Source organism: Neisseria sp. HMSC055H02, assembly GCF_001813335.1.
Taxonomy (GTDB): Bacteria; Pseudomonadota; Gammaproteobacteria; order Burkholderiales; family Neisseriaceae; genus Neisseria; species Neisseria sicca_C.
The window spans coordinates 12,617-60,317 of sequence record NZ_KV812126.1; the positions used below are offsets into that span (position 1 = coordinate 12,617).

The following is a 47,701-nucleotide window of genomic DNA, read 5'->3' on the forward strand; positions in this document are numbered from 1 at the left end:
CCGGTTTTTTTGCGTTTTCGGCGCACGCGGAGCAGTTGACCTTTCCGCAATACGCGGCGTTGGTTGAGAAACACGCAGCGGCGCAGGGGTTGGATAAAAATTTGGTATGGGCGGTCATCGGGCGTGAGAGCGCGGGCAAGCCTACTGCTTTGTCGCACAAAGATGCGCGGGGGCTGATGCAGGTTATCCCGCCGACGGCGGCCAAGATGGGGGTATCGCCCAAAATGCTGTACGACCCCGAACAGAACATCATCGCGGGAACGCGCTATCTGCGGTATTTGAGCCAAATGTTCAGGGGAAATATTGACCTGATTTTGGCCGGTTACAACGCAGGCCCGGGCGCGGTGCAGAAATACAGCGGGATTCCACCGTATGCGGAGACGCGGGCGTATGTGAAAAACGTGAAATACCGCTATGCGAAGTTGAGCGGTAATCCTGCCTATACCCATACGGACAGCGGCACTTTAATGAAAGCGGCTTACAAGCCCAAGCCCGTACCGGCTTCGGTGCAGCCTGCCGTTCAGACGGCCGTGTATGCCCAGCGTCAGAAGCAGTATGCAGAATGGGATATTTTCCAAGAGTTTTAATAGTGCCGGTGTCATGCCGGTTTTTTTGTCCGCCGCCTTTGCGCGGCTTTTTTTGTATGAAGGAATCAAAATGAATGAAATCCAACAACAGCAAACCGGCCATATTGCAGGAAAACCGGCTTCGGTCGGTAAGTGGGCATATCTGCTGCCGCTGGCAGCGTTCGCGCTCTTGTTTGCGGTGGATGCGTACGCGGCAGGTGGCGGCGGTTTGTCCAAGCTCAACTCCGAGGGCAAAGACTGGAGTAAGAACATTTACATCTTTATCGGCACCTGTGCCACCCTTTATCTGTTGTTTGCGGGGGTAAGAATTTGGTCAAACAAAGGCAGTTGGAGTGATTTTGGAGAGGCTTGTTTAAAAGTAATTGTGGTAGCTGCTGTCCCGACATTAGTTACTTATCTGTGGTCGCTTTACGGCTCTTGAGGCGGGGTTATGGGAAATAACGACTTTATTGACGTCGATACCGATCTGCCGTCATACAAGGCTTTGGAACGTGAGGCAACATTTTTGGGGATGCCGATGGTGCCGGTGGTTATGTCTGTCGGACTGCCGCTGTTGATAACCATGATGCTGTTGCCTTTCTTTCAGGCCAAGGCTTTTCTACTGCTGCTGTTTCCGCTGCCGGTTTTGGCTTTTATCTATACGCAGACACAACAGGACGACAAGGCTTTACGCATTATCGGCCTTTCAACTTTAAGTGTATTGCGCCGCCGCAATTACCGGCTGTTTGGCAAGACCAATACGGTTTTAGGCAGCAAATACGGAAGACAACGAGATGATTACAAACGATTTTTTGAGCAAGATTCTAAAGCGGCAACGCGGTCAGGAAGATAGCCTTCCTCGTTATAAGCAGCATATCAGCGAAAATGTGGTATTGCTGGAAAACAACCGCGTCGCGTTTACCTTTCGCCTCGAAGGGAGGCATTTTGAAGGTGTCAACGACCGCAATATTGTGTTGCAGTATCTCAATCTGAATCAGACTTTGGCAGCTGTCGGCAAAGAAAAAGGCAGCCGCCTCGCGCTCTGGTTGACACACCATCGCAAGCGTATCGATTTGAATCGGGAATACAGCTTCAATACCCTGTTTACGCAGACGTTTTATGAGCGTTATATGGAAAAAATCCGGCAGGACAGGTATTTTGAAAATATCTACTACATTACCTGTGTTCTCAAGTATGAAGACATCGATGATGCGGTAGCGGAAGCGGAAGAACTGATTGCGAAGCTGCGCGAACACTTGGAGGAATACGATCCGTATGTTTTAAAGGTGTACAAAAACAGTAAAGGTATTTTGTTTTCCGAGTTTTACGAGTTCATCGGGATGCTGTGCAACGGCACTTACGAGCCTATTCCCTTGGGTACGGCAAATGCCTACCGCACGATTCCGTCAGCCAACCTGCATTTCGGCGCGGAGCTGCTGGAAATGCGCAGTTCGGACAAAACCCGCTATGCCACGCTATATGACTTGAAAGAGTTTGGACAAACCAAACCCAAGATGCTGACAGATACGCTTTCGCTGCCTTGCGAGTTTGTGTTTACCCAAAGTTTTACCTACATCCGCCAAGCGACGATGATGAAAAAAATCGACGACCAGCTCAACAAACTTGAGTCGGTTGACGATCAGGCAACTTTTCAGCATGACGAGCTGACTGAGGCCAAAGGACATATGGCATCCGGGGAATTGATGTTTGGCGACTATCATGGTGCTTTGGTCGTGTTTGGCGATACGCCGAAAGAGGCTTATTCAAACGGCCAAACCGTTTCCGCCCGTTTTCTCAATACGGGCGGTTTTCGTTTTGTCCGCGCCTCTTTATCGGCGGAGTTTACTTTTTTCAGCCAGTTTCCGGCCGCTTCGGTCAAGCCGCGCCCGTTTCCCAAGGCGACAACCAATTTGGCCGCATCATTTCCTATGTTCAATTATGCACACGGCAAAAGCAGGGGCAATCCGTTGGGAGACGGCTCTGCCGTAATGCCGCTGAAGACCGACGGCGGCACGCTGTATGACTTTAACTTCCATTACACCGACCCTAAAGAAATTGTTGTCAATGGAGAGTATCCTGCCGGGCATACGCTGATTTTGGGTAAAACCGGCACGGGTAAAACCGTTACAGTAGCGGCGTTGTTGAGCTTTGCCGAGCGGTTCAACCCTTTTATTTTTGCGATGGACAAAGACAAGGGATTGGAAATTTTTATCCGCGCTATCGGCGGCACATACTTTGCGCTTGATGCGGGTGTTCCGACAGGGTTAAATCCGTTCCAGTGGCCTGATTCGCCGAGACTACGCGATTTCCTGTATGACTTGGTAGGTTCATGCGTGCGTCAGGGGCATAAGGAAAATACGGCGGAAGAGACAAAACAGATTCAGATGGCGGTGGATACCGTTATGAATTTGGATTTCCAACACCGCCGCATGGGTGCGCTGCTGCACTCCATCCCACCCAGCTCTGAAGAAAACAGTCTGCTGACACGCTTGGAAATTTGGTGTGGCAAAGGCCGTTTTGGTTGGTGTTTCGACAATCCGTCAAACCTGTTCAATCCCGATGAGTTTTTCCGCGTCGGCTTTGACTTGACTGACATCCTGAAAACCAACTACCGACCGACCGAGCCGCTGCTTGCCTGCCTGTTCTACATGAAAAACATCATGCTGGATCGAGTGGCAAAAACCAGAAGCGCGTTGTTTACCGTGGTAGAGGAGTTTTGGCTGCCTGCGTCGTATCCGACGACTGCCCGCTTTATTCTCGATGGCCTGAAAACCGACCGTAAATTGGGCGGCCTACTGGTTTTGCCGACGCAATCGCCAAAAGATGCCATCGATTCGCCTATCTTCGATACGGTAGTAGAGCAGACCGTAACCAAAATTCTGCTGCCCAACCCGGCTGCCGAATACGAAGGCAATTACTCGCGCATCGGCCTGACGGAAAAAGAGTTTAGGGAAATGGTGAGATTGGGCGAAAAAAGCCGCACATTCTTGGTTAAACAAAACATGGGCAGCTCGCTGGCCAAGCTCAACCTGCAAGGTATGGATGAGGAAATCGCTGTTTTGTCGGGCAACTCCGCCAACGTGCATATCATGCACGAAGCCATGAAATCATGCGGCAGCGAAAAACCCGATGACTGGCTGCCGGTATTCCAGCAGATGCGTCGGGAAGCGCATGCAAGGCAGAAACAGGCCGAGAGCCTACTGGCTGTCTAAATCCGGCAACAGGCCGTCTGAAACGTTCAGACGGCCTTTTTTGCTTCCGGCCGCAATGCGGCTTTATTTTATCTTTGCAAGGAGACGATTCATGAAATCCAAATTCAGACAATCCGCCGCTGCGGCGGTACTTTCCGCCGTATTGGCATTGGGAACAACCGTTCCGGCAGTTGCGGGCGGCATCCTTACGTATGACGGCGCTGCGGTGGCGCAGGCCATTAAGCAGGGTATCCAAATGAAACAGCAGATTGACAACCAGCTTGATCAGATCAAGCAGCTCAAAGAGCAAGTCAAGGCGCTGACCGGCTCGCGCAATCTTGGGCAAATTGCTAAAAACGATTTGTTGAACCAAGTGCCTGACGAATGGAAGGGTATTTACCGGGATATAAAAGACAAAAACTACAAATCCCTGACCGACAAGTCCGCCTATAAAACAGACGGACACAGACAGTCGCTGGTTGATACTTACAACCATGCCTATGAAGCTATTGTAAATACGCAAACGCGCGTTAAGGAGTTGAATGACCTGATGCGGCAAATCAACCTTACGCAAGATGCGAAGGCTGCCGCAGATCTGCAAAACCGCATCGCTATTACGCAGGGGCAGATTGCCAACAGTCAGGTTGCCTTGGATTTGGCTGACCGACTGGCCAAACAGGAGGAAAAAATCCGCGCCGCGCAGCAGCAAAATATCATTTCCTGCCAAATCACGGCCAAATCCAAAGCCGACCGTAAAGCCTGCGGTACGATCTGACAGCGTTTGCCAACCTACAGCCGCCGCCTTGCCTCCGGCAAAGTGGCGGCTTTTGACGAAATGAAAAGTTATGGCTGAAAAATCAACATTTTTTGTGGATATGACGCAGTTTATTACCGACAATATGGGCAGCAATCTGTTTGATACGGCAAGCAATCTGATTTCCAATGTCACTCCGGTTTTTTCCACCATGTTCGGTATCTACCTGCTAATGATAATGGTTTCGTATTGGTCGGGCGGTGGCTTGGACGAGATGTTTGTCGATTTTCTTAAACGCATGATAACCATGACGTTTTTGGTTACTTTGGCATTCAACGCTTCTTATTATGCAGAACTTGCCAACTTAATTTATGTCCTACCTGATGACTTGGCAAAAGCTCTGAGTAATACTGATTATGCCGGTGGCGCATTGGATAAAGTCATGGATGACACCAATGTCGCGGTGGAAACGCTGGAGCTTCAAAAAAATAAACTAGATTTCTATGAAGTCGGACCGATTTGGACTTATATCATTGCCATTTGGCAGCTTAAGATAGCCATGATGATTTTACTGGGTGTCATGTTTGCCTACTACATTTTGGCTAAAGTCTCACTGGCAATGATTTTAATGATTGGTCCGGTGTTTATCGGTTTCGGTATGTTTCCGGCAACAAGACAGTATGCAATGAACTGGGTCGGGCAATGCCTGAACTATATTTTCAATGTTGTTTTACTGGCTGTCATTGGGTCGATGATGTTGAAGTTTACCTCCATCTTCATCGACCTTGTGGGTGTCGACAACATTGGTGCTGCCCTTGCTACGGGAACCGTGCTGCTGTTTACGCTGATTGTTTTCGTTTTGCTGATTTGGATGACTCCGCAGATTTCTTCTGCACTTACCGGCGGTAGTGCGCTTCAGGGGGCAATGCGGACTGTTTACAGTATGGCGCGGCAGTCATTGTCCAAAGCCGGTTATGGCGCAAACAAAGCCAAGGGTTATGCAGGAAAAAAATACAATGCATTAAAAGACAAGTTGCGGGGAAACGGTATCAAACCGGGTAGATAACTTAGCCACGGAGGTTTAATTATGGATCATAATGATGTAAGAAAAGGCATTCTGCAGGCCAATATGATAGAGCGCAACAGCGGTCTGTTATCGGCAGAAATGACCATAGTACCGTTTGTAGCTGCTATTTTTGCAGCCAATGCAGCTGAAAACAGCCTGCTCAGCTTTTTTCTGTTTTTTGTTGTCGGCATTTCAAGTTTTGTATTTTTCCTTTGGTGTTCCGAATACAGGGCACCACGTTTTTGGATGGCGGTATTTTTCAGCGGAATTTGGGCGTATGTAACTTGGAAATTTGTTGGTTTCTTTATGCCCAATCTGCCCCCTCCGTCTGCCCCATTTACCCATACTGTTCTCCATTACACTTTTCAAGCTGTTCCTGCAATCATTGCATTTCTTGTTACCATGCTCAACCATCATGTTGATTTTGAGTGGATGGACGATGTTTTCGGTAAAGCAAAATAAGGATATTACCAATGTTATTTAAATTTAAAACAGCCGCTGCCGTATCGGCTGCCGCTTTTTCCATGCTTACGGGCTGCGCCGAACTAAACAGCGGTTTGGCGCAGATCAACGATGCGCTCGGCAGCGTCAACAGCACGCTGTCGGGGACTCCTACTGGCGGTCAGACCGGCGGACAACGTTTACCCGACAAAGAGACTGCAACATATGCTTTGCGCAATATGCAGTTATCCAAGACGGAAACCGGTTTGGAGAGAATGTTCCTCCTGACAGGCGAAGCCTATAACAAGACATCGCGCTCCATCAGCCTTGTTATTTCAATGCCCATATATAATAAAGACGGCTTTTATTCCCATCCGCTGATTGGGGAGGTTCTCAGTATCCCGCCGCACGAAAAAACCAAAATCCATATTGACGGCAGATCCCAATTATCCAAACAGGCGCGGGTAGATACCTCAAAATTTGAGGTTACTGTCCGCAAATACTGATTTTTTATTTTCCCCATTAAAACGCTCCCTTTTCCGGGAGCGTTTTTTGTTTTGGAGCTTTGCAATGAAAACCACCGCTTTAATTCTGATGGCGGCCGTATTGGCAACGGCCTGCTCGCACACACCCAAAAAGCCCTCCGGTCAGGCTTTTCCGATTAACACGACTTATCAGACAGGCAGATAAATATGAAGCTATTCGGCAGAAAAAAAGCAGCTGAGCAGGCTGCTGTTGCGCACAAAGAAGAAAAACCCAAGTCCCCTTATAAGGAAGGCAACGAATTTATCCAAGCAGCCGCCGATTTTGAGAAATCGGAAATCGACAATGTCAAAAAACGGGAAAAAATCGCCTGGACTGTAACCGGTGCTGCCGCCTTGGTTGCCGTTGCCGCTGTTTTTACCGTCGCGGCCATGCAGCCGCTTGTTCGGGTTGAGCCGTATATCCTGCTGGTGGATTCCAATACCGGCAAAACCAATGTGATTACCACGCTGGAGCATCAGACGGTAGATAACGACAAAGTGCTGAACAAGCATTGGTTGGGCAGGTATGTTGTCAACCGTGAAGGTTACGATTGGTACACCATCCAAGACACTTACGATACCACTATTGCCATGAGTTCGCCGCAGGAGCAGGCAAGATATTCCAAACCGTATCAGGACGGTGTCGGCCCGGATAAAATCTTAAAAGAGGATTTCCGCGTCAAGGTTGAAATCAAGTCCATTTCGTTTGTTGGAGAAACAGCTCAAGTTCGCTTCAGTAAAACCAAACTGCCGGTCAATCCCTCTTCGGGTGTCCAGCCTATTACCGAGCATCAGATTGCCACCATTGCCTACCATTATGACAACCCGCCAACAAAAGAAGAGGAGCGGGATTACAATCCCGTAGGCTTTATCGTCGATTCCTATCAGGTTGAAGTGGAGAATGTCCAGTCATGAACATGAAAAAAGCCTATCTTTTAACCGGCCTTGCTGCCGGTTTTTTTGCGTTTTCGGCGCACGCGGCTGCCATCCCCAAGGGTGCGGCCTACGATAAACGCATCCAGTATGTAAACTACAACCCTGACAATGTGGTTGTCATTCGTGCCGAAATCGGCCGTGCGGTACTGGTGCAGCTTGCCCAAGACGAGCGGGTCGAAGGCGAAAACAATGCCATCGTGGCAGGTAATACGGGGGCTTGGAAGCTAAAAACGTCTGGCAACAATATTTTTTTCAAGCCCACAACCGAAACACCTGAAACCAACCTGCTGATTTCCACCAACAAGCGCACTTATGCTTTTGATTTGCGTATGGCAGGCAGAAAGCAGCCGCCTACCTACATCCTGCGTTTCCGCTATCCCGAAGAGGCCGCCCGCCTACGACAGGCCGAAGCACAAAAACGGCAGGAAGCACGCCGGTTGGCCGCAATGCACAGCAACGGCCGACAGGCTTTGTCCGGTGCCAACTACAACTACTGGGCATACGGAGAAAAGACGCTTGCCCCGTCGGGAATGTGGGACGACGGCCGCTTTACCTATCTCAAGTTTGATGATGCCCGTGAGATGCCGACGGTATTCAAAGTTTCCCCCGACGGTACGGAATCCACCGTCAATACGCATATGGAGCAAGACACGCTGGTCGTTCACGATACTTCCGCGCTTTATTACCTGCGTTTGGGCAAAAAAGTGTTAGGTGTAGAAAACCGCAGCTACGACAGCAAGGGCAAATTCAATTATCGGGGTACGACCGTTGCCGGTGCCGTGCGTATGAAAAAAGGAAAGTAAACCATGAATCTGAATCCCAACAAACAACCTGACGAGTACGATGACGGCAGCCAAGGTTCGATTGAGCCGTCTGAAAACAGCCTGACGGCGCAAACACGCCATAACGAAGACTTCCGGCCGCATCAGAACCTGAAAGACTCCTTACCCGGCAGCGAGGCCGAACGCGGCATTCCGCAAGATTTGAGCGTGCGGAAAATCTCCACCATGCAGAAAGTCGGTATGCTGGTAGTCGGGATTTTCGGCGTCGGCTTGGTGGTTGCCGGTGTTGCCCGATACGGACAGGACTGGTTTAAGAAAGAACCCAAGCCCGAGCAGTTTCAGACGGCCTCAGAGGGAGGGCAGAAACACGACTTCGGCAGAAGCCAGCGCGAAGTGTTGGATGAGAAAGCCAACGAGATGCCCGAAGTAGTGGCAGCATCCGAGCCTGAAGAGAAAAAAGAACCCGAAACAATGCCGCAGGAAGAAACACCCGAAAATGCACCTGCTCCGGCTGTGGTCGAACCGCCGCCTGATTTGCGCCTGACCAGCCCGTTGACGTTTGACAAAGACGGAGGAACGGCCGACAGGCTGGCGGCGGGCGGAGCAGACGGCAGCGCAGCCTTGACGCAGGCTTCCCCTTATCCTACAGCCTTTCCCGACAGCGACAGCTCTCTTGGCGGAGCAGGCGGCCAAAGCCAGCAAAAAGGTTTGGCAGGCCGTCTGAATGCGTCGGTATTCACACCGGGCAGCGCAGCATTGCGCGGCAATATGGATTTCCTGTTGGGGCGTACAACCGGCATTTCCTGCTCATTGATGACGCGTATTGTTACTACCTATCCGGGCATTACCAAATGCCAAGTCATGAATGACGTATATTCGGCCAACGGCAAAGTATTGCTGGTGGAAAAAGGGTCTGTCATCCACGGCGAGCAGCAGTCTGCCCTGACGCACGGACAGGCGCGGGTTTTTGTTGCATGGACAACCATCGAAACGCCCAACGGCGTAAGCGTCAGCATCGACAGCCTCGGTGCAGATCCGTTGGGCGGCTCCGGCCATCCGGCCAGAATCAACAGCCATTTTTGGCAGCGCATCGGCGGCGCGGTCATGATCAGCATGGTGGACGACACCATCAATGCCTACGGCCGCCGCAGCAGCAACAAAGGTTCGTCCAACAACGTATCGTTTGAATCAACAACCGAAGCGGCGCAGGATATTGCTACCGAAGTGCTGAAAAACAGCATCAACATTCCTCCTACCGGCTACGTCAACCAAGGCGAGCGGATTATGGTGTATGTTGCCCGCGACGTGGATTTCAGCAATGTTTACGAACTTGTCCATACCGATTAACCAAACGCCGCCCCGATACGGGGCGGCATTGTTTTGGCAGAATACATGAGCGAATTTCACAACGACGTAACCGCCCGCAACTTGCTGGACAAATTGGGCGTTACAGAAAAACTCAACCGGCCGGGCATTACCGAAGTGCTGATCAACCGCAGCGGCGAAATGTTTACCGAAGACAGCAGCGGCTTTACCCGTTACGAAAGCGAAGTCCTGACGCTGGACAACCTTAAGCAACTGGGCAACGTGTTATGCGTTTTCAACGGTAAAGCGCTGACTGTGAAAAATCCCATCCATTCCGTAACCCTGCCCGACGGCGAGCGCGGGCATATCATGATGCCGCCCTCGTGCGAAGACGGCACAATGGTTTTTGCCTTCCGCAAACCGTCATCCAGCCGCTTCAGCTTGAGCGATTATCTCGATACCGGCCGTCTGCAAAATTTCAGCGACGTTTCCGCCTACGGCGTGCCTGAGCGGCGCACGACAGCGGAGATCGAAACAGACAGCCGTTACGTCCGCGACGTATGCGACAAAATGAAACTGCCGCACGATGTGAAGCTGGCCGACTGGCAGTACAAAATGCTCGATTACAAAGCAAACGGCGATTTGGCGGCGTTTTTTCAGGAGGCTGTCAAACGCAGGCTCAATATCTGCATGGTTGGCGGTACGGGTTCGGGCAAAACCACCTTTACCAAAGCCCTTGCCGACTTGATTCCGGCGCAAGAGCGCTTAATCACGATTGAAGACACGCACGAACTGTCTTTGCCCAACCACCCCAACCATGCCCATCTTTTTTACAAAGAACATATTACGGCCAAGATGATTGTTGCGGCCTGTATGCGTCTAAAGCCTGACCGTATCTTCCTGACCGAGCTGCGCGGCGACGAAGCATGGGATTATCTTTCCGCACTCAATACCGGCCATCCGGGCGGCCTGACCTCCGTACACGCCAACGATGCTAGAAGTGTACATTACCGTATTGCCCAGTTGGCAATGGAGTCTCCGGCGGGGCGTTCGATGGAACACTCCTACATCCTCAACACCGTCCGTGCCACCATCGACATCGTCTGCTACTTCGAGAAAACCCGCATGACCGAGCTGTATTTTGATCCTGTTGAAAAATACTACGCCATGCGCGGCAGGGCATAGGCAGCGCAACACCAAAGGCCGTCTGAACGTTCAGACGGCCTTTCTTTTAACCTAAAAAGGGCTTTATCATGCCATACGTCAACAAAATCGAAATCATGGGTAATTTGGGCAAAGACCCCGAACTGCGTTATCTGTCCGACGGCAAAGCGGCCACTAAAATCCAAGTGGCCGTATCCGAAAAGTGGACGGACAAGGCCACGGGCGCACAGAAAGAACACGTCGAGTGGGTGCCGGTATTGCTTTACGAGCGGCTGGCCGAAACGGTGTGCCGCTACATGAAATCGGGCGACACCATTTTGGTGTACGGCAAAATCCGTACGCGCCCCTATACCGGCCGCGACGGCATCGAACGCCATATTACCGAAGTCATCGCCTCGGAAATGCAGATTATCCGCACGCGCGAAGCGCAGGATGCGGCCGTATCCGACGGCGTGCACGACATGATGCGGTAAGGCCGTCTGAAGCGTTTCAGACGGCCTTTTTTGTTTGTTCAAACGGTCTTTGGAGAGGCGATACATGAAACGGAATTATTTGGCCGTGTTCGGCGTAACCGGCGTGCTGACGGCGGCGGCCGCGTGCGGCGGGATGTACTTGGGCGCGGTGGTGTACACGCAATGGCTGGGTTTGAAAACCGAGCCGTCCGTGATGCTGCTGCCTGCCTATTGGGCGCATTCGGCGCGGCTGCCTGCGGCCATGATGCTGCCTTTGCAGGTTTCGACGGCGTTGGCCGCCGCGATTCCGCTGGTGGTATCGGTGTTGTCGCTGGTGGCGGTGTTTGCCAAGCCGCGCCGCGAGCTGCACGGTTCGGCACGCTTTGCCAACCGCAGCGAGATTAAAAAAACCGGCCTGCTCAAAGAGAAGTTTCAGCCCGAAGACGCGCCGGATTTGCTGGTGGGCAAATACGGCGGGCAGTTTCTGCGCTGGAGCAGCAAAGAGTTTGCCTATTTGGCCGCGCCGACCCGTTCGGGCAAGGGTGTGGGCATCGTGATTCCCAACCTGCTGCATTATCGGGATTCGGTGGTGGTGTACGACCCGAAAATGGAAAACTTCTTAATCACGGCGGGCTTTCGTGCCAAACACGGGCAGGAGGTGTTTTTGTTCAATCCGGGCGGGCGGATGCCCGAACACGAGCGCAATCCCAATGCGCCGCTGGTCAGCCACCGCTGGAATCCGCTCACTTATGTGCGCCGCAATCCGACCTATACCTACAAAGACGCTTTGGGCGTAGCTGCCATCATGTATCCCGATCCGGTCAATGCGGGCGGCAGCGCGATGTTTTTCGCCGAAGCCGCCCGCAAGCTGTTTGCCGGTTTGTTGATGTATCTGATTGAAACCGAGCCGGAGCGGGATTTGGGCCTGCTGGAAAACCGCACCACGATGGCCAACCTGTTCCGCCTGTGCGCCCCGACAAACGGCAAAACGCTGTCGGAATGGATACGCGACGAAATCGAGCTGCGCTCCCGTTCGCCGCAGGCGGCATTGAGCGGCAACTGCATCACGCTTTTGTCCGACTTTGCCAACGGCAACGCCAAAACGGGCGCGGATATTGTGGCCACCGTAACCGCGCCTTTGTGCATCTTCATCGATCCCGTGGTCGAAGCGGCCACCGGCGGCGATGATTTCCGTTTGGACGACGTGCGCAAAAAGCGCATGACGGTTTATTTGGGCGTGCTGCCTACCGAAACCGCCGTTTTTGCGCGGCTGACCAACTTGTTTTTCAGCCTGTTGGCCAACGTCAACGTTTATCAGGGTTTGCCGGAAAACAACCCGGGCATTTTGAAATACCAGTGCCTGATGCTGATGGACGAATTTACCGCGCTGGGTGTCGTACCCGCTATCGAACACGGCGTGTCGTACCTTGCCGGTTACAACATGCGGCTTTTGCCGATTTTCCAAACGCCCTCGCAGATGGAAAAGCTGTATCAGAAAACCGGTCAGCGCACGTTTTTTACCAACTTCGGCTGCCAAATCGTATTTCCGCCGCGCGACCAGTCGGATGCGGAGGAATACAGCCGCCTTGTGGGCTATCAGACTTTCAAAGCCAAATCGTCGTCGCGTTCGCACGGCAAAAGCAGCAGCCGCAGCAACAGCGTGAGCGATCAGAAACGCGCGGTCATGAATCCCGACGAGCTGAAAATGATGCCCAAAGAAGACTGCATCATCAGCTTGGGCAGCAGCAGGCCGATATACGCGCAAAAGATTGTGTACTGGCAAGACCCCGTGTTGTCCAAACGCGCCAACCTGACGCTGCCGGAAGTGCCCGTGTTGCAGCTTGACGCGCCCAAACGGGCGGCACCGCAGGCAGCAGTCAAGGCCGAATACCTCGCGCCCGAAGAGTTGGACGGCTTTCATTGGCAGGACGGTGCCAACGCCGAAGACTTCGCCCGTTCGATTTTGGCCGCAATTGTGCCGCCGGGCAGTCCGCCGGAGTATGTGGCCGAACTGGTGCCGGTGGTGGCGCAGAACTGGGGCGAAGGCAGCCTGCCCGTGATTGCCGCAATCCTGCAGGACACCGCAGGCATCAATCCTACCGACCTGCCGCAGACGGCCTGATTTTCCGTTTCAGACGGCCTCCGCTTCATGCGGCGGCCGTTGTTTTTTGTGAGGAGACAACATAATGAGCAACCGCGACGAAATCGAAAAAGCCCTAAGCTACATCGAGCCGCACGACCGCGACGTGTGGGTCAATACTGCCTATTCGCTGAAACACGAGCTGGGCGAAGAGGCGTTTGACATGTGGGACAGATGGTCGCAGCAGTCCGACAGCTACAGCAGCCGCGACGCACGCAGCGTGTGGAAAAGCATCAAAAACCCCACCCGCACCATCGCATCGCTGTTTTACGACGCACGCGCCAACGGCTACCGCCCCGACACGCCCTATACGCCGCCTTCGGCCGAAGAGCAGGCACGCCGTCAGGCCGAAGCCGCAGCGGCACGCGAGGCGGCGCAGAGGCAGCAGCAGGAAAACCATCTGCGCGTCAGCAAAACGGCGCAGCGGATTTGGCGCAACGCCGCTCCCGCCACTTTGGCGCATCCCTATCTGGCCGCCAAAGGCATTACCGACCCGGCCGTGTTGGGCGGCATCCGCCAAAGCGAGTATCGGGGCGTACTCAACCTGCAAATCCCCATCTACCGCGACGGCACGCTGTACAACCTGCAATCCATTTCGCCGGACGGCGGCAAGCACTTTCTGAAAGACGGCCTCAAGTCGGGCGGCTACACCGTGGTCGGCGACGCGGCCGATACCGCGCGGGGCATTGTGGTTGCCGAAGGCTTCGCCACCGCCGCCAGCATTCATCAGGCCACCGGCAAACCCGTGGTTGTCGCGTTTGACGCGGGCAATATGGTTACGGTGTCCGAGACGCTGGCCAAAAACCTGCCGCCGGACATCCCCGTAACCATCGCGGTTGACAACGACGCATCCGGCACCGGCTTGGCCAAAGCGCGGCAGGCGGCCGCCCTGTTCGGCGACAGAGCCAAAGCCGTGCAGCCCGAATTTACCATGACGCAGATTCAGCAGTTCCAACGCGAAAACGGCCTCGACAGCCAAGGCCGCCCGAAGCTGCCCAGCGACTTCAACGACCTGCACAAGCTCGCCGGTATCGCGGCGGTCAGGCAGGCGCTGGACGAAGGGGTCAACCTCGCACCGCAGGGCGACGGCTTCGCGCAGGCGGCCGCCGACCAAGCGACCGAGTGGCAGGACAGAATGCAGGCACGCGGACAGCGGAAAAGGCCGTCTGAAAGCGCAACACCCGATATGAAAGGCAATGCAATGGCACAACAAGACACCCCGCGCGAAACACCCGAAGCCGCGCAAACCAACGGCATCGAGTTTGACGGCCGCCGCGCAGAAGTGGAAAAAAACGCCCCCAAGCACGGCGCAGACAGCCCAAACGGCGATACGCCGCGCCCAAAGCAAAGTAGCGGCGTTTCAGACGGCCTCAAACCCGAACAGTCCGAAAAACCCACCCGCGAACCGTCCGCAGCCCCAAAGGGCGAACCCGGCCAAACCGATGCCGCCGCCCTGTTGCAGGGCAGGGATAAAAAAATCGTATTGGATTTGAACTACACCACGCCCGAGAGCCTGCAAAACCGCTATATCACGTTTGAGGGCAGGCTGCTTTCGCCGAGCAGACAATACGCTTCGCCCGACAGCTACCGCACCGTATTGTTTACCGACAAAGGCAACAAACTGACCACCGCCAAATCCGACCTGCAAACCGTCAAAGACATGCTGGAAGTGGCCAAACACAAAGGCTGGGACAGTATCAAAATCAAGGGCAGCAAAGAGTTCAAATCCCTGATGTTTGTGATGGCCGAAAGCCAAGGCATCCGCACTTCCGGCTACAGTCCCAAGCCCGAAGATCTGGCGATGGTGGAGCGTTTGCGTCAAGAGTACGCGCTCAACGGCATCGAAACCGCCCCACGCCAAGAGCGGCGCAGCGGCGTTTCAGACGGTCTGAAGCAGGAGCAGGAACAGGAGCGCAGGCCGTCCGAACAGCCCGGCCGCAGCGGCGATACGCCGGTTTCAGGCAAACCCGACGTAGAGGCCATCTCCAAAGCCGACAAAATGCTGGCGCAAAGCGGGCTGCCCAGCGATGCCGTCATCAACGCATCGCACGAAGCCGACACCCATTTGGGCGCGCCCATGCAGGCCATCGGACAGGGCGAAATCCGAAGCGAAGCCGCCGCAGCGGCCGCGCAAATGAAAGCGGCCGCGCTGCAAACCGGTTACGAATCGGCCAAATCGGTATATACGCGCAAAGCGGAAAAACTCTCCAAGCCCAACAAGCAGCTTTTGGCGTTTCACGAGCGCAGCATGATGGATACCATCAGCGGCCTCAAAGGCGATGCCCGCACGCTGGCTTTGAAAAACTACTACGAGCATACGGCTGAAAAAATGAGCGGCAGCAAGCTGAACCTGCCCAAACCCATGCAGATTCCCGCGCAGGCACAAAGCCCGCAGCAGCAGCGCGACACGCGGGCGCAGGAACGCGGCAACGCACCCGAAATCAGCCGGTAAACGCCAACACACGCCAGCCCAAAGCTTCCCGCTTCGGGCTGGCTGCTTTTTGACAGGGATACCACCATGACCGACCCGAACAAAACAACAAGGCCGTCTGAAGTTTCAGACGGCCTTAATGCCGTGCAGGATGCGGAACAAACCTCTGCCCGTTCCGAGCGTGCGCCGTGGCGGGATTTTCCGCCGCTGATACGCAACGGCACGTTGGCCGAAATGCAAAGCGCCGAAAGCTACCGTGCTGCCAAAGCGGGCAATGGCAAGGCTGCATTGGCTTTGGTACAATCCCTGCTTACCAAACAAACTGTTGATGCAGTTAAAGAAATGGTAGGAGATAAAACACCGCTTATCGTGGGTATCCGGGCAGAGGAATCAGCCGGCCGCAACCGTATTCCTGCCATGATGGCCGAAGTATTGGCCGAACATACCGGTTGGCAAACCGACCGCAGTCTGTATCAGGTCAGTTATGCAGGGCGTACCGGCCGCGACAGCAGTTACCGGCTTGCCTTTCCTGCCATATTTGGCGGCAATGTTCAGTCCGGCCGTGATTACCTGATTGTAGATGACAATTCCACGATGGGTGGCACTATTGCCGGACTGCGGGGCTATATTGAAAACCGTGGCGGCCATGTGCTTGGCGCAGTTGTGATGAGCGCACGCGCTACCGGTCTAAATATTGTACCGACACAAAAACAGCTTGACGAAATCCAAAGAAAACACGGAGACGCACCTAATGACTACTGGCTACAAACCTTCGGCTACAGCATCGACCAACTCACTCGAGGTGAGGCAGGCGCAATTCGATCATCCCCGACTTTTGACGCCATCCGAGATCGAATCGCTCAAGCAAGACTTCGAGAGCTTTCACGAGTGGGCAAAAGAGGAACTGCGCAGGAATCCCATGAAACTACGCGACCGCAACACGGAGCAGAACGCCCCAAAGTTACCCAAGGCGTAAAGCCGTCAGATTCTCCAACCCAAGCCGCCGCACAAGATGCAGCGGCTTTTTCTTTGTCCGGCGGTACGCCGCGCCCCGTGCAGGAGCAAATGATGAGTAAAGCGCAACAGTTACAGCAGACGGCTGTTGATTATGTACTGCGGCAAAAGGCAGATTTTATGGAGGGCGGCTTGGATTTCCGCAATATGGATACGGCTGTGGCCGCGCAATACGGGCAGGCATTGGCGCATCGCACGATGACCAGCACGCTGTCCGACATGCTCAAGCAAAACGCCCAAGCAGGCCGGACGATTGATGCCCGCCATTACTTTATGATGCAAGACATCAAACAGTTTGAACAGGCAGGTATTTTGGTATCCGAACCCAATAGCCGCAACGGTTGGGATTACCGGTTTAGTGAAACAGGCCGCGCCTTGACACTAACCTTACTGAACCATCCGATACGGACGGAAAAAACACATCAGGCCGAAAGGCCGTCTGAAACCCGCCCCCAAGCCCCCGACCCTGCCGAACGCCTCGATGCGGCTAAAGCGCAATACCGTGCCCGGACGGCCTCAATGAGTGAGTTGGAACAACGTTGGCAGGCCATGCTGGAGCGTTCGATGGAAAACCTGATTAAAGGTTTGTCGCCGCAAACGCAGATGCTTGCCCGCATCAATTTTTATGAAAACCAAATCAGGCAGCCACAGCCTGAAAGAAGCGCAAATCAGCACGAGCTTAAGTTCGACCGCTGATTTTTTTTTGCCGTTTGAGGCCATCTGAACCTTTCAGACGGCCTTTTTTTGCAGGAGTGAAACATGGACGGAACAGATGCAAACGATACGGCCAAATGCCCGCCGGTGCGGGTATTCGGCCTGAACACCGACGAGCAGGCCGCCCTGCGCGGGCTGGCGCGGCAACGCTTCGGCAAAGCCAGCCTGTCGCTGTTGGCTAAAAAGCTGCTTCAGGCAGAGCTGCAACAGCCTCAAACCGTCGAGCCGCTCAAGCTGCCGCCGCCCAAGTGCGCCCGCCGCATCACGCTGCGGCTGCCCGACAAAGACCGCGCCTATCTCGAAGCGGCGGCGGCCGTGCGGCGCGGCAGCATCAACGACGTAGTGCGCGACATCATCCAGTCGCACATCTACCAACACCCCATGATTTCTGCCCACGAGGCCGACGCGCTGTATCAGAGCAATTACCAGTTGCTGACCATCGGCCGCAACCTCAACCAAATCGCACGCCGTCTGAATGCGGGCGAAAATGCCTCCCTTACCGGCAACGACATTGCCGCGCTCAAAGCCTATATCGACGCGCACACAAGCAAAGTCGCCGCCGTATTGCAAACCCACCGCCGCCGCAAGCGCGGCCACACGACGAGAAAGGCAGCCCATGAGCCTTAACCGCCATGCCGACGACTGGTTTCTCGGCAAAACCCGCGCCGTTTACGGCAAAAAAGACGACCTCGTGCTAGGCAAAGCGTCCAAGCGCGGCGGTAAAACATCAGACGGCCGCAAAGGCGGCAAGTCCGCCCGCCATGCCCCGCCGCCGCCGCTCAAAAGCGGCAGCGCCCTGACCAACCTGAAAGCCGCCGCGCTCAAACATCCCGAAGTGATGGTCAAAATCCCCAAGCGTCTCAGCAACAAATCCAACGGAATGCGCGGCATCCGCAACCATTTGGACTACGTCTCGCGCAACGGCGAAGTAAGTTTGGAAACTTCAGACGGCGAGCGGCTGGAGGGCAAAAAAGCCGTGCGAAGCCTGTTGGACGACTGGCAGAAACTCGGCATTCCCGAAGAGGGCAAACACAAAGAAGCCGTCAATATCGTGCTGTCCATGCCCGCAGGCACGCCGCCGCAAGCCGTGTTAAACGCCGCCCGCACCTTTGCCGCCGAGCAGTTTGGCAACCACCAATACGCCTTCGGCCTGCACCACGAAAGCGAAAAACCCGGCGAACCCGCGCACCCGCATGTGCATCTGTGCGTATTAATCCGCGACGGCTTCGGCCAAAGGCTCAACCCGCGCAAAAACGACCTCTTCGAGTGGCGCGTGCGCTTTGCCGAAAAGCTGCGCGACGAAGGCGTATTGTGCGCCGCCACCAAGCGGCAACACCGCGGCCGGGTGCAAAAGCCCGAAGACGGCATCCAACGCGCCATGCGCCAACGCGGCGCACTCAGCCGCACCGCAAGGCAGCAGGCCAAAGAGCTGATGTCCGCCCTCAAAAGCAGCCAAAGGCCGACGCATCCGTTTTTAAAAGAAACCATGCAGACGCGCGGCATCATCTTGGAGCAATACGGCAAAATCGCCAAAGAGCTGTACAAGATGGGACACAAAACCGAAGCCCGCATTGTCAGCAAACTGGCCAAAGAAACCGCCGCGCAGCCGTTTGACACCCAAGCCCAACAAAGCTACGACCGCCTGCACGGCAACCGCCGCGCCATCAGCCGGATGCAGCAGCGCTTGGACGAAAACAAACCCCAAACCGACATTTCACGCTGATTCAGAAAGGCAGAATCATGAATGCAAAAGAGAAAAACATCGTAGAAATCGACCTTAACGCCATCGTCGCCCATTTGTCCGACACCATCGCATTTACCGGACAGATTTTGAAGGAGCTGCCGCCGTCGGACAAAGCCTCTTCCGTAGGGGCGGTTATCCGTTCCGACATCGAAAGCCTGATAGACATCCTGACTGTCGGCAGCATCGGCGGCGAAGACTTCCGCCACAATCCCGCCTTTGCCCAACTGCTGTCGCTGTGCGGCCGCGCCGACACACTTGGCGGCACGGGCGAAATAACTGATTCAAAAGATTTTCTGACGGCATTAGCCGCCAAGGCCGACTATGGCCACCTGATTTCTCCCGAACGGGAATGTACTGTCCGGCTCAACGACATTGAGCAGCTGGTTGTCCTGAAGGCACACGATTTTGGGATTGAAAACCTTAGTGAAGACGAGCGGCACGAACTCTACAGAATCATTACTGCATTGAAATATTGCATTAATCCGTAAGAGAGACAAACAACATGACTCAAAGCAATGCAATGAAAGGAGACAGCCGGCCATGCGGATGCCCAAGCAATTTACCCTAGACCTGCGCGGCAAGCTCATTTGCGATCTGTTCGCCGGTGGCGGCGGCGCATCCTGCGGCATCGAGCAGGCTACCGGGCTGTATGTCGATATTGCCGTCAACCACGACGCGCAGGCCATATCCATGCACACCGCCAACCATCCGCAAACGCGCCATTTCCAGACCGACGTGTTTGATGTCGATCCGGCTCAAGCCTGCGGCGGCCGCCCGGTCGGGCTGCTGCACCTCAGCCCCGACTGTACGCACCACAGTCAGGCGGCGGGCGGGCAGCCGCGCAGCAATGCCGTCCGTTCGTTAAGCTGGGTCGGCAAACGCTGGGCGGCGCAGGTGCGGCCGGAAGTGATCACGCTGGAAAACGTGAAGCAGATTACCCGTTGGGGGCGGCTGGTGGCCAAGCGCGACAAAGCCTCCGGCCGCGTGATCAAAACCGACGGCACAATCGCGGCCGCCGGAGAGTGCGTTCCCGTGCGGCAGCAATATCTCGTGCCCGATCCCAAACGCACGGGAGAGCGCTGGCAAAAGTTCGTGCACGAATTGGAAAAACTGGGCTATGCCGTCGAATGGCGCATCTTGTGTGCGGCCGACTACGGCGCACCCACCACCCGCGAGCGGCTGTTCATGGTGGCACGGCGCGACGGGCTGCCGATTGTATGGCCGGAACCCACCCATTTCAGACGGCCTGCCAAAGGCCAAAAGAAATGGCGCGGCGCGGCCGGGTGCATCGATTGGACGCTGGCCGGAAAATCCGTGTTCGACCGTCCCAAACCGCTGGCCGAAAACACCCTGAAACGCATCGCCAAAGGCATTAAAAAGTTTGTGCTGGACAACCCGCAGCCCTTTGTTACCGGCACCCGCGCAGCCGTATTAATCAATGCCGCGCACGGCGAAGGCAGCGGCGCAAGCAGGCGGCGGGGTATCGGCAGCCGCGACATCACACAGCCCGTCGGCACGGTAACGGCCTCCGGCAACGGCGGCCACGCCCTTGCCTGCGCCTACCTGATGCAGGCCAACGACGGATTCAACAGTACCTTCGGGCGCGATGCGGCCGAACCGCTGACCACCATTACCAACAGCGGCAGCCAGCAGCAGCTTATTTCCGCCTGCTTGATCCGGCAGTTCGGCGCAAGCACAGGCAGCGACATTTCCGAACCTGTCGGCACGGTCATGAGCGACGGCGGAGGCGGCAAAACCTCGTTGGCCGTGTGCGAACTCGGCAGCGCAAAAGAACGCGCCCTGCGCGTAGCCGATTTTTTGATCCGTTACGGCGAAGGCTTTTCAGACGGCCTTGACACGGAAGGCCGTCTGAAAACGGTAACGCTGCATATCGGCGGCGAACCCTACTACATTACCGACATCACGCTGCGGATGCTCGAACCCAAAGAGCTGTACAAAGCCCAAGGTTTTCCCGACAGCTACATTTACGACCGCGACGGCAGCGGACGGCCGCTGACCAAAACCGCCCAAGTAAGAATGTGCGGCAATTCCGTATCGCCGCCGCCGATGGCCGCGCTGATACGGGCAAACTACCGCCCCGAAGAAGCATTGGACGAACAACAGGCGGCCTGACCGCCCATGACATCAAACAGCCTGCCGCCACACAGATACCGTGTGGCGGCAGGCTGTTTTTTTACGTCCGCACCCCACAAACCGGCCAAATAGGGTGGACAATTTGCATATGGACAATTAAAGCTTGAAAAGGCCGTCTGAAACGGCATGCCCGCCGTTTCAGACGGCCTTAAGCGTTCGACGGTTAATAATGGTATCGGCATTGCGCGACAAACAATGTATCGCCGCGTACCTGATAGACCAAGCGATGCTCCAAATCAATCCGCCTCGACCAAAACCCCTGCCAGTTATGCCGCAGCGGTTCGGGTTCGCCCAAGCCCTCAAACGGATGGCGCATAATGTCTTTAATCAGCAGATTGATGCGTTTCAGAGTCTTTTTGTCTTGGGTTTGCCAGTATAGATAATCCTCCCAAGCATAGTCTGCCCACGCCAAGATCATGATTCTGCCAAGCCGCGTTCAACCGCCAGCCCCTGCCGGATTTGTTCGACAGCCTGATTCAATCGTTGCGCGTTTTGGGGGCTTGCCGTCAAATAGGCCGTTTCTTCATAGGAATGGAAATCCTCCAAACTCATCACAACCGCAGGTTTGCCGTTTTGCCGGGTAATCAAAACAGGCCGATGGTCGTCGGCCACTTTATCCAATGTCCCCGCCAGCTCGGCACGAAACGCGCTGTAAGTCATAACATCCATTACGATACTCCTTAAATAGGTACGCATTATTGTACAACTATTGCGTATTTCAAACCATCTTGCCTTTGATGGACAGGTGGTTTTTTCACGCCCGTCTGCCAAACAGCCCGCCTGCCAGACAACAGCCCCGCTGCAAGACAATAGCAATCTGCTATAAAAAATGCCCGCCGTAGGGGGCAAGTGAAAAACAGGCATGGCGGTTTTGCAGGCTGCCGCAGGTGCCGGAAAAGCCGCCTAAGTCTGTTTTTCACTTGGGGGCGTGGGGCCGTTTCGGTCGAACCCTGAGAGACGGTAACGGGGCTGTGGCGGGCATTTTTCCATGCCAAAGGCCGTCTGAACAGCCGAAAACGGGCGAAAATTAAACGCAAATTAACTTTTAATTTACCTAAATTAATTGTTTTGCGGTTGGTTTTCGCCCGTTTTTTGTATCATTTATACAACCAAATCATCAGGCCGCTAGATTTTCGGCTTCATATTGCGCTGTGATTCGTCTGAAATCCCTCATATCCGATATGATGTTATCGTTAATATACAGATGGCTATCGATGGCATTGATATAAAAATCCACTTTAGCCGACGGGTATAACGCATAAATTTCACTTTCCAAATTCCACAAAATAACCGCCTGTCTGACGTTGCCCAAATGCGGACAATGATTATGAGCGCGTACCAACTCCCAAATTTCATCATCATAATTACCGTTGCCACCCAATTCTTCTAAAATTTCGCACCAGTTGTAAAAATTGTGGGATACGTCATTGTAAGATTCAAACATTTCTTCATCTCCCGTTTGCGGCCGCCGTTCAGACGGCCTTTGGTCTGTTTTAGCGGCCAAGATTGGAAATCGCGCCGATCTGCCCTATGTATAAATTCAGCCGTTTGTTTTTTAGCAGCTTGTGCCGCCGGTATTGTCGCTCCGCCTCTCTGCGGGTGTAGCCACTAAAAACCATCGCGCCATATGCGCGGCCGCTTTTGTCGTAAGCGTTGATTCGGTAATTTGCCATTATCTTTTTGCTCCTGTTGCCATTCAGACGACCTTTAGGCCGTCTGAAAGCCGTTTTAGTCAATCATCAAATCAAGCCAAATAATCGCGCGTAAAAACGGCGCAATGTAGGTTGACTAGATACCGGACGATTTTCGTAACCCCTGCACGGTCAAGGTCTAGTACCTTATCGCGCAACGGAAATTTCTCTCCGCCCACCTCGATAATGATCTTGTCGCCGATATGACATACAACTTCAATACAGCCGTAACCGTGTGCGATGCCGTGAACAAGGTCTTGAAATTCTTTGGGGGTATATCTGGTCATTTTTTAATCCTCCGTTCAGACGGCCTTTTGGCCGTCTGAAAGCCGTTTTAGTCAATCATCCTGAAAATCCGAGCCGCCTCTTCGTGTCCGGCCGCGTAATCCCTAAGACGGTAATAACCGTCAACCAGCTTTTCCAGCGTCGCACCGCTTTGCCCGTCCATCGCACAATTCAGGGCAAACAGCGTGGCGGTAATGCCGAAGGCATCGGCAGACATGCGGCATTCAAAACCGTTGGAACTCACGCAGTCAAAATCATCTTCGGTATCCCGACAGCAGTAAAAACCGCCGTTTGACAATTCGCAGAATTCCCAATAACCGCCGTCGTAGTCGCGGCTCAAGTTGTCGGCAATGCCGTATAAAGCCGTCTCAAACGCCAAATAGGCCGCGCTGGTTTTTTCCGGCAGAAATGCCGGGCGTTTTGAGTTGGGTACAACGGTCATCGTGATGGTTTGGGTAATCGGGTTCGTCATTTTCCGTCTCCATTCATTTGTTATAAAAAATATCCAATTACCGCCCGGTATTCCGCTACCGGTACTTCGGCGTAAACCTCCATCCCGCCCAAGCATCGGTTGTGTTTGAACTTGCTGACCAGCTTTTGCACGGGCTTGGGCAGGAACACAAAAGAATCTTCGATAACCAGTTTCAAATATACGGTTGTTATATTGCCGGTAGGCGCAAATGCGGTAACAGGCGGCAGCCATCCGATATACGCGCCATCCAAAGCGGCGGTAAGTTTGGCAAACGGGTTTTTGATTGGTTTTTGTCGTGTCATTTTTTAATCCTCTCTGTTTAAACAGGTATCGGCGGCCGCCGTTCAGGCGGCCTTTTGGGGTCAACTGCCTATACGGCGTGCCATTGTGCGGCCGTGCCGCCGTTGGCACTCACGACGCGCCGTTTTGCGCGGCGCAATACTTCTTGGCTGTTGCAGCCTTCGGCTTTCAGCTCGGCAAAGTAGTTTTTGCGGATATGGTCGGCAATCCATTCCGTTCCCGTAGCAAACGGGTAGCAAGATGCGTAAACGCGGTTGCAGCGTTCCGCGTCCAACTCTGCGATGACGGCCGCGATGGTACGGGCGCGTTTGAGCTTGGCAGTTTTCATTGCTGAATCCTTTCCTAAGTAACTATGCTTAACGTAACAACAAACATCGGGAGGCTTGCGCCGCCGCGTTGTGATGTCGTTAAAAATTCCCAAGCCGCCAAAGTCCAGACCGGCTTTGAGCGGATTTCATCTTTGTCCGAACCGCCTAAAGCGGTGTGGAAAAGGTGGAATCCGCGCAAAGACGCTCGTCTTGGTCTGGACTTTGGCGGCTTGGGAATTTAGACATCACGCAACAACGCGGCGGCGCAAGCCTCCCGATGTTTGTTTTTCAGGGCAGCCGCTTGGCGGCGTTTCCGCCTTCGGGCGGAATTTTTTAAAACGCCTTAGGGCGTTTTTTGGCACCCTGTGCCTATCCTGCGTGTAGTTTGAAAATAGTGGGTTTAAGTAGAAATTGGACGTTTTTTGCAGGGGTGAGGTTCGCGCGGAGGGGGAGATTGTTGTTTAGTATTGTGATATTGTTGTATTCATATTGTGTTTTAGTTGTTTTTAAATTGTTTATATGTTGTTTATACGAGTAAGTAGAGTTTTTTAGTTGTTTTAGTATTGTTGTATTGTTGTTATTTTGGTTGTTTTGTATTGTTTAAATGTTGTATTAAGTAGTAGAATAGAGTTAAAGTTGTATTCGTGTTGTAGCCATGTTGTATGCAAAAGGAAGCTGATATGGATGATTTGGATGACTTCATCAAAGAGCATGGCCATGAGCCAAAACGAGTGAACCGATCGGTTTTGGAGCCGTACCGGGACGAACTTTTGAAAATGCGGAAAATGGGATTTACTGAGAAAGTAATGCTGCAATTTTTGAAAGAAAAAAAGAATCTAGCCATCAGCCAACAGGCTTTAAACCGATTCATCCGCTCACGGTTGAACAAACAGGAAGCGGATAAAAAGGAAGTTGAAAAGCCCGCTCCCGCCATCAAACAGGCGGTAAGAGAAAACCAGCCAGCTAACCCCGCCCCCACCGTCAAACAGGAAGCGGGCAAAAAAGACGTTGAAAAAACCGCGCCTGCGTCCAACCCTCAAAAAAAGAAATTCCAATGGCCGCCGAAAGACGTAAGTAGCGAAAACTTGTATTAAAAAAGGCCGTCTGAACCTTTTCAGACGGCCTTTCTACCCATTTGCAACAGGGCTATAACTCAACTTCGACAAACTCGCCGCGTTCGGCTTGTGCGATAGATTCCGCCAAACGCTCGTCATTCCTACGCTTAAGCTCCTTATCTACAAAGGCCATTGCCTCGTTATGCGGCATTGTCGGGGCGGGATCGGTAATAGATTTTTCAACTTTTGCACGAAACCAAGCATCATAGCTTTCGGCTTCGGCATCACATCCGCAAATCGGTTCAGGTATAACTTCCACATTCATGCGATTTCTCTCCTGTCTCAAGCCGCCATTATAAAACTTATCCACAAAATCCGTGCATAACTCCTATTTCTCCCCAAGCGGCCATATCCCCGTCAAACCCTATCTTCCCCTGCTTAAAAAATAATCACATCAAAACCCATCTGCGCGGCCGCGCAATGTCTTTAATCTCTGTCGTTATCTATATATAGAGTAACTGCACATTCCGGGCAAAGTACATTGCCCGTTTTGCACAAAGTACATTGTACGTTTTGTACAAAGACATGATTTTAAAAGACAAAATTTACGCGCTGATTTGGGCGGATTTCTATTCCTATCGGATATTTTTCCGCTTTTCAGACGGCCTTTCAGCCGCCACTACATCCCGAGGGCGCAAAAAAGCGGCCTTGGGGTCGGATTTCGCCCCAAAGGCCGTCTGAAAGCCGTTTTTGCCCCGTTTTAGGGCAAAAAAAGGCACGGCAAAGCTGCCGTGCCTGTTTGATGGTCGGTTATTTGAGTTTTTTCAGGTTATCCAGCAACGCTTGTCTGCCTTCGCTGTCAGGGTCGGATTTCGGCGGCGGCGGTTGGTTTCGCTCGGCCATCTGCTTTTCCAGCTCCCGCCGCGTGTCGGCCGCACTTGCCGCCGGAGCTTGGGCGGGCGGATTGCGCTCCGACACATAAAAGCCCGCCCAGCCTGCCGCAACGGACTTTTCCATAACCTGCCGTACATCGATGCCGCGATTACGCAGCGTTTCAAGCTGTTCGAGCAGTTTCTTTTTCGATTGCGGCAGCAAACGCTTGCCCATCTTCAACCGCATGGCCACAAAAGCCGTCCACTCCTTGAGCGGCACCCACTTGGGCAGATGAAAGCCCTGCGCGTCCTGCTGCAAGCCCGATTCAAAATCCGGCGCATCCTTCCCTTTGAGCGCGTACACCTTGGCCAACAGCGTCTGCTTCATCAAACGCCAGTTCATAATCCCGTGTACGCCCGCGCGCTTGTAGGCCACCAAGCCCAAGTCCACCAAATAATCCCGCGCCTTTTCATAGCCGCGACGGGTCAGGCCGAGGTCTTCCCAAAGATTGCGGCCGCTCTTGTAAATCCAGCCTTCGCGCACGGCGTATTTGGGATTGTTTTCCAACACCTCTGTCAGCCCGAACAAATACGCAAGCAGCCTTGACGCGGGCAGATTGCCGCGACAAAGCGCATCGAACTCGTGATACACGATGTCGAAGGTCTCGCTGAGGTGGGTGCGGATTTCGGTGATGAGCATGGGTTAAAATAACTCAATCATGCTTTTGATATAAAGCAGGATTTACTTTTAACTCCCCATCAGAGAGTTTTTCGATTCGATAAGCCTGTTTTTCAGGTACGATTTCTTTCCATTGGGTTACAGCCGATGGACTAATTCCCAAAGCCTGAGCGGTGGCAGTTTTTGAGCCAAAGAATTGTAAGACATCTGATTTAAGCATAATTTTTTGCTCTTAATTTAAGACTACTTAAATTATAAGTGTGAAGATAACTTAAATCAAGATGGGCTAAGATAAGCTGAATTAGTATCGTAATTCAGGTGAAGCTTGTGGAAGTAACAATCGGCCAGCGGATTCGGCAGAAAAGAAAAGAATTTAATTGGACGCAACAGGAGTTGGCAAAAAGATTAAAAGATGTCTCTCATGTTGCCATTTCTCAATGGGAGTCAAACACAACGAAACCCAATGCAGAGAACCTATATGAGCTGTCTGTTGTCTTAAAATGTGATTTGGGATGGCTGCTCAAAGGAGAGGGAGCAAAATCTTCTGTTACGCCATATAACAATGATGATATTTATAAAATCCCTGTACTTAATGATGAATCATTAAGCAATATACATGATGTCCTCGATATACCTATCTCATCACATGAAAGTGAGTACATCATGACAAATGTAAAAAAATCAGAATTTATTTTTGCATATCGAATTGCAGATGATTCCATGAAACCAGACTTTGTAGCTGGCGACATGGTTGTAATTGAAACAACGTTAAAACCGGTTCCTGGTGAGTTTGTTATTGCAAAGATTGGCAATGACATTGTTTTTAGAAAGTATCAGGTTGAAAGTTATTTAAATGGGGAAGTTGAGAATATTGCTCTCTCTCCATTGAACGATGATTTTCCTACGCTTTCATCATCAAGATATGATATTAACTTGATTGGCACTATGATTGAGCATCGGATTTATCGTAGAAAACGGTAGCAAACAAAAGCCCCGCATTTCGCGGGGCTTCCTGTATAATTGATTTTTCTGCCTGCCTGTAAAGGTAGGCAGTTTTTAATCCCTGTGTTTATACACTTCCCTGCGGTTTCCCACCCTGATAACAAGCACTGTCATTTTACCGTCCTCAATTTTGGAAATAATGCGGTAATCCCCCACTCTGTATTTCCAAAACTCCCCCAAATCCGAACCTTTCAACGCCTCTCCGATACTGCGCGGGTTGTCCAAAGCAGCGACGCGCTCACGCAAAAATCGAACGATCCTGCGGGCATGCTGCCTATCCATTTTGCCAAGTTCTTTCTCAGCATCTTCGCCAATCTCAATCTGCCAAGCCAAGATCTTTCTCCACTTCGTCTAACAAATAGGAACGGCTCTGGCCAGTTTTAATTTCGGTGTAACGCTGTTCGGCTAAATACAAATCCTCCAAATCGTCCAAATATTCCAAAATTGCCTCTCTTGCGTAAAAGGTTTTGGTACGGCCTGTCTTTGCAGCCAACGCCGCCAAACGCTTTTCTACATCAGATGGTAAGCGGATTGCCAACATAGTTTATCCTTTCTGCTATACATGTATAGCAGATTATCTACAATTTATTTCAAGTTGTCAAAATTTAGTTTCACAGAAAAAGTGATATTTGTTATTTTCATTTAATATTCAAATAGATACAAAAATAATTTCAGAAATCTTAAATTTCAGCTTGCTTAACTTTTTAAGTTATCTTAAAATTAAACCCATCGAGAAATCGAACTGCTCTTTAAAAGTTGGGAAACGTAGCAACCGGCCTTCAGGACTGCTTTTTTAAAGCGGATATAGGAAGAAAAGGCCGTCTGAAATCGCTTTCAGACGGCCTTTGGGTAAATCGAACAAACGGTTGCAGGCAGCATCCATCTGCCGAAAAGACAAACGCAGAGACAGCATCCGGGTAGCGCATGAACGTCCGGCCAGCCTGCTGGTGGACGTATTTTTTTAATCGGGGCGTATCTCCGATGCGGCCGTAATCTACGGAAAAGCGGCCAAACTACATGACTGTGTGACTGTATATGCCCTGCCTTGAGCAGGATTTTGCCGGATTATTCCGGTAAGACATTACTTGTCAGACGGCATCAAACGCCGTCTTTAATTATAGATGACACATCTAAATCCAAGCCCGTTTGTGCAAGAAGCGGGTTTCAGTTTGGGTGTGCGGATTTAACTATAATCTTGTTGATTATATCAAATGGTAAGGCTATTGTCTTTTGGATTTGCTTTTGACATTGATTATTTTAGAGTTTCTTATTTTATTCAATGGTATAATCTATGCGATGGTGCAACAGATTTGGAGACGGATATGAACACTGTAATAAAACTTGATCCGCTGGTTTATGAGTTTGACAGCGAAAGCGAGGCGGATACTTACAGCAAATGGCTTGAAAATGAAATTGCCCAAGCCCGTCGCGCTCCCGTCATCAGCAACGAGGAAGCTACAAACCGTTTAGATGCAAACCGTGCGCGTTTGTTGGAAAAATTGAAAAATGCGCGTTGAATGGTCGGAAAAAGCCTTGAATGAGGCGGAAAGTATCGTCAATTATATTTTTGAGGAAAATCCGATTGCGGCTTTGGAAACGGATGACCTGATACGCAATGCGATCGGATTGTTGGAAAAAATGCCGCTGGCAGGAAGATACGGAAAGGTTGCCGATACAAGGGAATTGGTTATCAATAGAAACTATTTTGTTATTTATGAAATAGCGGATAACAGGGTGTTGATTTTGGGTGTGAAACACACGCGGCAGAGATACCCATAGCAGATTAATATTTAAAAGGCCGTCTGAACATTTCAGACGGCCTTTCTTTCCGCCGCAGGGCGGCAAGTCCCCGTGTACTTGAGCCAAACGGCGGGCGGTTGCCGATACCGTAGCGTGTGTGATGTTTTGAACAAGCACTTTGGACGTGAATCAACGAACAGTAGCGTCAGCCTTGGAAAAATCGGAGAAGCGGGCTGCCAACCTGCTTTTATTTGAATCTGTAGCCGTTGGCATGGTTTGACTGCCGGGAACAGCACGGTTGGCAGGTTTTCAAGCCTGCTTCGAGAAAAGGCCGTCTGAAGCGTTTCAGACGGCCTTTTTACATCAAAATTTTCCAACCAACCTTTTAAAAGGAGCTAATCATGTTTGCAAAATTTAGCCGACCCAACCGCAGCAAAGGCAGCAAGCGCGGAAAAATCCGTTTGATCGAGACTTTTTCTTCCATTCAGGAAGCCTCTGCCTGCATCGACAAGATGCTGCGGCAGGATAAGAAGTTGTGTGCGAATATCATCCGCAACGACGGGAAGTTTGCCGTGCAGACGGTGGTATGGCAATGAAAAACCCGCTTCTTGCGAAAGCGGGCTTTTCTCGGACGGGTAATCATCCGTAGAGGTGCGTTTATTATCCGTTTTTTTGTTTTTAAATGCAATATCCGTTGGGAGTGGGTATGAAAAAAGTTTTGTTTTTGGTGGCGGCTCTGTCTGCCGCTTTTCCTGTTTACGCAGACGACCTTTTGACGGGCGATGCGAAGCTGGCCTGCGAGGCTGTTTTGTGCCTGTCGTCGGCGCACCGGTCGGGCGAGTGCAACGAGTCTATCCGCCGTTATTTCAGTATCCGCCATAAGAAGCCGCATAAAACTTTGCGGGCGCGGCGTGATTTTTTAAACCTGTGCCCGTCTTCGCGCGAGCAGGGTATGCCGCAACTGGTGGACGCGCTGGTCAACGGCGCAGGCCGCTGCGATGCGCGGGAGTTAAACCGCGTGATGCGCTATACGGTTATGGAGCGGCAATGTCCGCGCTACGGACGCGGCCGCTTTGACACCGATTCCTGCCCGCTCGTGCCTAAAACGTATATCCGGCCGCAAAAGCCGTCTTACTGCAAGGCGTATTTCAACCATGAGTGGACAACGGCCGATGAGAGCGTGGAGTACGTCGGCGACGAGAAAAACGGCGGCCGCTGGGTGGACAGGCGTTAAGGGTTTCTCCTCCTGCTTTCACATTCGGCATAAGTGTTTAAGCAGCTTGACGGCAGCCTGCGGGCTGCCTTTTTTACAAACGAAAGCCTGTTTGCGAGCAGGTTTCTTTTTGTAAAAACGATGGATAACAGAAAGGTTTATGCCATGAAAGAAGCTCATATTATTGTCCAAGGCAAAGGCGGGGTCGGCAAATCGCTGACAGCCGCTTTTTTGGCGGATTATTTTGCTGCAAAGGCAAAGTTGGCCGCAGGGGCGAAGCTGCATTACTTTGACACCGATCCGGTTAATCAGACTTTTGCCAGATACAACGCATTTAAGCCTACAGTTGTCGAGATTTTGACCGAGACCAACAATATCGATTCGCGTTTTTTTGACGGCCTGATTGAAAAGCTGATTAATGAAAAAGGCATCGGCATTGTGGACAACGGCGCGGCGACGTTTGTACCGCTGATGGCGTATTTGAGCGAAAACCAAGTACCTGAGTTGCTGGCTGAAAACGGCGTGCGGTTGGTGGTGCATGTGCCGGTAACAGGCGGGCAGGCTTTGGACGACTGCATGACCGGTTTGAACCAGACCTTAAACGGCGTTTCTGCCAAGGTGGTAGTGTGGCTGAATGAGTTCCAAGGCAAGATTGAAAAAATTGTAGAAAACAAACGTAAGACGTTTACCGAATTTGCCGTATATGAATCACACAAAGACGACATCATCGGCATCGTAACCCTGCCGCAACGTAATCCCGACACCTTCGGTGCGGACATCCGCGCCATTACCAGCCAAAACATGAGCCTGACCCAAGCGGTGGAATCGAAAGAATTGGGCATCATGCCGCGCCAGCGCATCAAAACCGTGCAGAAAGATTTGTATGAGCAGTTGGACAAAATCCCGTTTTTAGCCACAGAAAAAGCGCGAAACGAGCAGCAGGCTGATGAGTCGGAGCAGGCCGATAAACCGGAGCAGGCTGATGGACATGAAAACTGACACGCCTGCCGATGACGCGGATGCCGTGATCGCCGAAGTATTCCGCCTGACCGGCACGTGCCTGACCCGCGACGATCCCGTGATGGCGGTATTGCTGATGCAGCGGCAGATGTTTCAGACGGCCTTTGCCGGATTCGCCGGGCAGCAGGCAGAGCAGCGGCTGGAGTTTCTCAAGCAACTGGCCGCGCACGAACGCAAAATCACGGCCGCCGCCGCGCAGTTGGAACGCTACCGCGAGCAGATTTTGGCCGACTTCGTGCGGCAGGCCGACCGCCATATCGAAGAGATCGAGCCGAAAATTTACGCCTCGACCTCGCGCCGCGTGGCGCAGGACATCGACAAAGCCAACGCGCGGCTGGAAGGCCGTCTGAAAATCCTGCTGGCGGCAACGCTGGCAGCCCTATCCGTGTTGGCCGTGTCGGTGGTGTGGCTGGTTTTTACCGTAAGCAAAACAGGATAGGACGCAGCAATGCTGACAGAAGCCAAGCCGATAGTACGGCCTGTTCGGGTCAACCCCTCTTTTGTCGCACCCGATAACAGCTACCCGCATTACCGGCTCATCCCCATCGAGACGCAGACAGGCAGATACTACTGCCTGTTTTTTTACGTCTCGGCCAAAGAATTTCTGATACTCGAACCCAAGGCCAAACGCCATTTGGCCGTAGCCCGACTGTCGGAATATCTGCAAAACGCCGCATTCGCGGTGTACGAAACCGTAACCGGAGCAGCGCCATGAAAACCTACAACGTAGAAGAAGCCGCCGCGTATTGCAAATGCCACCCCGAAACCATCAGGGAGCATATCCGCGACGGCCGTCTGAACGCATCCAAGCCCGGCCGCCGCTACTGCATCACCCAGGCCGCGCTTGACGTGTTTCTCAACGGCCTTGAAAATGATGCCGTGCAGGCATCACTCGAAAGTAGGAGTGAAGAAAAATGCCAATCTATAAAAGAAACAACACATGGTATGTGGATGTCGTCTCGCCAAGCGGCAAACGCATTAGACGCTCGACTGGCACGGCATGCCAAACCGAAGCCCAAGAGTACCATGACAAACTGAAACACGATTTGTGGCGGCAGCAGCATTTGGGCGACAAACCCAAAGTCCTGTGGGACGAAGCCTGTCTGCGCTGGCTCGACGAAAAACAAGGCAAAAAAAGCCTTGTGCACGACGAAACCAAAATCCGCAGGCTGACCGCATTCAGAGGGCTGTATTTGCACCACATGACCAAAACGGTCATCATGGCAGAAATCGCCAAACTCGAAGGCAGCAACGCCACCAAAAACCGATATTTGGCCTTTGTACAGGCACTACTGAACAAAGCCGCCAAAGACTGGGAGTATTTGGACGGCGCGCCCAAACTGCCGCGCTATCAGGAAGCAAAAAAACGCATCCGCTGGCTGACACCGCAAGAGGCCGAAAGGCTGATAGCCGCATTACCCGACTACATCGCCGCGATGGTTGTGTTCAGCCTGAATACCGGATTGAGAAAATCCAACGTATTCGGCCTCAAATGGCAGCAAATCGACCTCAAACGCAAAGTCGCATGGTTTCATCACGACGAAACCAAATCAGGCCGCGCCCTAGGCGTAGTCCTAAACGATGCCGCCGTCGCCGTTTTGCTGAAACAGCGTGGAAAGCATCCCGAGTACGTCTTTACAAACAACCGCTGCAAACCGGTCAAAGACGTAAAAAAACCGTGGAAAAAAGCCCTGCAGGATGCCGGAATCGAAAACTTCCGCTGGCACGATCTGCGCCACACATGGGCGAGCTGGCTGGTGCAAAACGGCGTCTCCCTATATGCCCTGAAAGAAATGGGAGGCTGGTCTGACTTCGACATGGTGCAAAGATATGCCCACCTCGCACCCGAGCATCTCCACCGGCACGCAGGACTACTGAACAGCCTGCTTGACACAAAATGGACACAGCTCAATTAGAAGCAGATTTCAATCATTTTAACATGATGTTTTTATTGAAAAATAAAAACAATTTGGCATAAATTATAAAAAGGTCGTCTGAAACCCTAAAACAAGGTTTCAGACGACCTTTTGCCTTTACTTCAATCCAATGATTTTATTTCTTAGCCCTAAAGCCCAGCAGATGCTGCGTGGTGGCAAGCCATGCGCCGAAGACGCCTAGGGCGATGACGAAGCCGAACACCAGCGAAACTTCGCTGAAATAGAAGAAACGCCAGCCGATGTTGAGCCCGTAGGGTTTGAAGATGGCATCCACCAACGGGCGCACGGCGGAGAGCAGCCAACCGCACAGCCCCAAGCTGACGGCGGCGGAGAAGATACTCTGCCACATGGCTTGATAGAGGAAGGGGCGGCGGATGAACGATGCGGGCGCACCGAGCAGCTTGGTGATTTCGATTTCTTCTTTGCGGCTGAGGATTTGCAGACGGATGGTGTTGTGCGCAACCAAGACGAACGCCATACCCAGCGTCAGTGAAAGAAACCATAAAATTTTGCGGATGAACTCGTTGATCTGATACAGCGTTTGCACCCATTCGGTGTCCATGGTGGCGGATTCAACCATGGGCAGCTTGACTATATCCTGATAAATCGCCTGCATTTGTGCGGGCGGTGTAGCGGGATCGGGCGTTACAATAAATGCGTCGGGCAAGGGGTTGCCGTCGAGCATGGAAACGAGGTTTTGATCGAGGTTGGATTGCAGCTCTTCCAAGCCTTCCTGCTTGCTGATGAAACGGATTTTGTTGAGGCGGGCATCACGTTCCAACAGGTTGCGGACGGTATCACTATCGGCTTTGGACGCATCGGTTTCCATATAGAGGGTGATTTGCGGCGACTCGTTGAGCTTGCCTAAAACGCTTTGCCCGCTTTGAATGCCCAAATACATGAAAAGCGGCAGAGTCATGGCGACGGCGAGCATCAGGAGGGTGAGCAGCGTGCCGACGGGTTGGCGCAGGAGCTGTTTGAGCGCAGTGCGCGCGGATTCGACGTGCAGCGAGACGTAGTGAATGATGCTCATGCGAGTCGTCCTTTCGAGAGGCGCAGGATGCGGTGGCCGTAGTCTGCCATGAGGGTTTCGTCATGGGCGGCGACGATGACGGTGGTTCCTGCTTCGTGGAAGGTTTTGAACAATTCCATGATGTCGAGCGCGTAGGCGCGGTCGAGGTTGGCGGAGGGTTCGTCGGCAATCAGGAGGCTGGGCTGGTGGACGACGGCGCGGGCGATACACAAGCGTTGCTGTTCGCCGCCTGAGAGGGTTACGGGATCGTCCAATTCGCGGCCTTTCAAGCCGACTTTTTCAATGGCGATGCGGGCGCGTTCTTCGGCTTTGCGCGGCTGATAACCGATAATCCGCAGCGGCAGGATGACGTTTTGCAGGACGTTACGGTCATAGAGGATTTTGTGGTCTTGGAACACGATGCCGATATGTTGGCGCATGAAGCCGATTTGGTTGTCGCTCAATTCGCCCAAGTCTTGGTTATTGAACCATACTTTGCCTTTGCTGGGCTTGGTAATACCGGAAATCAGCTTGAGGATGGTGGACTTGCCGGAGCCGGAATGGCCGGCGATAAATATCATTTCGCCTTTTTTGATTTGGAAGCTGACGTTTTTCAGGGCTTCAAAACCGCCGGGATAGGTTTTGGAAACTTGTTCGAAACGGATCATAAGGTATTCCTGGAAAGGGGTCAGGACAAACTTATCCACAGTTAATCCACAAAAGGATGCGCTATCGGAGACAGGTCGTCTGAAAAATAGGATATGTGCCGAATTATAAAGATTTCGGCGTTTTTTTGATAGTTTGCTCAGATATGGACGGCGGTAGGCAAAGCGTCGGACTGACGGCTTTACAACACAATATTACAAGTGTGATTGTCGCGTTTGCAAAATGCCTAAATACTTATCCACATGTCGAAAAGTCGTCTGAAAAGGATTTCGGCGTTTCAATCAAATCCGCCGTATCCTTTTTCAGACGACCTTCCACATCGGTTTCAGCCCGACTTATTTACATTTTTCTTTAGCCGCATTGACGGCGGCGGTCAGGCTTTTTTCGTTGACTTCGCCGGTGATGGTTTGTTTGTAGCCGCATTTCGGGGCTTCGACGACGGTGAACGGCAATACGCCGACGTTGTTGCCGTAAGACTTCATGAAATTGCGGCTGTCCGCGCCGGTATAACGCCAAACATGATAGCTGACAGGGGTTTGTTTCAGGAATTTGCCGATGTTGTCGGAAGTATCCAACGCAATGCCGACCATATCAACGCTGCCTTTTTTCTGCGCTTTGTACCAAGCGGACATGGCGGGCATTTCCTTACGGCACGGGCCGCACCAAGTCGCCCACAGGTTCACCACGCGCACGGGGGCTTTGAGCGATTGCAGGCTTTGCGGTTTGTTGTCGTTCCAGCCCGCCAGCGGGTCGGCGGCAAACGCAGGGGCAGACAGGGCGGCAGTCGTCAAAACAGAGGCAAGCAATAATTTTTTCATAAGTTCCATCCTTTGCATCAATCAGATGATGGCATTGTAACCCCTTTCAGCGTGCTGTCTATGGAGAAAATGAAGATGTTGGATTTTAGCGGTAAAAAATGACGATTATTGGGTGATAAGTTGAGGAAATTGCCAAGGCAGCCGATAATAAAGCCCATCAGCAAAATCTAAAAACATTGGAGAACCCTATGTCATCTGAATTCACGCTCTACCACAATCCGCGTTGCAGCAAATCACGCGCCGCTTTCGACCTGCTCGAAGCGCGCGGCATCAAAGCCGAAGTCGTCAAATACCTCGACACCCCGCCCGACTTGGCGACACTGAAAGACATTTTCGCCAAGCTGGGCTTGGCGTCCGTACGCGGCATGATGCGCGTCAAAGACGACTTGTACAAAGAACTCGGTTTGGACAAGCCCGACCTCGACAACCAAGCCCTGCTCGAAGCCATCTCCGCCCACCCTGCCCTACTCGAACGCCCTATCCTGACCACACAGGACAAAGCCGCCATCGGCAGACCGCTCGAAAACATCGAAGCCCTGCTGGATTAAAGCGCGGGAAGGCCGTCCCTACATGATTTCCCTGTTCCGCAGCCGCAACGGCTTGCGCTACTACCTCTTTCGCGGCATAGGCCTGAGTATCCTGTTGGTACTCGGCATATTCGGCGAGGGCGCATGGCAGGTGTACCACACCGGCTCGCAGCCTCTGCCGCGTCATGTCCGCGCCGATGCCGCCCTCGTGCTCGGCGCCGCCGCGTGGGACAAACGGCCCTCGCCCATCTTCCGCGAACGCATCAACCACGCCATCACCCTCTACCAAAGCCACCGTGTTGAAAAAATCGTTTTTACCGGCGGAACACCCAAAAAAGGCTACATGACCGAAGCCGAAGTCGGTCGGCGCTACGCCCTCAAACAAGGCATACCCGCGCACAACATCCTCTTTGAAAACACCTCGCGCAACACCTACGAAAACATCCGTAACATCCGCCCGATACTGCGCGCCGAAGGCATCGGAAGCATCATCATCGTCAGCGACCCCTACCACCTCGCCCGCGCCCTCGAAATCGCCTCCGACCTCGACATCGAAGCCTACATCTCCGCCACGCCGACCACGCGGTTCGACCAAAGCAAGGAAAAAAACAAATTCCTGCTTCAAGAAAGCTACGCCCTCTTCCTCTACCGCATCGGCAAATGGAGCGAAAACTTTTGGGACTGGCTGACCGTTCGGCAAAGGAAAGAAGAGACATAGTCCGGAAGAAATTGAAAAAGGCCGTCTGAAACGGAATCGGGTTTCAGACGGCCTTTTTAACGGCATCCCGTCTTGTTTAACGCTGTTTTTTGCGAATTTCTGCCGCCATTTCCAAAGCGGTGCGGACAGCTTCAATCAGGCTGCCGGAGGCGGCTTTGCCTGTTCCCGCCAAATCCAGCGCGGTACCGTGGTCAACGGAGGTACGGATAAACGGCAGTCCGAGCGTAATGTTGACGCCTTGCCCGAAACCGGCATATTTCAACGTCGGCAGACCTTGATCGTGATACATCGCCAAAACGGCATCGGCATCTTTCAGCAAAAACGGCTGAAACACCGTGTCTGCGGGATATGGGCCGCTGGCGTGTATGCCTTCGCTTTTGAGGCGGGCCAGCGCAGGGATGATGATGTCGGCTTCTTCGTGTCCCAAATGTCCGCCCTCGCCCGCGTGCGGATTCAATCCGGTAACCAGGATATGCGGTTGGGCAATGCCGAATTTGTCTCGCAAATCGGCGTTCAAAATACGGACGACAGACTCGACGAGCGGCTGTGTTACGGCATCGGCAACCGCGCGCAGCGGCAGATGGGTCGTAACCAAAGCGACGCGCAGCCCGCCGCCTGCCAACATCATGACAACTTGTTCCGTCTGACTTTTTTCGGCGAGGTATTCGGTATGTCCGCTGAAGAATCCGCCACCCGCACCTGCATCGTTAATGATGCCTTTATGCAGCGGCGCGGTTACCATGCCGTCGAATATGCCTTCGGTAATGCCTTGATATGCCGTGTCCAGCAGTTGCAAGACATAACGCGCATTGGCGGGATTGAGCGTGCCGGCTTCGCAAGGCGCGGCAAGCGGAATATGCAAAACTTCCAATTCCCCATGGCACAACGGGGCTTTATCGGCATCACTAGGGACAAAATCTCTCAAGACAACGTTTTTGCCCAACATCTCCGCCCGCTGCGCCAATAGTTCTTTGTCGCCCAAAACGACGGGGCGGCACGGCAACTCGGCAAACGCCAAATCCAAACAAATATCGGGGCCGATACCGGCAGGCTCGCCGGAGGTAACTGCCAATACGGGAAGGGACATGATGCGATTCCTTAATCTGGATAAAGGTCGTCTGAAAGTGGTTGATGGGGATTTCAGACGACCTTTGTTTTCATCTTTGCAATGTAGGGCGGATTCCAATAAGACCGCGCCATCCCGTCATACCCACGCGCGGGAATGACGGCAGAGTCCGTATCAAAAAACGAGTGGGGCAACCCTATTGTAATCCGCTACAAAAAGGCCGGATTCAAAAATCCGACCCATCAGTTCCAGCAAAATTGAAGGCTGCCTGAAAGGTCAACCCTGCCACATTTTTCAGACGACCTTCAGGCAGATTTTGTCTTCAACGGATAATCCCGCGCGTGGATTGGGCGAAGAAGTCTTTAAACACCGCCAACTCGGCTTGCGTTTCGGCTCGGCGGAGGATATCGGCTTTGGCTTCTTCAAACGGGATGCCGCGGTGGTAGATGGTTTTATACACATCTTTGACGGCGGCGATCTGCTCGGCGGTGAAGCCGTTGCGGCGCATGCCTTCGCTGTTGATGCCTGCGGGTTCGGCGCGGTAGCCTGCCGCCATGAAGTATGGCGGTACGTCTTTGTGTACGCCTGCGGCGAAGGCGGTCATGGCGTAGTCGCCGATTTGGCAGAACTGGAACACCAGCGTGTAGCCGCCCAAGACGACGTAGTCGCCGATGGTAACGTGTCCGGCGAGTGAGGCGTTGTTGGCGAAGATGGTGTGGTTGCCGATGACGCAGTCGTGCGCGAGGTGGCAATACGCCATAATCCAGTTGTCGTCGCCGACGCGGGTTTCGCCGATGCCGGTTACCGTGCCGAGGTTGAAGGTGGTGAATTCGCGGATGGTGTTGCCGTTGCCGATAATCAGCTTGGTCGGCTCGTCGCGGTATTTTTTGTCCTGCGGGATTTCGCCGAGGCTGGCAAATTGGAAAATACGGTTGTTTTCGCCGATGGTGGTGTGGCCGTTGATGACGGTATGCGGGCCGATTTCGGTGTTCGCGCCGATTTGGACATTGGGACCGATGACGGTGTACGCGCCGACTTTGACACTGGAGTCAAGTTCGGCTTTGGGGTCAATGACGGCGGTCGGGTGGATGAGGGTCATGTTTTTCCTTTCCTGTCGTGTTGCCGCGAGGATGCGCGACGGCAACAGGTCGTCTGAAAACTTTCAGACGACCTTTTTCTGAACACTCAAACCACGCGTTTGGCACACATGATGATGGCTTCGACGGCGACTTGTCCGTCCACTTTGGCGACGGCGCTGAATTTGCCGATGCCGCGTTTGTTGGTCAGCAGCTCGACTTCGAAAACAAGCTGGTCGCCGGGGATGACTTGGCGTTTGAAGCGGGCTTCGTCTATGCCGGCGAAGAAGAAGAATTCGTTTTCTTTGCGGCCGCCTTCGCTGAGGATGGCGAGTGTGCCGCAGGCTTGCGCCATGGCTTCGATGATGAGTACGCCGGGCATGACGGGCAGGTCGGGGAAATGGCCTTGGAACTGCGGCTCGTTCATGGTGACGTTTTTAATCGCGGTCAGGGTTTTCATGGACTCGAAGGCGGTGATGCGGTCGAGTTGCAAAAACGGGTAGCGGTGGGGAATGAGTTTTTGGATGTCTTTGGCTTCGATGGGGAGTTGTACGTCCATGTTCGTCGTATTCCTTGGTATTTCGGGGTTGGCTGGGCGGTTTCATCGCGGGGGCTTTAAAACGGCAGGCTTTGCCGCTTTGTTGGATTTAAAGCGCATCCGCCATGTAAACCGATTGTGGGGTTATTCGTCTTTTTCGCTGTCGCTCAGACGGTTTTCCAATGTTTTGAGGCGTTTGTTCATTTCGCTTAAGCGGTGGATGTAAACGGCGTTGCGCGCCCATTCTTTATGGGTGGACATCGGGAAGATGCCGGCGAGGTGTTTGCCGCTTTCGGTAATGCTGTGGGTCACGGACGTGCCGCCGCCGATGGTGGTTTTGTCGGCAATTTCGATGTGTCCGACCGTACCGACGCCGCCGCCGATGATGCAGTAGCTGCCGATGGTAACGCTGCCTGAGATGCCGGTTTTGGCGGCGATGACGGTGTGCGAACCGATTTTGCAGTTGTGTCCGATTTGGACTTGGTTGTCGATTTTGGTGCCGTTGCCGACGGTGGTGTCGCTCATTGCGCCGCGGTCGATGTTGGTGTTCGAGCCGATTTCTACGTCGTCGCCCAGCATTACGGCGCCGGTTTGCGGGATTTTAAACCATGAATCGCCGGCGAAGGCGAGTCCGAATCCGTCCGCGCCGATGACTGCGCCGCTGTGGATTTCAACGCGGTTGCCCAGTGTGCAGCCGTAATAAACGACGGCGTTGGGATGCAGGACGACTTCGTCGCCCAGTTTGCAATCGTGTTGGACAACGGCGTTTGCCAAGATGCGGCAGCCTTCACCAAGCACGGTGTTCGCGCCGATGTAGGCGTTTGCGCCGATTTCGCAGCTTGCAGGAACGGTCGCACTTTCCTCGACGACGGCGGTCGGATGGATGCCGCCGCGCGCTTTGACGATGGGCGAAAACAGGCGGGCGACTTTGGCGAAATAGAGATAGGGATCGTCGGCGACAATCAGGTTGCGCCCTTCAAATTCGTCCACTGCTTTGGCAGAAACGATGACCGCGCCCGCGCTGCTGTCGTGGACTTCGGCTTTGTATTTCGGATTGGCGAGGAAGCTGATGTGTTCCGCCTGTGCGTCTGCGAGCGGGCGCACGGCGGCGACGGAAATGTCCTTGCCGCGCCATTCGCCGCCAAGCTGCGCTGTGATTTGGGACAAGGTGTAGGTTTTTGAAGTCATGATGTTTCGTAAGCTTTGGGATGAGGTCGTCTGAAAAAGGACGGCGGGAGCAGTCGGACAGAACGGTTTGCTTAAAACGTATGCCGGCAGGAGTGATAAGACAAGTAATTATATCGTTTATTGGATTTTCAGACGACCCTTCGCTTGAAAGAGGTCGTCTGAAAACAGGTTTGCTGTATCTCGTTCAGCCTTCCGATTAACGTGTATTCAGGGCTTTAATCACGCTGTCGGTAATGTCGTAACGCGCGTTGACGTAAATCACGTCTTGCAAAATCACATCGTAGCCTTCGCGTTTGGCAAGATCGACGATGATGCGGTTGGCGTTTTGCTGAAGGGCGGCAAATTCTTCGTTGCGGCGCAGGTTGTAGTCTTCTGCCAGCTCCGCCTGTTTCTTGCGGAACTGCTGAACCAGCTCGCCCCAGCGTTTTGCCGCAGCTTCACGCTCTTTGCCCTGCAATTTGCCTTCGGACAGGGATTTTTCGAGCTTTTCACCTTCTTGCTGCAATTTCTGCAAAGCGTCCTGACGGCTGCGGAATTCTTTTTCCAAGGTCGTCTGAATGCGTTGCGCCTGCTTGGACTCAAGATAAACGCGCTCGGTATTGATAAAGCCGATTTTCTGTACGGCTTCCGCCGCCGCAGCTTGGTTCATCAACCCGAAGCCCAATAAAGCCGCGCCGCCGAGGCGGAAGGCGTTGGCAATGATGTTCATCTGGATTTCCTTGATTTTGTATCCCGCCCATCAGCGGGATGACGGTTTGTTTTTAAAAAGAGGCAGAACGCCCTGCCCCTTTTCCTTCAGGTCGTCTGAAAATGTTTATCTGCATAGGGATTTCGGTTTTCAGACGACCTTGTTCTGCCTACGTCAGAATGTGGTACCCAATTGGAACTGGAAGCGTTGGATTTCGTCGCTGTCTTTTTTCTTGATCGGGTAGGCGTAGCTGAACTTCATCGGACCCAGCGGCGAGAGCCAGGTTACTGCCGCACCGGCGGAGTAGCGCAACTCTTCCTTGAAGGTCGATTTGTGGGTCTTGCCTAAGCCGTATGGGTTTTGAGCGGCATTGTTGGTGTAGTAGGTATTGCTGCTGCTGTCGTTATAAGTTTTACCGTCCCATACGCTGCCCGCGTCGGCAAACAGACTCAGACGGACGGAGCGGGAGTCTTTGATGCCCGGCATCGGGAACAGCAACTCGGCGGAAACGTTGGCTTTTTTGTTGCCGCCGTAGCTGATTTTCTCGCCGTATTCGTCATAGACTTTCGGACCCAGCGTACCGCTCTCGTAACCGCGTACGGAGCCTAAGCCACCGCCGTAGAAGTTTTCAAAGAACGGCATGGTTTTGGTTTTGCCGTAACCGTTGCCGACGCCGACTTCGCCGCCGAGCATCAGGGTGAAGTCTTTGGTCAGCGGGAAGAACCAAGTTTGGTTGTGGGTCAGCGTGTAGTATTGCAGGTCGCTGCCCGGCAGGGCGATTTCACCGTTGATGCCGGTCATGTAACCGCGGGTCGGCCACAATGCGCTGTCGGTTTTATTGCGTCCCCAGCCGATCGTACCTTTGTACAGCCAGCCTTTGAAGCTGCCCACGCCGTCCGTGCCTTTACCATATTGGTTGATAAAGTCGGCATAACGTTTAGGCGCGCCTTTGTAGGTATTCACGGTCAGGTGTTCCGCCGCCAGACCCAAATTGACGCGGTCGTATTCGGTAACGGGGATGCCCATGCGCACGCCCGCGCCTGCGGTGGTGGTTTTATATTGTTTCGCGCTGGAAGAGGCTTTACGCGGGTCGTAAGACTTGCCGTAAATATCGTAACCGAGGCTCACGCCGTCGGGTGTGAAATACGGATCGGTAAACGACAGCGAGCCGTTCAGCGTGGTTTTACTGCGTGAGGCGCGCAGGGAAACGGATTTACCCGTACCGAACAGGTTGTCTTGGGAAACGCCCACAGACATGACCAAGCCGGTATCCTGAACCCAGCCCGCACTCATATCCAGCGAACCAGTAGAACGCTCGTTCACGCTCATGTTCAAATCGACTTGGTCGGGCGTATTGGCAACCGGCACGGCATCGAATTGTACGTTGTCGAAGTAGCCCAGCAGCTCGACGCGCTCTTTGGAACGTTGCAGCTTGGAAGTGTCGTAAGGCGCGGATTCCATCTGACGCAATTCGCGGCGCACGACTTCGTCACGGGTTTTGTTGTTGCCGGTGATATTGATTTCGTTCACATAGATTTTGCGGCCGGGTTCGACATTCAGGACGAAATCGACAGTTTGGGTCTCGGCATTGGGCACTGGCTGAACGTTGACTTCGCTGAACGCGTAGCCTGCCGTACCCATGCGGTTTTGGATGGCTTCGAGCGATTTGACCATTTGGGCGCGTTCGTACCATTTGCCCTTTTTCATAGTCAGCAGTTTTTGCAGCTCTTCTTTCGGCACTTCGCGGGTGTCGCCTTCTATGCGCACGTCGCCCCAACGGAAGCGTTCGCCCTCGTCAACCGTGATTTTGATGGTTTGCTTGGTTTTGTCTTCGTTGGTCTGGATGTCGGTATCCAGAATGCGGAAATTGAAATAGCCGTTGTTTTGGTAGAACTCGCTGACGCGCTCCATGTCTTGCGAGAATTTCTGCTCGTTAAACTGGTTGCTCTTGGTCAGCCAAGTCCACATGCCGCCTTCGCTCAAAGACATTTGTTTCATGAGCTTGCGGTCGGAATAGACTTTGTTGCCTTCAAATTCGATGTCGGTAATCTTGGTGGTTTTACCCTCATCGATGGCGATGTCGATGGAAACGCGGTTACGCGCGAGTTTGGTGACGGTCGGCGTGATTTGGACCGACTGCTTGCCGCGGCTTTTGTATTCTTCCTTCAGGCTGGCGACAGACTGGCTCAGCGTGGCCGGATTGAAGTATTGGGATTGCGCCAAACCGAAGGATTCAAGGTTTTTCTTAATCACATCGTTTTGCAGCATTTTCGCGCCGGTGATGTTCAGCGTGCTGATGGTCGGGCGTTCGATAACGGTCAGCAAGACCTGATTGCCCATGGTCTCTACGCGGACATCGTCAAAAAAACCGGTCGCATACAGAGTTTTGATGATTTCTTCGCTGCGTGCGTCGCTGAATTGGTCGCCGACTTTGACGGGCAGGTAGTTGAAGACCGTACTCGGCTCGGTGCGCTGCAAACCTTCGACGCGGATGTCTTGAATGGTGAAGTCGGCAAACGCCAAAGGCGACATGCCCAATACCATCAAAGCAGAAGCAATCTGTTTCAATTTCATAAAATTATCCAAACAAACGGTTGATGTCATTAAAGAAAGCCAGTGCCATCATTAAGAGCATGGCAGCCAGTCCGAGGCGCAGGCCGATTGCCTGTATGCGCTCGCTCAAGGGCTTTCCGCGTATCCATTCGGCAGTGTAGAACACCAAATGCCCGCCGTCCAATACGGGGATGGGCAACAAGTTCAACACGCCTAAACTAATGCTGACCAAAGCGAGGAATTCCAAATAGCTTTGAAATCCCAGCTGTGCCGTTTTTCCGGCGACGTCGGCAATGGTCAGCGGACCTGAAATATGGTTCAGGGAGGCATTGCCCGTAATCAGTTTTCCGAAGAATTTTACCGTCATCCATGCGTTGTTGACGGTTTTGTCCCAGCCCATCGCAAATGCTTCTGCGACAGACGGCTTATATTCGCGCTTGATTTCTTTTGCCCACGCTTCGTCGCCCTGAGGACCGAAGCCTACCCTGCCGACCAGCGTTCTGTCGGGTTGCTGGATACTGTCGGGGCGGATGGTCGTCTGAAAAGTTTTACCGTCGCGCTCATAAATCAATTCGATTTTCTTGCCCGGGCTTTGGCGTACGATTTCCACCCATTGCTGCCAAGACTCGATGTCTTGTCCGTCGGCGCTGATCAGCTTGTCACCTTTTTTCAAACCGGCTTTTTCAGCCGGGCTGTTTTCTTCCATTTTGCCGACACGGGTGGTGATTTTAAAAGGCGACAACCCGATATAGCCTTGGTTTTTCGCAATTTTACCTGCTTCGGGCGTGCCGGCGGCATCGATAATCCGCATGGTTTTTTGCCCCGAGCTCGTCTGAACGGCAACATTTACCTTGCCTGACTCGATGTTCAACACGATTTCTTGCTGGGCTTTTTCCCACTCGCCGACGTTAACGCCGTTAACCGAAATAATTTTGTCTCCGGGCTGAAAACCGGCTTTGGCGGCAATGGTATTTTGCTCGACCATGCCGACATAAGGGCGGATTTCGGTAACGCCGAAGGAAAAACTCAAGCCGTAAAGCAGAACCGCCAGCGCGAGATTAGTCAGCGGGCCTGCGGCGACGATGGCGATGCGTTTGGCGGGATGCTGTTTGTCAAAGGCGTAAGGCAGGTCTGCCTGCGCCACTTCCCCCTCGCGCGTATCGACCATTTTGACGTAACCACCCAATGGGATGGGTGCCAAACACCATTCGGTATCGCTGCGCTTTCTGCTGAAAAATGGTTTGCCGAAGCCGACGGAAAAGCGGACGACTTTGACGCCGCACAATCTGGCGACGATATAGTGTCCGAACTCGTGCAGGCTGACCAAAATCAGGATGGCGAAAATAAAAGCTAGAAGGGTTTGCAAAAGAATCTCTCTGGTTGGGTATGGGTTGACGTTGTCGATGTTTCAGACGACGTATGAAGGCAAGGGTCGTCTGAAAGCATTCGCAATGTGTAGAAAATATTATTGGCGTTATTTTGCCGATTATAAAGTCAGTCTGCCGTTTTGTCCGCCACACATGACGGATGGGCGGGTTTTCAGACGACCTGTCATTTTTTATCGTTGCGGCACGGTTTATCCCAATGCGGCGATAAATTCCTGCGCCTGTCTGCGGGTAACGGCGTCTTGCGCCAGCAGGTTTTCGATATTGCCGAGGTCGTCTGAAAAGTCTTGTGCAAGACAATGGGCGACGGTTTTGGCAATGTCGGTAAACTTAATCTGTCCGTCTAAAAAGGCGGCGACCGCGGCTTCGTTGGCGGCGTTCAATACGCAGGGCGCGGCTCCGCCCGCGTTCATGGCTTCATAGGCGAGCTTCAGGCAGGGGAAGCGGTCAAAGTCGGGCTTTTGGAAGGTCAACGCAGACAATGCGTCGAAATCCAGGTCGCCGACACCCGAATCAATACGTTCCGGCAAGCCCAAACAATAAGCGATGGGCGTACGCATATCGGGATTGCCCAGTTGCGCCAGCACGGAGCCGTCGCGGTAGCGCACCATGCTGTGTATCACGGATTGCGGATGGATGACGACTTCGAGTTTATCAGGCGGGCAGTTGAACAGCCAATGCGCTTCAATCAGCTCCAAACCTTTGTTCATCATGGTGGCGGAATCGATGGAGATTTTGCGACCCATGCTCCAATTGGGGTGTTTGACTGCTTGCGCGGGCGTAATGTTGTCGAACGTGCCTAAATCGGCCGTCAGAAACGGGCCGCCGGAAGCGGTCAGGATAATCGAACGGATGCCGTGTTCGTTCAGACGACCTGTGTAATCGCGCGGCAAAACTTGGAAAATGGCGTTGTGTTCGCTGTCGATGGGCAACACTGCCGCGCCGTTTGCGCGGGCGGTTTCCATAAACAACGCGCCGGAAACCACCAGCGTCTCTTTGTTCGCCAGATAAATGGTTTTGCCTTTTTGCGCCGCCGCCAGCGCGGAAGGCAGGCCCGCCGCTCCGACAATGGCGCACATGACACCGCTGACTTCGTCGGCAGACGCAACGTCAACCAATGCCTGCGCGCCGTGTAAAACCTGCGTCGCCGCGCCGTCGCGTTTCAACAGGGCTTCAAGCCGGGCGGCGTGTTCCGCATCGGCAACGACGGCATATTCGGGGCGGAACGTCCGGCATTGAGCCGCCAGTTTCTCAACCTGCTTATGCCCCGCCAGCGCGAATACGCGGAATTTTTCGGGGTGGCGGGAAACAACGTCCAGCGTGCTTTCGCCTATGCTGCCGGTACTGCCTAATATGGTCAGGACTTGTGGTGTCATGGTGTGTTCTTTATGTACTGCTTTCGGATTCCAGACGACCTTTTGGCTTGAGGTCGGAAAGGTCGTCTGAAAACGCTTATTCGATATTGTGTTTGATGTGTTCCAACGATTTTTATAGTGGATTAACTTTAAACCAGT

At 53.0% G+C, this 47,701-nt stretch carries 59 protein-coding genes; 35 read left to right on the forward strand and 24 right to left on the reverse strand.

What is annotated here, in order from left to right:
- The first annotated feature begins 35 nt into the window (after nt 1–35).
- The 20 genes from HMPREF2907_RS10625 (at nt 36) to HMPREF2907_RS10720 (ending at nt 21,357) form a co-directional block, all read left to right on the forward strand.
- Entirely contained in the window at nt 36–587 is a 552-nt protein-coding gene (locus HMPREF2907_RS10625) for a lytic transglycosylase domain-containing protein (protein ID WP_070682738.1), read from the forward strand.
- Between the two features lie 70 nt (nt 588–657).
- Complete coding sequence (locus HMPREF2907_RS10630) at nt 658–1,008, forward strand: TrbC/VirB2 family protein (RefSeq protein ID WP_039855257.1); 351 nt, start codon at nt 658–660, stop codon at nt 1,006–1,008.
- Nucleotides 1,009–1,017: 9 nt separating this feature from the next.
- Entirely contained in the window at nt 1,018–1,419 is a 402-nt protein-coding gene (locus HMPREF2907_RS10635) for a VirB3 family type IV secretion system protein (RefSeq protein ID WP_070682661.1), read from the forward strand.
- The gene (locus HMPREF2907_RS10640) at nt 1,361–3,778 is read left to right on the forward strand and encodes a VirB4 family type IV secretion/conjugal transfer ATPase (protein WP_070682662.1); all 2,418 of its coding nucleotides are present in this window, start codon (nt 1,361–1,363) and stop codon (nt 3,776–3,778) included. The genes HMPREF2907_RS10635 and HMPREF2907_RS10640 overlap by 59 nt, the downstream gene beginning before the upstream one ends.
- 91 nt (nt 3,779–3,869) lie before the next feature.
- Nucleotides 3,870–4,532: a TrbJ/VirB5 family protein gene (locus HMPREF2907_RS10645; RefSeq protein ID WP_070682663.1), complete on the forward strand. Its 663-nt coding sequence runs from the start codon at nt 3,870–3,872 to the stop codon at nt 4,530–4,532.
- A gap of 70 nt (nt 4,533–4,602) precedes the next feature.
- Nucleotides 4,603–5,577, forward strand: coding sequence for a TrbL/VirB6 family protein (locus tag HMPREF2907_RS10650; RefSeq protein ID WP_070682664.1), 975 nt, complete (start codon nt 4,603–4,605; stop codon nt 5,575–5,577).
- Between the two features lie 21 nt (nt 5,578–5,598).
- The gene (locus HMPREF2907_RS10655; RefSeq protein WP_070682665.1) at nt 5,599–6,039 is read left to right on the forward strand and encodes a hypothetical protein; all 441 of its coding nucleotides are present in this window, start codon (nt 5,599–5,601) and stop codon (nt 6,037–6,039) included.
- A gap of 11 nt (nt 6,040–6,050) precedes the next feature.
- On the forward strand, nt 6,051–6,524 hold the full coding sequence (locus HMPREF2907_RS10660; RefSeq protein WP_003740925.1) for a hypothetical protein: 474 nt from the start codon (nt 6,051–6,053) through the stop codon (nt 6,522–6,524).
- Between the two features lie 186 nt (nt 6,525–6,710).
- Entirely contained in the window at nt 6,711–7,457 is a 747-nt protein-coding gene (locus HMPREF2907_RS10665; protein ID WP_003740927.1) for a VirB8 family type IV secretion system protein, read from the forward strand.
- Complete coding sequence (virB9, locus tag HMPREF2907_RS10670; RefSeq protein WP_234396304.1) at nt 7,454–8,281, forward strand: P-type conjugative transfer protein VirB9; 828 nt, start codon at nt 7,454–7,456, stop codon at nt 8,279–8,281. Before HMPREF2907_RS10665 ends, virB9 begins: the two co-directional genes overlap by 4 nt.
- A gap of 3 nt (nt 8,282–8,284) precedes the next feature.
- Complete coding sequence (gene virB10, locus HMPREF2907_RS10675; protein ID WP_083310735.1) at nt 8,285–9,607, forward strand: type IV secretion system protein VirB10; 1,323 nt, start codon at nt 8,285–8,287, stop codon at nt 9,605–9,607.
- Between the two features lie 45 nt (nt 9,608–9,652).
- On the forward strand, nt 9,653–10,750 hold the full coding sequence (locus HMPREF2907_RS10680; protein ID WP_070682666.1) for an ATPase, T2SS/T4P/T4SS family: 1,098 nt from the start codon (nt 9,653–9,655) through the stop codon (nt 10,748–10,750).
- Nucleotides 10,751–10,818: 68 nt separating this feature from the next.
- Complete coding sequence (locus HMPREF2907_RS10685) at nt 10,819–11,202, forward strand: single-stranded DNA-binding protein (protein ID WP_049222643.1); 384 nt, start codon at nt 10,819–10,821, stop codon at nt 11,200–11,202.
- Nucleotides 11,203–11,266: 64 nt separating this feature from the next.
- Nucleotides 11,267–13,303, forward strand: a complete 2,037-nt coding sequence (locus HMPREF2907_RS10690) for a type IV secretory system conjugative DNA transfer family protein (RefSeq protein ID WP_070682667.1) — start codon at nt 11,267–11,269, stop codon at nt 13,301–13,303.
- Between the two features lie 64 nt (nt 13,304–13,367).
- Nucleotides 13,368–15,773, forward strand: coding sequence for an LPD7 domain-containing protein (locus HMPREF2907_RS10695; protein ID WP_070682668.1), 2,406 nt, complete (start codon nt 13,368–13,370; stop codon nt 15,771–15,773).
- A 66-nt stretch (nt 15,774–15,839) separates the two neighbouring features.
- Complete coding sequence (locus tag HMPREF2907_RS10700; RefSeq protein ID WP_070682669.1) at nt 15,840–17,462, forward strand: phosphoribosyltransferase; 1,623 nt, start codon at nt 15,840–15,842, stop codon at nt 17,460–17,462.
- A 63-nt stretch (nt 17,463–17,525) separates the two neighbouring features.
- Nucleotides 17,526–18,107, forward strand: coding sequence for a plasmid mobilization relaxosome protein MobC (locus HMPREF2907_RS10705; RefSeq protein WP_049222646.1), 582 nt, complete (start codon nt 17,526–17,528; stop codon nt 18,105–18,107).
- Nucleotides 18,097–19,203: a relaxase/mobilization nuclease domain-containing protein gene (locus HMPREF2907_RS10710; protein WP_070682670.1), complete on the forward strand. Its 1,107-nt coding sequence runs from the start codon at nt 18,097–18,099 to the stop codon at nt 19,201–19,203. The genes HMPREF2907_RS10705 and HMPREF2907_RS10710 overlap by 11 nt, the downstream gene beginning before the upstream one ends.
- A 17-nt stretch (nt 19,204–19,220) precedes the next feature.
- Nucleotides 19,221–19,712, forward strand: a complete 492-nt coding sequence (locus HMPREF2907_RS10715) for a hypothetical protein (protein WP_070682671.1) — start codon at nt 19,221–19,223, stop codon at nt 19,710–19,712.
- Between the two features lie 52 nt (nt 19,713–19,764).
- A complete protein-coding gene (locus HMPREF2907_RS10720; protein WP_070682672.1) occupies nt 19,765–21,357 on the forward strand; it encodes a DNA cytosine methyltransferase in 1,593 nt (530 codons plus the stop codon).
- Nucleotides 21,358–21,541: 184 nt separating this feature from the next.
- Here the strand turns inward: HMPREF2907_RS10720 and HMPREF2907_RS10725 are convergent, their stop codons facing one another.
- The 8 genes from HMPREF2907_RS10725 to HMPREF2907_RS10760 form a co-directional block, all read right to left on the reverse strand.
- The gene (locus HMPREF2907_RS10725) at nt 21,542–21,796 is read right to left on the reverse strand and encodes a Txe/YoeB family addiction module toxin (RefSeq protein ID WP_049222611.1); all 255 of its coding nucleotides are present in this window, start codon (nt 21,794–21,796) and stop codon (nt 21,542–21,544) included.
- Nucleotides 21,793–22,047 (reverse strand): type II toxin-antitoxin system Phd/YefM family antitoxin, encoded by a 255-nt coding sequence (locus HMPREF2907_RS10730; protein WP_049222610.1) that lies wholly within the window; start codon nt 22,045–22,047, stop codon nt 21,793–21,795. Before HMPREF2907_RS10730 ends, HMPREF2907_RS10725 begins: the two co-directional genes overlap by 4 nt.
- A 448-nt stretch (nt 22,048–22,495) precedes the next feature.
- Nucleotides 22,496–22,822, reverse strand: coding sequence for a hypothetical protein (locus HMPREF2907_RS10735; RefSeq protein WP_070682673.1), 327 nt, complete (start codon nt 22,820–22,822; stop codon nt 22,496–22,498).
- A 49-nt stretch (nt 22,823–22,871) separates the two neighbouring features.
- Nucleotides 22,872–23,051 (reverse strand): hypothetical protein, encoded by a 180-nt coding sequence (locus HMPREF2907_RS10740; protein ID WP_003740944.1) that lies wholly within the window; start codon nt 23,049–23,051, stop codon nt 22,872–22,874.
- Nucleotides 23,052–23,122: 71 nt separating this feature from the next.
- Nucleotides 23,123–23,356, reverse strand: coding sequence for a hypothetical protein (locus tag HMPREF2907_RS10745; RefSeq protein WP_049224921.1), 234 nt, complete (start codon nt 23,354–23,356; stop codon nt 23,123–23,125).
- A 47-nt stretch (nt 23,357–23,403) separates the two neighbouring features.
- Nucleotides 23,404–23,826 carry an antirestriction protein gene (locus HMPREF2907_RS13020; protein WP_070682674.1) on the reverse strand — a complete coding sequence of 141 codons (423 nt, stop codon included), beginning with the start codon at nt 23,824–23,826 and terminating at the stop codon, nt 23,404–23,406.
- A gap of 20 nt (nt 23,827–23,846) precedes the next feature.
- On the reverse strand, nt 23,847–24,128 hold the full coding sequence (locus HMPREF2907_RS13025) for a hypothetical protein (RefSeq protein ID WP_070682675.1): 282 nt from the start codon (nt 24,126–24,128) through the stop codon (nt 23,847–23,849).
- A gap of 68 nt (nt 24,129–24,196) precedes the next feature.
- The gene (locus tag HMPREF2907_RS10760; RefSeq protein WP_049223653.1) at nt 24,197–24,454 is read right to left on the reverse strand and encodes a hypothetical protein; all 258 of its coding nucleotides are present in this window, start codon (nt 24,452–24,454) and stop codon (nt 24,197–24,199) included.
- 660 nt (nt 24,455–25,114) lie between these two features.
- Between HMPREF2907_RS10760 and HMPREF2907_RS10765 the strand changes: the two genes are divergently transcribed.
- A complete protein-coding gene (locus HMPREF2907_RS10765) occupies nt 25,115–25,528 on the forward strand; it encodes a hypothetical protein (protein ID WP_070682676.1) in 414 nt (137 codons plus the stop codon).
- A 52-nt stretch (nt 25,529–25,580) separates the two neighbouring features.
- Here the strand turns inward: HMPREF2907_RS10765 and relB (HMPREF2907_RS10770) are convergent, their stop codons facing one another.
- Nucleotides 25,581–25,814 (reverse strand): type II toxin-antitoxin system RelB family antitoxin, encoded by a 234-nt coding sequence (relB, locus tag HMPREF2907_RS10770; protein WP_070682677.1) that lies wholly within the window; start codon nt 25,812–25,814, stop codon nt 25,581–25,583.
- A gap of 260 nt (nt 25,815–26,074) precedes the next feature.
- On the opposite strand from relB (HMPREF2907_RS10770), the gene HMPREF2907_RS13355 reads away from it, so the two are divergent.
- A complete protein-coding gene (locus HMPREF2907_RS13355; RefSeq protein ID WP_210388605.1) occupies nt 26,075–26,230 on the forward strand; it encodes a hypothetical protein in 156 nt (51 codons plus the stop codon).
- 69 nt (nt 26,231–26,299) lie between these two features.
- Here the strand turns inward: HMPREF2907_RS13355 and HMPREF2907_RS10775 are convergent, their stop codons facing one another.
- Nucleotides 26,300–27,061, reverse strand: coding sequence for a hypothetical protein (locus tag HMPREF2907_RS10775; protein ID WP_070682678.1), 762 nt, complete (start codon nt 27,059–27,061; stop codon nt 26,300–26,302).
- A 13-nt stretch (nt 27,062–27,074) separates the two neighbouring features.
- Nucleotides 27,075–27,260 (reverse strand): Cro/CI family transcriptional regulator, encoded by a 186-nt coding sequence (locus HMPREF2907_RS10780; RefSeq protein ID WP_070682679.1) that lies wholly within the window; start codon nt 27,258–27,260, stop codon nt 27,075–27,077.
- A 107-nt stretch (nt 27,261–27,367) separates the two neighbouring features.
- Here HMPREF2907_RS10780 and HMPREF2907_RS10785 point away from each other — a divergent pair, with 107 nt between their 5' ends.
- Nucleotides 27,368–28,021, forward strand: coding sequence for a helix-turn-helix domain-containing protein (locus tag HMPREF2907_RS10785; RefSeq protein ID WP_070682680.1), 654 nt, complete (start codon nt 27,368–27,370; stop codon nt 28,019–28,021).
- A 75-nt stretch (nt 28,022–28,096) separates the two neighbouring features.
- On the opposite strand, the gene HMPREF2907_RS10790 is transcribed toward HMPREF2907_RS10785, so the two are convergent.
- Both HMPREF2907_RS10790 and relB (HMPREF2907_RS10795) read right to left on the reverse strand, forming a co-directional pair.
- Nucleotides 28,097–28,375 (reverse strand): type II toxin-antitoxin system RelE family toxin, encoded by a 279-nt coding sequence (locus HMPREF2907_RS10790; protein ID WP_070682681.1) that lies wholly within the window; start codon nt 28,373–28,375, stop codon nt 28,097–28,099.
- Nucleotides 28,359–28,583 carry a type II toxin-antitoxin system RelB family antitoxin gene (gene relB, locus HMPREF2907_RS10795; protein WP_070682682.1) on the reverse strand — a complete coding sequence of 75 codons (225 nt, stop codon included), beginning with the start codon at nt 28,581–28,583 and terminating at the stop codon, nt 28,359–28,361. Before relB (HMPREF2907_RS10795) ends, HMPREF2907_RS10790 begins: the two co-directional genes overlap by 17 nt.
- A gap of 682 nt (nt 28,584–29,265) precedes the next feature.
- Here relB (HMPREF2907_RS10795) and HMPREF2907_RS10800 point away from each other — a divergent pair.
- From HMPREF2907_RS10800 to HMPREF2907_RS10835, 9 genes are all read left to right on the forward strand, one after another.
- Nucleotides 29,266–29,559, forward strand: coding sequence for a hypothetical protein (locus tag HMPREF2907_RS10800; RefSeq protein ID WP_318259124.1), 294 nt, complete (start codon nt 29,266–29,268; stop codon nt 29,557–29,559).
- Nucleotides 29,549–29,821 (forward strand): type II toxin-antitoxin system RelE/ParE family toxin, encoded by a 273-nt coding sequence (locus HMPREF2907_RS10805; protein ID WP_070682684.1) that lies wholly within the window; start codon nt 29,549–29,551, stop codon nt 29,819–29,821. The genes HMPREF2907_RS10800 and HMPREF2907_RS10805 overlap by 11 nt, the downstream gene beginning before the upstream one ends.
- 362 nt (nt 29,822–30,183) lie before the next feature.
- The gene (locus HMPREF2907_RS10810) at nt 30,184–30,378 is read left to right on the forward strand and encodes a hypothetical protein (protein ID WP_049222870.1); all 195 of its coding nucleotides are present in this window, start codon (nt 30,184–30,186) and stop codon (nt 30,376–30,378) included.
- Between the two features lie 110 nt (nt 30,379–30,488).
- Entirely contained in the window at nt 30,489–31,016 is a 528-nt protein-coding gene (locus HMPREF2907_RS10815; protein WP_070682741.1) for a TrbM/KikA/MpfK family conjugal transfer protein, read from the forward strand.
- 144 nt (nt 31,017–31,160) lie between these two features.
- Nucleotides 31,161–31,994, forward strand: coding sequence for a P-loop NTPase family protein (locus tag HMPREF2907_RS10820; RefSeq protein WP_083310737.1), 834 nt, complete (start codon nt 31,161–31,163; stop codon nt 31,992–31,994).
- Complete coding sequence (locus tag HMPREF2907_RS10825; protein ID WP_083310738.1) at nt 31,978–32,454, forward strand: hypothetical protein; 477 nt, start codon at nt 31,978–31,980, stop codon at nt 32,452–32,454. Before HMPREF2907_RS10820 ends, HMPREF2907_RS10825 begins: the two co-directional genes overlap by 17 nt.
- 9 nt (nt 32,455–32,463) lie before the next feature.
- Nucleotides 32,464–32,730, forward strand: a complete 267-nt coding sequence (locus tag HMPREF2907_RS10830; RefSeq protein WP_003740979.1) for a hypothetical protein — start codon at nt 32,464–32,466, stop codon at nt 32,728–32,730.
- Nucleotides 32,727–33,053, forward strand: coding sequence for a helix-turn-helix domain-containing protein (locus HMPREF2907_RS12250; protein ID WP_003740981.1), 327 nt, complete (start codon nt 32,727–32,729; stop codon nt 33,051–33,053). The genes HMPREF2907_RS10830 and HMPREF2907_RS12250 overlap by 4 nt, the downstream gene beginning before the upstream one ends.
- Nucleotides 32,936–33,931 carry a tyrosine-type recombinase/integrase gene (locus HMPREF2907_RS10835; RefSeq protein ID WP_141754449.1) on the forward strand — a complete coding sequence of 332 codons (996 nt, stop codon included), beginning with the start codon at nt 32,936–32,938 and terminating at the stop codon, nt 33,929–33,931. The genes HMPREF2907_RS12250 and HMPREF2907_RS10835 overlap by 118 nt, the downstream gene beginning before the upstream one ends.
- A gap of 136 nt (nt 33,932–34,067) precedes the next feature.
- Here HMPREF2907_RS10835 and ftsX read toward each other — a convergent pair whose 3' ends face one another.
- The 3 genes from ftsX to HMPREF2907_RS10850 all read right to left on the reverse strand — a co-directional run bounded on the left by ftsX (nt 34,068) and on the right by HMPREF2907_RS10850 (nt 36,448).
- On the reverse strand, nt 34,068–34,985 hold the full coding sequence (gene ftsX / locus HMPREF2907_RS10840) for a permease-like cell division protein FtsX (RefSeq protein WP_070682687.1): 918 nt from the start codon (nt 34,983–34,985) through the stop codon (nt 34,068–34,070).
- Entirely contained in the window at nt 34,982–35,632 is a 651-nt protein-coding gene (gene ftsE / locus HMPREF2907_RS10845; RefSeq protein ID WP_003765335.1) for a cell division ATP-binding protein FtsE, read from the reverse strand. Before ftsE ends, ftsX begins: the two co-directional genes overlap by 4 nt.
- Nucleotides 35,633–35,965: 333 nt before the next feature.
- On the reverse strand, nt 35,966–36,448 hold the full coding sequence (locus tag HMPREF2907_RS10850; protein WP_070682688.1) for a TlpA disulfide reductase family protein: 483 nt from the start codon (nt 36,446–36,448) through the stop codon (nt 35,966–35,968).
- Between the two features lie 188 nt (nt 36,449–36,636).
- Between HMPREF2907_RS10850 and arsC the strand changes: the two genes are divergently transcribed.
- Together arsC and HMPREF2907_RS10860 are read left to right on the forward strand one after the other, a co-directional pair.
- Nucleotides 36,637–36,996, forward strand: a complete 360-nt coding sequence (arsC, locus tag HMPREF2907_RS10855; protein ID WP_070682689.1) for an arsenate reductase (glutaredoxin) — start codon at nt 36,637–36,639, stop codon at nt 36,994–36,996.
- A 22-nt stretch (nt 36,997–37,018) separates the two neighbouring features.
- Complete coding sequence (locus HMPREF2907_RS10860) at nt 37,019–37,693, forward strand: YdcF family protein (RefSeq protein ID WP_070682690.1); 675 nt, start codon at nt 37,019–37,021, stop codon at nt 37,691–37,693.
- A 76-nt stretch (nt 37,694–37,769) separates the two neighbouring features.
- Here the strand turns inward: HMPREF2907_RS10860 and pdxA are convergent, their stop codons facing one another.
- Nucleotides 37,770–38,780, reverse strand: coding sequence for a 4-hydroxythreonine-4-phosphate dehydrogenase PdxA (gene pdxA / locus HMPREF2907_RS10865; protein ID WP_070682691.1), 1,011 nt, complete (start codon nt 38,778–38,780; stop codon nt 37,770–37,772).
- On the opposite strand from pdxA, the gene HMPREF2907_RS13030 reads away from it, so the two are divergent.
- The gene (locus tag HMPREF2907_RS13030; RefSeq protein WP_168165215.1) at nt 38,779–38,919 is read left to right on the forward strand and encodes a hypothetical protein; all 141 of its coding nucleotides are present in this window, start codon (nt 38,779–38,781) and stop codon (nt 38,917–38,919) included. The genes pdxA and HMPREF2907_RS13030 overlap by 2 nt on opposite strands.
- A 162-nt stretch (nt 38,920–39,081) precedes the next feature.
- On the opposite strand, the gene lpxA is transcribed toward HMPREF2907_RS13030, so the two are convergent.
- From lpxA to ispC, 7 genes are all read right to left on the reverse strand, one after another.
- A complete protein-coding gene (lpxA, locus tag HMPREF2907_RS10870; protein ID WP_039404531.1) occupies nt 39,082–39,858 on the reverse strand; it encodes an acyl-ACP--UDP-N-acetylglucosamine O-acyltransferase in 777 nt (258 codons plus the stop codon).
- A gap of 86 nt (nt 39,859–39,944) precedes the next feature.
- Nucleotides 39,945–40,394: a 3-hydroxyacyl-ACP dehydratase FabZ gene (gene fabZ, locus HMPREF2907_RS10875; RefSeq protein ID WP_003741990.1), complete on the reverse strand. Its 450-nt coding sequence runs from the start codon at nt 40,392–40,394 to the stop codon at nt 39,945–39,947.
- A 123-nt stretch (nt 40,395–40,517) separates the two neighbouring features.
- On the reverse strand, nt 40,518–41,561 hold the full coding sequence (gene lpxD / locus HMPREF2907_RS10880; protein WP_070682692.1) for a UDP-3-O-(3-hydroxymyristoyl)glucosamine N-acyltransferase: 1,044 nt from the start codon (nt 41,559–41,561) through the stop codon (nt 40,518–40,520).
- Between the two features lie 196 nt (nt 41,562–41,757).
- Nucleotides 41,758–42,261 (reverse strand): OmpH/Skp family outer membrane protein, encoded by a 504-nt coding sequence (locus HMPREF2907_RS10885; RefSeq protein ID WP_372338583.1) that lies wholly within the window; start codon nt 42,259–42,261, stop codon nt 41,758–41,760.
- Between the two features lie 162 nt (nt 42,262–42,423).
- Nucleotides 42,424–44,823 (reverse strand): outer membrane protein assembly factor BamA, encoded by a 2,400-nt coding sequence (bamA, locus tag HMPREF2907_RS10890; RefSeq protein WP_070682693.1) that lies wholly within the window; start codon nt 44,821–44,823, stop codon nt 42,424–42,426.
- A 4-nt stretch (nt 44,824–44,827) separates the two neighbouring features.
- Complete coding sequence (rseP, locus tag HMPREF2907_RS10895; protein WP_070682694.1) at nt 44,828–46,168, reverse strand: RIP metalloprotease RseP; 1,341 nt, start codon at nt 46,166–46,168, stop codon at nt 44,828–44,830.
- A 210-nt stretch (nt 46,169–46,378) separates the two neighbouring features.
- The gene (ispC, locus tag HMPREF2907_RS10900; protein ID WP_070682695.1) at nt 46,379–47,563 is read right to left on the reverse strand and encodes a 1-deoxy-D-xylulose-5-phosphate reductoisomerase; all 1,185 of its coding nucleotides are present in this window, start codon (nt 47,561–47,563) and stop codon (nt 46,379–46,381) included.
- Nucleotides 47,564–47,701 lie beyond the last annotated feature (138 nt).

Excerpts from the sequence above, each read along its gene's own strand:
- HMPREF2907_RS10630 (WP_039855257.1), top strand. The coding sequence starts at position 658 with ATGAATGAAATCCAACAACAGCAAACCGGCCATATTGCAGGAAAACCG.
- HMPREF2907_RS10635 (WP_070682661.1), top strand. The coding sequence starts at position 1,018 with ATGGGAAATAACGACTTTATTGACGTCGATACCGATCTGCCGTCATAC.
- HMPREF2907_RS10640 (WP_070682662.1), top strand. The coding sequence starts at position 1,361 with ATGATTACAAACGATTTTTTGAGCAAGATTCTAAAGCGGCAACGCGGT.
- HMPREF2907_RS10645 (WP_070682663.1), top strand. The coding sequence starts at position 3,870 with ATGAAATCCAAATTCAGACAATCCGCCGCTGCGGCGGTACTTTCCGCC.
- HMPREF2907_RS10650 (WP_070682664.1), top strand. The coding sequence starts at position 4,603 with ATGGCTGAAAAATCAACATTTTTTGTGGATATGACGCAGTTTATTACC.
- HMPREF2907_RS10655 (WP_070682665.1), top strand. The coding sequence starts at position 5,599 with ATGGATCATAATGATGTAAGAAAAGGCATTCTGCAGGCCAATATGATA.
- HMPREF2907_RS10660 (WP_003740925.1), top strand. The coding sequence starts at position 6,051 with ATGTTATTTAAATTTAAAACAGCCGCTGCCGTATCGGCTGCCGCTTTT.
- HMPREF2907_RS10665 (WP_003740927.1), top strand. The coding sequence starts at position 6,711 with ATGAAGCTATTCGGCAGAAAAAAAGCAGCTGAGCAGGCTGCTGTTGCG.
- virB9 (WP_234396304.1), top strand. The coding sequence starts at position 7,454 with ATGAACATGAAAAAAGCCTATCTTTTAACCGGCCTTGCTGCCGGTTTT.
- virB10 (WP_083310735.1), top strand. The coding sequence starts at position 8,285 with ATGAATCTGAATCCCAACAAACAACCTGACGAGTACGATGACGGCAGC.
- HMPREF2907_RS10680 (WP_070682666.1), top strand. The coding sequence starts at position 9,653 with ATGAGCGAATTTCACAACGACGTAACCGCCCGCAACTTGCTGGACAAA.
- HMPREF2907_RS10685 (WP_049222643.1), top strand. The coding sequence starts at position 10,819 with ATGCCATACGTCAACAAAATCGAAATCATGGGTAATTTGGGCAAAGAC.
- HMPREF2907_RS10690 (WP_070682667.1), top strand. The coding sequence starts at position 11,267 with ATGAAACGGAATTATTTGGCCGTGTTCGGCGTAACCGGCGTGCTGACG.
- HMPREF2907_RS10695 (WP_070682668.1), top strand. The coding sequence starts at position 13,368 with ATGAGCAACCGCGACGAAATCGAAAAAGCCCTAAGCTACATCGAGCCG.
- HMPREF2907_RS10700 (WP_070682669.1), top strand. The coding sequence starts at position 15,840 with ATGACCGACCCGAACAAAACAACAAGGCCGTCTGAAGTTTCAGACGGC.
- HMPREF2907_RS10705 (WP_049222646.1), top strand. The coding sequence starts at position 17,526 with ATGGACGGAACAGATGCAAACGATACGGCCAAATGCCCGCCGGTGCGG.
- HMPREF2907_RS10710 (WP_070682670.1), top strand. The coding sequence starts at position 18,097 with ATGAGCCTTAACCGCCATGCCGACGACTGGTTTCTCGGCAAAACCCGC.
- HMPREF2907_RS10715 (WP_070682671.1), top strand. The coding sequence starts at position 19,221 with ATGAATGCAAAAGAGAAAAACATCGTAGAAATCGACCTTAACGCCATC.
- HMPREF2907_RS10720 (WP_070682672.1), top strand. The coding sequence starts at position 19,765 with ATGCGGATGCCCAAGCAATTTACCCTAGACCTGCGCGGCAAGCTCATT.
- HMPREF2907_RS10725 (WP_049222611.1), bottom strand. The coding sequence starts at position 21,796 with ATGATCTTGGCGTGGGCAGACTATGCTTGGGAGGATTATCTATACTGG.
- HMPREF2907_RS10730 (WP_049222610.1), bottom strand. The coding sequence starts at position 22,047 with ATGGATGTTATGACTTACAGCGCGTTTCGTGCCGAGCTGGCGGGGACA.
- HMPREF2907_RS10735 (WP_070682673.1), bottom strand. The coding sequence starts at position 22,822 with ATGTTTGAATCTTACAATGACGTATCCCACAATTTTTACAACTGGTGC.
- HMPREF2907_RS10740 (WP_003740944.1), bottom strand. The coding sequence starts at position 23,051 with ATGGCAAATTACCGAATCAACGCTTACGACAAAAGCGGCCGCGCATAT.
- HMPREF2907_RS10745 (WP_049224921.1), bottom strand. The coding sequence starts at position 23,356 with ATGACCAGATATACCCCCAAAGAATTTCAAGACCTTGTTCACGGCATC.
- HMPREF2907_RS13020 (WP_070682674.1), bottom strand. The coding sequence starts at position 23,826 with ATGACGAACCCGATTACCCAAACCATCACGATGACCGTTGTACCCAAC.
- HMPREF2907_RS13025 (WP_070682675.1), bottom strand. The coding sequence starts at position 24,128 with ATGACACGACAAAAACCAATCAAAAACCCGTTTGCCAAACTTACCGCC.
- HMPREF2907_RS10760 (WP_049223653.1), bottom strand. The coding sequence starts at position 24,454 with ATGAAAACTGCCAAGCTCAAACGCGCCCGTACCATCGCGGCCGTCATC.
- HMPREF2907_RS10765 (WP_070682676.1), top strand. The coding sequence starts at position 25,115 with ATGGATGATTTGGATGACTTCATCAAAGAGCATGGCCATGAGCCAAAA.
- relB (WP_070682677.1), bottom strand. The coding sequence starts at position 25,814 with ATGAATGTGGAAGTTATACCTGAACCGATTTGCGGATGTGATGCCGAA.
- HMPREF2907_RS13355 (WP_210388605.1), top strand. The coding sequence starts at position 26,075 with ATGATTTTAAAAGACAAAATTTACGCGCTGATTTGGGCGGATTTCTAT.
- HMPREF2907_RS10775 (WP_070682678.1), bottom strand. The coding sequence starts at position 27,061 with ATGCTCATCACCGAAATCCGCACCCACCTCAGCGAGACCTTCGACATC.
- HMPREF2907_RS10780 (WP_070682679.1), bottom strand. The coding sequence starts at position 27,260 with ATGCTTAAATCAGATGTCTTACAATTCTTTGGCTCAAAAACTGCCACC.
- relB (WP_070682682.1), bottom strand. The coding sequence starts at position 28,583 with ATGTTGGCAATCCGCTTACCATCTGATGTAGAAAAGCGTTTGGCGGCG.
- HMPREF2907_RS10805 (WP_070682684.1), top strand. The coding sequence starts at position 29,549 with ATGCGCGTTGAATGGTCGGAAAAAGCCTTGAATGAGGCGGAAAGTATC.
- HMPREF2907_RS10810 (WP_049222870.1), top strand. The coding sequence starts at position 30,184 with ATGTTTGCAAAATTTAGCCGACCCAACCGCAGCAAAGGCAGCAAGCGC.
- HMPREF2907_RS10815 (WP_070682741.1), top strand. The coding sequence starts at position 30,489 with ATGAAAAAAGTTTTGTTTTTGGTGGCGGCTCTGTCTGCCGCTTTTCCT.
- HMPREF2907_RS10820 (WP_083310737.1), top strand. The coding sequence starts at position 31,161 with ATGAAAGAAGCTCATATTATTGTCCAAGGCAAAGGCGGGGTCGGCAAA.
- HMPREF2907_RS10825 (WP_083310738.1), top strand. The coding sequence starts at position 31,978 with ATGGACATGAAAACTGACACGCCTGCCGATGACGCGGATGCCGTGATC.
- HMPREF2907_RS10830 (WP_003740979.1), top strand. The coding sequence starts at position 32,464 with ATGCTGACAGAAGCCAAGCCGATAGTACGGCCTGTTCGGGTCAACCCC.
- HMPREF2907_RS12250 (WP_003740981.1), top strand. The coding sequence starts at position 32,727 with ATGAAAACCTACAACGTAGAAGAAGCCGCCGCGTATTGCAAATGCCAC.
- ftsX (WP_070682687.1), bottom strand. The coding sequence starts at position 34,985 with ATGAGCATCATTCACTACGTCTCGCTGCACGTCGAATCCGCGCGCACT.
- ftsE (WP_003765335.1), bottom strand. The coding sequence starts at position 35,632 with ATGATCCGTTTCGAACAAGTTTCCAAAACCTATCCCGGCGGTTTTGAA.
- HMPREF2907_RS10850 (WP_070682688.1), bottom strand. The coding sequence starts at position 36,448 with ATGAAAAAATTATTGCTTGCCTCTGTTTTGACGACTGCCGCCCTGTCT.
- arsC (WP_070682689.1), top strand. The coding sequence starts at position 36,637 with ATGTCATCTGAATTCACGCTCTACCACAATCCGCGTTGCAGCAAATCA.
- HMPREF2907_RS10860 (WP_070682690.1), top strand. The coding sequence starts at position 37,019 with ATGATTTCCCTGTTCCGCAGCCGCAACGGCTTGCGCTACTACCTCTTT.
- HMPREF2907_RS13030 (WP_168165215.1), top strand. The coding sequence starts at position 38,779 with ATGATGCGATTCCTTAATCTGGATAAAGGTCGTCTGAAAGTGGTTGAT.
- pdxA (WP_070682691.1), bottom strand. The coding sequence starts at position 38,780 with ATGTCCCTTCCCGTATTGGCAGTTACCTCCGGCGAGCCTGCCGGTATC.
- lpxA (WP_039404531.1), bottom strand. The coding sequence starts at position 39,858 with ATGACCCTCATCCACCCGACCGCCGTCATTGACCCCAAAGCCGAACTT.
- fabZ (WP_003741990.1), bottom strand. The coding sequence starts at position 40,394 with ATGGACGTACAACTCCCCATCGAAGCCAAAGACATCCAAAAACTCATT.
- lpxD (WP_070682692.1), bottom strand. The coding sequence starts at position 41,561 with ATGACTTCAAAAACCTACACCTTGTCCCAAATCACAGCGCAGCTTGGC.
- bamA (WP_070682693.1), bottom strand. The coding sequence starts at position 44,823 with ATGAAATTGAAACAGATTGCTTCTGCTTTGATGGTATTGGGCATGTCG.
- ispC (WP_070682695.1), bottom strand. The coding sequence starts at position 47,563 with ATGACACCACAAGTCCTGACCATATTAGGCAGTACCGGCAGCATAGGC.